Annotated in this window: 55 protein-coding genes and 3 pseudogenes (2 of these 58 cut by a window edge); 41 read left to right on the forward strand and 17 right to left on the reverse strand. The window is 41.5% G+C overall.

Translation table 11 applies throughout. From position 1 onward, the window contains the following. The 4 genes from KR50_RS05410 to KR50_RS05425 form a co-directional block, all read left to right on the forward strand. Positions 1 to 152, forward strand: the 3' end of a protein-coding gene (locus tag KR50_RS05410; protein WP_041055907.1) for an MOSC domain-containing protein. Its footprint begins 580 nt before the window's first position; the window shows 152 of its 732 coding nt (coding positions 581–732); its start codon lies beyond the left edge, outside the window; its stop codon occupies positions 150 to 152. Next, positions 143 to 799 carry a pyridoxamine 5'-phosphate oxidase family protein gene (locus tag KR50_RS05415; RefSeq protein ID WP_052476814.1) on the forward strand — a complete coding sequence of 219 codons (657 nt, stop codon included), beginning with the start codon at positions 143 to 145 and terminating at the stop codon, positions 797 to 799. The genes KR50_RS05410 and KR50_RS05415 overlap by 10 nt, the downstream gene beginning before the upstream one ends. Positions 800 to 827: 28 nt before the next feature. Next, positions 828 to 1,319, forward strand: coding sequence for a GNAT family N-acetyltransferase (locus tag KR50_RS05420; protein ID WP_041056060.1), 492 nt, complete (start codon positions 828 to 830; stop codon positions 1,317 to 1,319). 136 nt (positions 1,320 to 1,455) lie between these two features. Continuing rightward, positions 1,456 to 2,445: a Gfo/Idh/MocA family protein gene (locus KR50_RS05425; protein WP_041055909.1), complete on the forward strand. Its 990-nt coding sequence runs from the start codon at positions 1,456 to 1,458 to the stop codon at positions 2,443 to 2,445. A 234-nt stretch (positions 2,446 to 2,679) separates the two neighbouring features. On the opposite strand, the gene KR50_RS05430 is transcribed toward KR50_RS05425, so the two are convergent. Continuing rightward, positions 2,680 to 3,561: an EamA family transporter gene (locus tag KR50_RS05430; RefSeq protein WP_041055911.1), complete on the reverse strand. Its 882-nt coding sequence runs from the start codon at positions 3,559 to 3,561 to the stop codon at positions 2,680 to 2,682. 263 nt (positions 3,562 to 3,824) lie between these two features. Here KR50_RS05430 and KR50_RS05435 point away from each other — a divergent pair, with 263 nt between their 5' ends. Together KR50_RS05435 and KR50_RS05440 are read left to right on the forward strand one after the other, a co-directional pair. Then, positions 3,825 to 4,763 (forward strand): alpha/beta hydrolase, encoded by a 939-nt coding sequence (locus KR50_RS05435; protein WP_041055912.1) that lies wholly within the window; start codon positions 3,825 to 3,827, stop codon positions 4,761 to 4,763. A 61-nt stretch (positions 4,764 to 4,824) separates the two neighbouring features. Continuing rightward, entirely contained in the window at positions 4,825 to 5,310 is a 486-nt protein-coding gene (locus tag KR50_RS05440; RefSeq protein ID WP_041055914.1) for a GNAT family N-acetyltransferase, read from the forward strand. Positions 5,311 to 5,392: 82 nt separating this feature from the next. Here KR50_RS05440 and KR50_RS05445 read toward each other — a convergent pair whose 3' ends face one another. From KR50_RS05445 to KR50_RS05455, 3 genes are all read right to left on the reverse strand, one after another. Continuing rightward, positions 5,393 to 5,656: a hypothetical protein gene (locus KR50_RS05445; protein WP_041055917.1), complete on the reverse strand. Its 264-nt coding sequence runs from the start codon at positions 5,654 to 5,656 to the stop codon at positions 5,393 to 5,395. 117 nt (positions 5,657 to 5,773) lie between these two features. Further along, a complete protein-coding gene (locus tag KR50_RS05450) occupies positions 5,774 to 6,733 on the reverse strand; it encodes a D-2-hydroxyacid dehydrogenase (protein ID WP_041055920.1) in 960 nt (319 codons plus the stop codon). A 204-nt stretch (positions 6,734 to 6,937) separates the two neighbouring features. Continuing rightward, a complete protein-coding gene (locus KR50_RS05455; RefSeq protein WP_041055923.1) occupies positions 6,938 to 7,438 on the reverse strand; it encodes a metallophosphoesterase family protein in 501 nt (166 codons plus the stop codon). Between the two features lie 77 nt (positions 7,439 to 7,515). Here KR50_RS05455 and KR50_RS05460 point away from each other — a divergent pair, with 77 nt between their 5' ends. The 3 genes from KR50_RS05460 (at position 7,516) to KR50_RS18440 (ending at position 9,282) form a co-directional block, all read left to right on the forward strand. Beyond that, positions 7,516 to 8,235, forward strand: coding sequence for a hypothetical protein (locus KR50_RS05460; protein WP_041055927.1), 720 nt, complete (start codon positions 7,516 to 7,518; stop codon positions 8,233 to 8,235). A 71-nt stretch (positions 8,236 to 8,306) separates the two neighbouring features. Then, the gene (locus KR50_RS05465; RefSeq protein WP_198134232.1) at positions 8,307 to 8,930 is read left to right on the forward strand and encodes a YtxH domain-containing protein; all 624 of its coding nucleotides are present in this window, start codon (positions 8,307 to 8,309) and stop codon (positions 8,928 to 8,930) included. Between the two features lie 187 nt (positions 8,931 to 9,117). Further along, the gene (locus KR50_RS18440; RefSeq protein ID WP_156969469.1) at positions 9,118 to 9,282 is read left to right on the forward strand and encodes a hypothetical protein; all 165 of its coding nucleotides are present in this window, start codon (positions 9,118 to 9,120) and stop codon (positions 9,280 to 9,282) included. Here KR50_RS18440 and chrA read toward each other — a convergent pair. From chrA to KR50_RS05480, 3 genes are all read right to left on the reverse strand, one after another. After that, a complete protein-coding gene (gene chrA / locus KR50_RS05470) occupies positions 9,277 to 10,461 on the reverse strand; it encodes a chromate efflux transporter (RefSeq protein WP_041055930.1) in 1,185 nt (394 codons plus the stop codon). The genes KR50_RS18440 and chrA overlap by 6 nt on opposite strands. Before the next feature lie 11 nt (positions 10,462 to 10,472). Beyond that, positions 10,473 to 10,781, reverse strand: a complete 309-nt coding sequence (locus KR50_RS05475) for a PadR family transcriptional regulator (RefSeq protein ID WP_041055933.1) — start codon at positions 10,779 to 10,781, stop codon at positions 10,473 to 10,475. A gap of 187 nt (positions 10,782 to 10,968) precedes the next feature. Beyond that, a complete protein-coding gene (locus tag KR50_RS05480) occupies positions 10,969 to 11,277 on the reverse strand; it encodes a DUF3243 domain-containing protein (protein WP_041055937.1) in 309 nt (102 codons plus the stop codon). Positions 11,278 to 11,447: 170 nt separating this feature from the next. Between KR50_RS05480 and KR50_RS05485 the strand changes: the two genes are divergently transcribed. Together KR50_RS05485 and KR50_RS05490 are read left to right on the forward strand one after the other, a co-directional pair. Then, positions 11,448 to 11,942, forward strand: coding sequence for a GNAT family N-acetyltransferase (locus tag KR50_RS05485; protein WP_041055939.1), 495 nt, complete (start codon positions 11,448 to 11,450; stop codon positions 11,940 to 11,942). A gap of 108 nt (positions 11,943 to 12,050) precedes the next feature. Beyond that, the gene (locus KR50_RS05490) at positions 12,051 to 13,073 is read left to right on the forward strand and encodes a ThiF family adenylyltransferase (protein ID WP_041056064.1); all 1,023 of its coding nucleotides are present in this window, start codon (positions 12,051 to 12,053) and stop codon (positions 13,071 to 13,073) included. A gap of 179 nt (positions 13,074 to 13,252) precedes the next feature. Here the strand turns inward: KR50_RS05490 and moaC are convergent, their stop codons facing one another. Further along, on the reverse strand, positions 13,253 to 13,759 hold the full coding sequence (gene moaC / locus KR50_RS05495) for a cyclic pyranopterin monophosphate synthase MoaC (RefSeq protein ID WP_041055941.1): 507 nt from the start codon (positions 13,757 to 13,759) through the stop codon (positions 13,253 to 13,255). Between the two features lie 94 nt (positions 13,760 to 13,853). Between moaC and KR50_RS05500 the strand changes: the two genes are divergently transcribed. The 11 genes and pseudogenes from KR50_RS05500 to fdhD all read left to right on the forward strand — a co-directional run bounded on the left by KR50_RS05500 (position 13,854) and on the right by fdhD (position 24,911). Next, positions 13,854 to 15,122 carry a molybdopterin molybdotransferase MoeA gene (locus KR50_RS05500; RefSeq protein ID WP_041055944.1) on the forward strand — a complete coding sequence of 423 codons (1,269 nt, stop codon included), beginning with the start codon at positions 13,854 to 13,856 and terminating at the stop codon, positions 15,120 to 15,122. Beyond that, positions 15,113 to 15,625: a molybdopterin-guanine dinucleotide biosynthesis protein B gene (gene mobB, locus KR50_RS05505; RefSeq protein WP_041055946.1), complete on the forward strand. Its 513-nt coding sequence runs from the start codon at positions 15,113 to 15,115 to the stop codon at positions 15,623 to 15,625. Before KR50_RS05500 ends, mobB begins: the two co-directional genes overlap by 10 nt. Positions 15,626 to 15,629: 4 nt before the next feature. Continuing rightward, complete coding sequence (locus KR50_RS05510) at positions 15,630 to 16,088, forward strand: molybdenum cofactor biosynthesis protein MoaE (RefSeq protein WP_041055948.1); 459 nt, start codon at positions 15,630 to 15,632, stop codon at positions 16,086 to 16,088. After that, positions 16,085 to 16,315: a molybdopterin converting factor subunit 1 gene (moaD, locus tag KR50_RS05515; RefSeq protein WP_041055950.1), complete on the forward strand. Its 231-nt coding sequence runs from the start codon at positions 16,085 to 16,087 to the stop codon at positions 16,313 to 16,315. The genes KR50_RS05510 and moaD overlap by 4 nt, the downstream gene beginning before the upstream one ends. Before the next feature lie 14 nt (positions 16,316 to 16,329). Beyond that, positions 16,330 to 16,935 carry a molybdenum cofactor guanylyltransferase gene (gene mobA / locus KR50_RS05520; RefSeq protein ID WP_052476815.1) on the forward strand — a complete coding sequence of 202 codons (606 nt, stop codon included), beginning with the start codon at positions 16,330 to 16,332 and terminating at the stop codon, positions 16,933 to 16,935. Positions 16,936 to 17,003: 68 nt separating this feature from the next. Beyond that, the gene (gene moaA / locus KR50_RS05525; RefSeq protein ID WP_041055953.1) at positions 17,004 to 18,017 is read left to right on the forward strand and encodes a GTP 3',8-cyclase MoaA; all 1,014 of its coding nucleotides are present in this window, start codon (positions 17,004 to 17,006) and stop codon (positions 18,015 to 18,017) included. 128 nt (positions 18,018 to 18,145) lie between these two features. Then, the gene (locus tag KR50_RS05530) at positions 18,146 to 18,649 is read left to right on the forward strand and encodes a MogA/MoaB family molybdenum cofactor biosynthesis protein (RefSeq protein ID WP_041055954.1); all 504 of its coding nucleotides are present in this window, start codon (positions 18,146 to 18,148) and stop codon (positions 18,647 to 18,649) included. A gap of 154 nt (positions 18,650 to 18,803) precedes the next feature. Continuing rightward, positions 18,804 to 21,746: a formate dehydrogenase subunit alpha gene (gene fdhF, locus KR50_RS05535; RefSeq protein ID WP_408606144.1), complete on the forward strand. Its 2,943-nt coding sequence runs from the start codon at positions 18,804 to 18,806 to the stop codon at positions 21,744 to 21,746. After that, positions 21,739 to 22,281, forward strand: a pseudogene (locus KR50_RS05540) (DUF1641 domain-containing protein); the annotation flags it as partial. The gene fdhF and the pseudogene KR50_RS05540, both read left to right, overlap by 8 nt. Positions 22,282 to 22,586: 305 nt before the next feature. After that, positions 22,587 to 23,852, forward strand: coding sequence for an L-lactate MFS transporter (locus KR50_RS05545; RefSeq protein ID WP_041055960.1), 1,266 nt, complete (start codon positions 22,587 to 22,589; stop codon positions 23,850 to 23,852). 261 nt (positions 23,853 to 24,113) lie between these two features. Next, the gene (gene fdhD / locus KR50_RS05550; RefSeq protein ID WP_408606143.1) at positions 24,114 to 24,911 is read left to right on the forward strand and encodes a formate dehydrogenase accessory sulfurtransferase FdhD; all 798 of its coding nucleotides are present in this window, start codon (positions 24,114 to 24,116) and stop codon (positions 24,909 to 24,911) included. 99 nt (positions 24,912 to 25,010) lie between these two features. Here the strand turns inward: fdhD and KR50_RS05555 are convergent, their stop codons facing one another. Next, a complete protein-coding gene (locus KR50_RS05555) occupies positions 25,011 to 25,406 on the reverse strand; it encodes a sporulation protein (protein ID WP_041055962.1) in 396 nt (131 codons plus the stop codon). 94 nt (positions 25,407 to 25,500) lie between these two features. Beyond that, positions 25,501 to 26,721: an MFS transporter gene (locus KR50_RS05560; RefSeq protein ID WP_041055964.1), complete on the reverse strand. Its 1,221-nt coding sequence runs from the start codon at positions 26,719 to 26,721 to the stop codon at positions 25,501 to 25,503. A 213-nt stretch (positions 26,722 to 26,934) separates the two neighbouring features. Between KR50_RS05560 and KR50_RS05565 the strand changes: the two genes are divergently transcribed. The 9 genes from KR50_RS05565 (at position 26,935) to KR50_RS05610 (ending at position 38,612) form a co-directional block, all read left to right on the forward strand. Next, positions 26,935 to 27,777: an STAS domain-containing protein gene (locus KR50_RS05565; RefSeq protein ID WP_041055965.1), complete on the forward strand. Its 843-nt coding sequence runs from the start codon at positions 26,935 to 26,937 to the stop codon at positions 27,775 to 27,777. 89 nt (positions 27,778 to 27,866) lie between these two features. Further along, on the forward strand, positions 27,867 to 28,703 hold the full coding sequence (locus KR50_RS05570; protein WP_041055967.1) for an STAS domain-containing protein: 837 nt from the start codon (positions 27,867 to 27,869) through the stop codon (positions 28,701 to 28,703). A gap of 247 nt (positions 28,704 to 28,950) precedes the next feature. Beyond that, positions 28,951 to 29,964 (forward strand): GTPase, encoded by a 1,014-nt coding sequence (locus tag KR50_RS05575; RefSeq protein WP_041055970.1) that lies wholly within the window; start codon positions 28,951 to 28,953, stop codon positions 29,962 to 29,964. Positions 29,965 to 30,444: 480 nt separating this feature from the next. Continuing rightward, a complete protein-coding gene (locus KR50_RS05580; RefSeq protein WP_156969472.1) occupies positions 30,445 to 32,748 on the forward strand; it encodes a sensor domain-containing protein in 2,304 nt (767 codons plus the stop codon). Positions 32,749 to 32,809: 61 nt separating this feature from the next. After that, positions 32,810 to 33,436 carry a GGDEF domain-containing protein gene (locus tag KR50_RS05585; RefSeq protein WP_052476816.1) on the forward strand — a complete coding sequence of 209 codons (627 nt, stop codon included), beginning with the start codon at positions 32,810 to 32,812 and terminating at the stop codon, positions 33,434 to 33,436. A 378-nt stretch (positions 33,437 to 33,814) separates the two neighbouring features. Then, positions 33,815 to 35,371: a ribosomal protection-like ABC-F family protein gene (abc-f, locus tag KR50_RS05595; RefSeq protein WP_041056069.1), complete on the forward strand. Its 1,557-nt coding sequence runs from the start codon at positions 33,815 to 33,817 to the stop codon at positions 35,369 to 35,371. Positions 35,372 to 35,582: 211 nt separating this feature from the next. Further along, positions 35,583 to 35,969 (forward strand): DUF302 domain-containing protein, encoded by a 387-nt coding sequence (locus KR50_RS05600; protein WP_041055976.1) that lies wholly within the window; start codon positions 35,583 to 35,585, stop codon positions 35,967 to 35,969. Between the two features lie 208 nt (positions 35,970 to 36,177). Beyond that, entirely contained in the window at positions 36,178 to 38,022 is a 1,845-nt protein-coding gene (asnB, locus tag KR50_RS05605; protein ID WP_041055978.1) for an asparagine synthase (glutamine-hydrolyzing), read from the forward strand. 131 nt (positions 38,023 to 38,153) lie between these two features. Beyond that, complete coding sequence (locus tag KR50_RS05610) at positions 38,154 to 38,612, forward strand: GNAT family N-acetyltransferase (RefSeq protein WP_041055981.1); 459 nt, start codon at positions 38,154 to 38,156, stop codon at positions 38,610 to 38,612. Between the two features lie 88 nt (positions 38,613 to 38,700). Here KR50_RS05610 and KR50_RS05615 read toward each other — a convergent pair whose 3' ends face one another. After that, entirely contained in the window at positions 38,701 to 39,195 is a 495-nt protein-coding gene (locus KR50_RS05615; RefSeq protein WP_041055983.1) for a GNAT family N-acetyltransferase, read from the reverse strand. Between the two features lie 366 nt (positions 39,196 to 39,561). Between KR50_RS05615 and KR50_RS05620 the strand changes: the two genes are divergently transcribed. Then, positions 39,562 to 41,082, forward strand: a complete 1,521-nt coding sequence (locus tag KR50_RS05620) for a UDP-N-acetylmuramoyl-L-alanyl-D-glutamate--2,6-diaminopimelate ligase (RefSeq protein WP_041055985.1) — start codon at positions 39,562 to 39,564, stop codon at positions 41,080 to 41,082. 103 nt (positions 41,083 to 41,185) lie between these two features. Here KR50_RS05620 and KR50_RS05625 read toward each other — a convergent pair whose 3' ends face one another. Together KR50_RS05625 and KR50_RS05630 are read right to left on the reverse strand one after the other, a co-directional pair. Continuing rightward, positions 41,186 to 42,169 carry an LLM class flavin-dependent oxidoreductase gene (locus tag KR50_RS05625; RefSeq protein ID WP_041055987.1) on the reverse strand — a complete coding sequence of 328 codons (984 nt, stop codon included), beginning with the start codon at positions 42,167 to 42,169 and terminating at the stop codon, positions 41,186 to 41,188. Between the two features lie 258 nt (positions 42,170 to 42,427). Continuing rightward, a complete protein-coding gene (locus tag KR50_RS05630; RefSeq protein ID WP_041055990.1) occupies positions 42,428 to 43,600 on the reverse strand; it encodes an ROK family protein in 1,173 nt (390 codons plus the stop codon). Between the two features lie 169 nt (positions 43,601 to 43,769). Here KR50_RS05630 and KR50_RS05635 point away from each other — a divergent pair, with 169 nt between their 5' ends. The 5 genes and pseudogenes from KR50_RS05635 (at position 43,770) to KR50_RS05655 (ending at position 48,530) form a co-directional block, all read left to right on the forward strand. Further along, positions 43,770 to 45,923 carry a glycoside hydrolase family 52 protein gene (locus KR50_RS05635; protein WP_052476817.1) on the forward strand — a complete coding sequence of 718 codons (2,154 nt, stop codon included), beginning with the start codon at positions 43,770 to 43,772 and terminating at the stop codon, positions 45,921 to 45,923. Positions 45,924 to 45,978: 55 nt separating this feature from the next. Continuing rightward, positions 45,979 to 46,227: pseudogene (locus tag KR50_RS05640) on the forward strand (xylose isomerase); the annotation flags it as partial. Next, positions 46,194 to 46,931, forward strand: a pseudogene (locus KR50_RS05645) (FGGY-family carbohydrate kinase); the annotation flags it as partial. The pseudogenes KR50_RS05640 and KR50_RS05645, both read left to right, overlap by 34 nt. Before the next feature lie 283 nt (positions 46,932 to 47,214). Next, positions 47,215 to 47,847, forward strand: coding sequence for an HAD family hydrolase (locus KR50_RS05650; protein ID WP_041055993.1), 633 nt, complete (start codon positions 47,215 to 47,217; stop codon positions 47,845 to 47,847). A 20-nt stretch (positions 47,848 to 47,867) separates the two neighbouring features. Continuing rightward, the gene (locus KR50_RS05655) at positions 47,868 to 48,530 is read left to right on the forward strand and encodes a Dph6-related ATP pyrophosphatase (RefSeq protein ID WP_041055995.1); all 663 of its coding nucleotides are present in this window, start codon (positions 47,868 to 47,870) and stop codon (positions 48,528 to 48,530) included. Between the two features lie 102 nt (positions 48,531 to 48,632). Here the strand turns inward: KR50_RS05655 and KR50_RS05660 are convergent, their stop codons facing one another. Both KR50_RS05660 and KR50_RS05665 read right to left on the reverse strand, forming a co-directional pair. Then, positions 48,633 to 49,172, reverse strand: a complete 540-nt coding sequence (locus tag KR50_RS05660) for a M15 family metallopeptidase (RefSeq protein WP_041055997.1) — start codon at positions 49,170 to 49,172, stop codon at positions 48,633 to 48,635. Positions 49,173 to 49,990: 818 nt separating this feature from the next. Next, complete coding sequence (locus KR50_RS05665; RefSeq protein ID WP_041056072.1) at positions 49,991 to 50,470, reverse strand: hypothetical protein; 480 nt, start codon at positions 50,468 to 50,470, stop codon at positions 49,991 to 49,993. Between the two features lie 229 nt (positions 50,471 to 50,699). Between KR50_RS05665 and KR50_RS05670 the strand changes: the two genes are divergently transcribed. Then, complete coding sequence (locus KR50_RS05670) at positions 50,700 to 51,626, forward strand: AEC family transporter (protein ID WP_041056000.1); 927 nt, start codon at positions 50,700 to 50,702, stop codon at positions 51,624 to 51,626. A gap of 71 nt (positions 51,627 to 51,697) precedes the next feature. Beyond that, the gene (locus tag KR50_RS05675; protein ID WP_041056002.1) at positions 51,698 to 52,738 is read left to right on the forward strand and encodes a lactonase family protein; all 1,041 of its coding nucleotides are present in this window, start codon (positions 51,698 to 51,700) and stop codon (positions 52,736 to 52,738) included. Positions 52,739 to 53,020: 282 nt separating this feature from the next. Here KR50_RS05675 and KR50_RS05680 read toward each other — a convergent pair whose 3' ends face one another. Further along, positions 53,021 to 54,223, reverse strand: coding sequence for an MFS transporter (locus KR50_RS05680; RefSeq protein WP_041056003.1), 1,203 nt, complete (start codon positions 54,221 to 54,223; stop codon positions 53,021 to 53,023). 425 nt (positions 54,224 to 54,648) lie between these two features. Between KR50_RS05680 and KR50_RS05685 the strand changes: the two genes are divergently transcribed. Next, complete coding sequence (locus KR50_RS05685) at positions 54,649 to 55,029, forward strand: hypothetical protein (protein WP_041056005.1); 381 nt, start codon at positions 54,649 to 54,651, stop codon at positions 55,027 to 55,029. Positions 55,030 to 55,136: 107 nt separating this feature from the next. Here KR50_RS05685 and KR50_RS05690 read toward each other — a convergent pair whose 3' ends face one another. Further along, positions 55,137 to 56,525, reverse strand: coding sequence for an L-cystine transporter (locus KR50_RS05690; RefSeq protein WP_041056006.1), 1,389 nt, complete (start codon positions 56,523 to 56,525; stop codon positions 55,137 to 55,139). A gap of 261 nt (positions 56,526 to 56,786) precedes the next feature. Here KR50_RS05690 and KR50_RS05695 point away from each other — a divergent pair, with 261 nt between their 5' ends. Beyond that, positions 56,787 to 57,671, forward strand: partial view of a manganese-dependent inorganic pyrophosphatase gene (locus KR50_RS05695; protein WP_041056008.1) — the 5' portion only. The gene runs 48 nt beyond the window's last position; only the first 885 of its 933 coding nucleotides appear in the window; the start codon lies at positions 56,787 to 56,789; its stop codon lies off the right edge, out of view.

Raw genomic sequence — 57,671 nt, forward strand, 5'->3', positions numbered from 1 at the left:
TTACGGTTCATCCTGAAAGTGCTGAGAAAGATTCCTCGATATTATCAACCGTTATTAAAGAAAGAAATAATCAGTTTGGAGTCTATGCATCGGTGCTTCAAAGCGGAGAGATCCGTACCGGTGATGAAATTCACCTGACGGAATGGAAGTGAAATACATCTTGAAGCAAGATCAGCTATTTAATAAAAAAATAACCACCATTCAGCAGCTTGAGACTATAGTTGGAGAGCCTAGTGAGCTTGCTAAAAATAAAGTGATCCCGTCTATCGATTTGCACTGTCAAACCTTTATTTCTAAATCTCCCTTTTTAGTTCTGTCCACATCAGATGAAAGTGGAAGGTGTGACACTTCTCCACGAGGTGATTTGCCCGGATTTGTGAAAGTGTTGAATAAAACAACGCTGATTATTCCTGAACGGCCCGGAAATAAGCGGGTAGATTCTATGAGGAATATACTCGTCAACCCCGGTGTTGCACTGCTTTTTCTGATCCCAGGACTTGGAGAAACCCTCCGGATAAACGGTAAAGCACAGCTTATTCAAGACGCAGACATTCTTTCACAAATGGCTGTCAGAGGGAAAGAACCGCTGATGGCTATTGCTGTGGAAGTCGAGGAATGCTTTATCCATTGTGCCAAGGCATTTAAACGTTCTCATCTTTGGAATCCGGACAGCTGGCCTGCTGAGCAGGAATTGCCGTCTGCTGCAAAAATGCTGATTGAACATGCAAAGCTATCAAACGATTCACTTGAGGATATGAGAAAAAGACTAGAGGATGGCTATGTTAACCGCCTTTATTGACATGTTTTTATCCAAGAGAGGTGAAACAATGTTTACGATTCGGAATATGAAAAACGAAGAGTTGCCCTTTTTAAGAGAAATGCTCTATGAATCTATTCATATACCTCAGGATAAACCCCCGATCGACTCGCTTTTAGAGCGTAAAGAATTAAAGAAATATATCGAAGACTGGGGAAGACAGGGAGATGCTGTACTCTTTGCGGCAGATGAAAAAAATACGCCGGCTGGAGCCATCTGGTGCCGGCTTTTTTCAAAAAACGACCCTGGTTATGGGTTCGTCGATGACAACATTCCTGAAATTGGAATGGCTTTAAAAAAGGAGGCCAGAGGGAAAGGGGCAGGTGGACGCCTGTTAGATGAAATGATCATTCTAGCTAAAAGACAAGGCTATTCAGCCCTATCGTTAAGCGTCGATCCTGAAAACATACCGGCAGTCAGGCTTTATGAAAAAGCAGGGTTTATAAAAACGGAAACGTGCGGCACTTCGATTACAATGGTGTGCCGGCTGCAGAAGCAATAGTAAAGATGGATTCTTTTATATGTAAGCATGATTTAATTGATTAAGAGACTTTAGAGAAACGGAATATAGGTTACAAGACAATAGCAGACAGGATAAAACTGAATGCAAAATAAGAATTTTAGAGGGGGACTATAAAATGCTCAACGTAGCGCTATTAAGCAGGTGGCACGTACACGCAGACGATTATGCAAAAGAAGCAGCAGAAAACCCGATGGTAAGCATACAGGCAGTATGGGACGAAAATCAGGAACGAGGTGAAAAATGGGCGGAGGAGCTTAATGTTCGTTTTGAAAAAAATCTCGATGTACTCTTAGCAGATCAAAACATCCATGCTGTAATTGTAGACACACCAACTGGCGATCACGAAAAGATTATTACCAAAGCCGCCTCCTATGGCAAACATATTTTTAGTGAAAAAGTGCTCGGAATGACGGTAGCAGAGTGCGAGAAGATCTTTGATGCAGCAGATCAATCTGATGTATCGTTAATGCTTTCCCTTCCAAGGCTGACATCAGGGTACTACTTACATGCACAGCAAACACTTGACGAGGGGCTTTTAGGAAAGCTCACCATGATCCGGTGCAGAGTGGCACATAATGGTGCAGTGCCTTTTGATGGCAGTCCCAATGGCTGGCTTCCGGACCATTTTCTAAAGAAAGAGGGAACAGGTGGAGGCGCGCTGATTGATTTAGGTGCACATCCTATTTATCTGACAAACCGGCTCGCTGGAGAAGCAAAAAGTGTGAGTGCGAGATTTAGTCATTTTTTCAACGAAGAAGTGGATGATCAGGCAGTGGCGGTAGTAGAATACACATCTGGTGCCCTTGGACTAATTGAAACAGGCTTCGTATCAGGCGGTTTTTTTGCTCTTGAACTGCACGGAACAGAAGGCGTCTATCTTATACAAGACGGTCAGGTGCGTTATAAGAGCAGTCAGGTCAACGGTGGTGAATGGGTTATTTCTCCTCCTCTGCCTGCTGACCTGCCAAGCGCCATGCAGCAATGGGTAAACGAAATTCTGTATGGCAGCAAACCTTCAATCACAAGGGAAGACATGATTCAGTTGACCCGTATAAACGAACTTGCTGTCCAGTCCAATCCGAATTACTCCGAAAGTTCTATTTAAGTCAGAGACTGGGACATAACTGATAAAAGGTAAAAAATGAGGCATTATATTTATCATTAGTATGAGGTGATCGGAGCGGAAGGTGGCGACTCCAGCAGGATATGACGGTTGCTTGAGACCCCGCAAGGCATAGCCTGAGGAGGGCTCAAGCGCCGTCCCTGCGGAAAGCGTCCACCTGAAGCGAAGTGAACCGGTCAAAGAGCTTGAGACACTTTTGTCCCAAGCTCTTTTTTACTATGTATTAAGGAATGGTTTAAAAGAGTGCGGTTTTATGCTTAGAACCAAAATTGCGCCAAAAAGCAAACCGACTCCGGTCCATGAAAGAATAGAAAGAGATTCTCCTATAAGAAAAACGCCGAGCAGGGCAGCTGTCAGCGGCTCAGCAAGTGAGAGCGTAACGGCTGTAGAGGCCTGGACATTTTTCAAGCCTGTGGCAAAAAGCAAATAAGCAATGGCCGTAGCGAAAATGCCGATGTAAATACTTGTTGCCAGTCCATTCACCTGAGTGATCCATGATAAATCGTATACAAGTAAAAGCGGCAGTAAAAACAACGCACTGAGCGTGAAAACAACAGCTACTACGGTGTCCGGTGTATGAGTGATCAGCAGCTGTTTACTTACAAGGGTATAACCGGCAAAAGATGCACCTGCTAAAAGTGCCAGTCCTATTCCTAAAGGATCAATTTGAACTGAATCCTGGTTGGCAAAAAGCAAGATACATCCACCAATCGCTAAACCGGTTGCTGCCCACCAGTTTTTTTGCGGAGTGCGCCTGTAAAAGCTCCACTCAAGTATACCTGCAATGACAGGCGCACTTCCAATCGCGATAACAGTCCCAACTGCGATCCCGGTTAAGCTGACGGCTGAAAAAAAGAAAGGCTGATAAAAAGCCATGCATAATGCGGCCAGAAAGACCGTTTTTACCGGCCAATTGTGCACAGACCATTTTCCCTGAAAGCCTACATAAAGCAATAAAAACAGACCGCCAATCGCAAGACGGATTGTCCCAAACACGACAGGATGTGTGCCATCTGGTGCGTAAGACTGGGCAGTTCCTGTAGTACCCCATAAAACAGCTGCTAAAAGAACAAATACTGCAGAAAAATTTCCCTTCATCCTGTACCCCTTTCTCTTTGTGAGATTAGTATAGTGCGTTTCTCTTTAAACAAAACCAGTTTATTTTACAACGCTACTAGAAAAGATGGTTTATTTCATTAGTAAGGAGGGACGAAATTTGCGCAGTAACAGAGAGTTTCCCCTCATCCTCCCATGAGTTCTGATGCTTAACTATAACAAAAAAATGATATTAGATTCCATATTTTTTTACAAACTAATATCCATTAATAGTATTATTTAGGTAAAGAATAAGGAGTGAGAGAATGGTTCGAGAAAAATTTACGGAACGTCAAGAAGAGATTTTTCGATATTTTAAAGAAGGAAAGATACAAGAGCTTCATAGACTTTTGGTTAAAACAGAGCAGGATTACCCTGAACGGATGGAAAAAATCTGTTTGTGGAGAGCATGTGCATTTGCAAGTCAGCTTGAATATGATGCAGCCATCTCAGTGCTGCAGGAAGCAATCCATAATGGCATTTGGTGGCATCCGCAATTGTTAAAAAATGATAGCGATCTGAAGCCTCTTCACGAAAAAAAAGAATTTACCGAAATTCTTGCTCAATGTTTTAAGCAGTTTGAAGAACATAAAATAAAAGCTGAATCAAAACTTTTTATTTATGGTAATAAGGAAGCGAATACAAGTATTTATTCGCTCCACTGGAGAGGCGGAAATGCGGAGGATTTTTCTTCGTTCTGGCTCGATAATAAAACAGAGAGGAATTACATGTTTGGATTCCCTCAGTCCTCTCAGGTGTTCGGACTCCACGCTTATAGCTGGGATGATAAACAAAAAGCTATGCTTGAAATACAGCCTGCATACGAAGAATTTCAGAAAACGTTTGCTGCTGAAAACAGAATTGTCGGAGGAGCATCACAAGGTGGTGCGTTGGCATTAGAACTATGCCTGAAGGAACAGCTGCTAAAAGTGGATGGATTTATAGCTGTTATCCCTGTAATCAAAGATGATAATTTCATTAACTCCCTGATTTCTAATGAAATTATTCCACCACTAAGAGGTTGTTTAATTACGGGAGATCAGGATCCTTTTTTTAAGCAAACGGCCGAGTTGCAAAAAGAGCTCGAGGATATAAACATTCCTTGCAAGCTGATAATAAAAAAAGGGATGGGTCATTCTATAGGGGATGATTTTACAAAAGATTTAACAGACGCAGTAGATTTTATTTTGAATGTTGAAGAGTAATTGCCGCTGAAGTACAGTGCTCATTTTGTCAGATAGCAAGATTCGAGGGGAGAAGAGCAATTTGTTTGAAACAAAAAGATGCATCATAAAAAACGTCTGCACACGGGATGCTGGTGAGATAAAAGCTTTATATATGAATAAGGACGTAAGGAAATACTTAGGCGGGGTGCTTGAGGAAGATGCCATTCAGGCGGTCATAGAGAGGGTGTTTCATTCAAGTGAAACCCTATTTTATTGGGTGGTGAGAGAAAAAAATACGGATCGGTTTATGGGCACCGTCTGTTTAGACCCTCACCATGAAGGAAATGATCTTGAACTTTCCTATCAGTTTTTACCCAAATGGTGGGGAAAAGGATATGCAACAGAGGCGCTTCCATTCATTATAAATTATGCTTTTGATGAATTGAAGTTATCAAAACTTGTGTCTGAAACTCAAACCGCAAATAGTTCTTCATGCAGGCTGCTAGAAAAGTCAGGTATGACAGTTGAACGGGTCATTACAAGATTTGGAGCGGAACAAGCCATTTATTCGATTAAATCCGTTTAATCAAAGTGCAAAAACTGGATGATCGAACAGCTGCTTCTCCAAACAACCGCTCATACTATCAATCCGTCAGGGAAGGTCCAGCTTAAAAGCGCATGCAGCTATATACACAATTGGTCCAGGAAGGAGTGCCTGGTGTTAAACCTAAAAGACTGCACCGGCTTCTGCATGCCTGAAATTTAGGATCTCCCGGAGTGTAAAAAGGAAACGCCTGCGCATAAAGCGGAATGAAGGATTGATATTGCTGACTTACTGGATCAAATTGACCGTAGGGATTCGCTGGTGGACTCCATTGAGTGGAAGGATAGGGAAAAGGTGTGGACATATACCAATTATACGGGTTTTGCATAAGGTGAAAACCTCCTGAGAATCACTTTATAGTAGTATATGTTTGATTAAAGCGGGGAGATCTTATCAAAAAAAGAAAAGCACCTGAAGCAAAATATATTGTTTCAGGTGCTGCAAGCTAATAGCCTTTATTAAAATCCACTAAATTGATCGAAGGCTTCCCGTTTTGTAAATACTCTTTTAAGTTTGGTATGAGAATATCTTCAATGACACGCTGATTATAGTATTCCGTCGCCCCTGAAGTGTGGGGCGTGATGATGACTTGATCCATTTCCCAAAGAGGGTTGTTTTCTTCAAGCGGCTCCTGTTCAAATACATCCAGACCGGCACCTGCGATTTTATTTTCCTGCAATGCTTCAATGAGCGACTTTTCGTTTACCGTTTCCCCTCTGCCAATATTAATGAAAAAGGCTGACTCTTTCATTACGTTGAACTGATCTGGACCAAATAGATTGGTTGTTTCTTTCGTATGTGGCAATGTATTGACGACATAATCACAATCAGGAAGGATGTTTGTCAGTTCTTTCAGGGAAACCATTTTATCAAAATTTTCTTCTTCTTTGCCGCTTCTCCGTATGCCAATCACCTTCATTCCGAATGCTTTGGCGATCTTTGCCGTTTCTTTTCCGATTGCCCCCGCTCCAAGAAGGCCGAGTGTTTTGCCATGCATTTCAAGACCGAGCCCTGCGTGATGCCAGGTTTTTGTTTGCTGCTGTTTTACATAGGTGTGAATCAGCCGGGTTAAGCCGAGCATCATGGCGAAAATTGTTTCAGAAATTGGATTCGCATGAACACCGTTTGCACTTGTCACGAGCTGGCTCCGCTTTTCAAACGTCTCAAGTGAAAGGTTATCCACGCCAGCGCTACACGATTGAAGCCATTTAAGCTTGGACTCATCTGTTAAGAGCTCTTCCATTTCCTTTTTCCAGCCAGCGATGACCTCAGCTTCCTGAATGCAGGATTTCCAGTGGGATGAATCTTTTCCGGCAATGATGTTCCAGTCAGGCAAGAGACTATGTACTTGTTCTTCAAGATCTGATGTAAGGTTTTGTGTAATGATCAGTGTGCGTTTTGACATATCAGTGTCCTCCTCAAGGTTATTATTACTATTTTCAGAAAGATGCTTCTAGATGCAACGGGCGATTGCCCGCTTCCTTTTTATATTCCCTTTCACGATTAAAGTAAGCTGTTTAGAGGGTTAAATTCTTAGTATTCGCTGACGAATAAAGGAAAATCCCCCTTCTGCAGCGAAAGAAGCTATGAAAGGTTTTAATCTATTCTTTCATGTTTTTGAATCGAAAAAAACATGTTTAATAGACCACTCATCCTCATTAATTTGAAGATGACCAAAAGAAAACTGCTTTTGTTTTCTTTTATCGGTTGGAGAGCCGGGATTGAATAAGATGGTTCCGTTTATTTTTTTATAAACGGGAATATGAGAATGACCAAATAAGAGAAGATCAGGCTGTATATTCTTAAACTGGTCCATCGCCCGCTGTTCAGTCGTCTTGCCTTTGCCATCACCATGGGTCACTCCAACCGTCAGAGAACCGAAGGATAGGAGTAAAGACTTCTGAAATCTTTGGTGAAGAGCTGGTTCATCCACATTGCCTGTCACCCCATATAGAGGTGCGAATTTAGTTAGGTCATCTGCTATTGCTTCAGTTTGCCAGTCACCAACATGTATAATGGCATCAGCTTCGTGTAAGTAAGTCAGCAAAGCTGGTGGAAACTTTTTTGCCATTCTGGGCATATGAGTGTCCGATAACACGATTATATTCATTTTGTTCACTCCATTCAGATTCCATGTTAAACTATTGTATCAATAGAATTGAAACGACATAAAGGAGATACGAATGTATGCACCTATTCCAGGGAGAACTAACACATCAGCCAACAGAATCGGTTAGAAAATTTACCGTAAGACAGCTTGATCAGGAAGATGAGAAGCTATTTTTTGATTTCCAGGATGAAATAGCCGAAGGTTTGGAGAATGAGGAAACGCTGCAGCCGCTAACGAAGAAAGAGGTAACGTATATCCTTGCAGACGGAGGCATAATGATTGGTGCATTCGTAAATGCGAACTTAATCGGTTTGAGAGCACTGCTGTATCCTGGTGATGACAGTGAAAATATCGGCCATGACCTTGAACTCCCCTATCAAGAGAGAATGAAAGTGGTTCATCAGGAAATTTCTTTGGTACATCCAGATTACCGCGGAAACCATCTTCAGCAAATTTTGGCAAAAGTACTGATGCAGCAATTAAAATATTCCACTGATTATTTTACACATCTGTGCAGCACGGTCTCCCCTTTAAATGTTCCGTCCATAAAAGACAAATTTTCTCAGGGACTTATGATTGTGCAAATGAAGGAAAAACACAGCGGGGTGCCGCGCTATATTTTCTACAAACATCTGGTAAATGATTTTCCGGTAGATAGTTCTTCTTATATTTATATTAGACTGGATAAAACCAATCGCCACAAGCAGTTTCTTGAAAAAGGATATATTGGAATCTGGTTGGAACAGACAGATTTCGGTCACTGGATTGTATTTGCGAGACTAAAAGAGAAAAATTAAACGTTTATTTTATTGTAAAGCAGGGAACTACAAAATTAACACATTAAATTAATTTTATAGGAGGCTTTACCATGACACAAACTCAAAATTATAATCCAAGTACAGGACAAGAAAAAAATAGTAAATTTTTAAAAGGTGTTTTAATAGGAGCAGTGGTTGGTGGAGCAGTCACAATGTTTGATTCCACAACACGTAAATCAGTTACTTCGGGCAGCAGAGGTGTAAAGGATTCGACGATGGGTTACGTAACCAAAGTTAAAGATAACCCTTCTGAAATCAAACATGATTTGCAGGACCGCTTGAAATCTGCAGCAAACGTATTAAAGAATGCAATGAGTGATGCTCAGAGCTTATATGAAAGAGTCAATGAAGATGTTGTTCCTCAAGTTGAAGAAATCAGAGAAAGTGCATCTGATATCGTTAATACTGCAAAGGAAACAACAGAAGGCATTAAAGATATTGGCAGCCAGGTAGCAGAAGCAGGAAGTGAAGTAACAGGAGACAGCGACGACAGCTCTTCTTCTTCAAATACTTCTTCTTCCAACAACCGTACTTCCGGCAGTCAGTCTGGCTCAACGAATAACACTGGATCATCAGCTGGCACAAGCACAGCTACTTTAAATCCTAAAAGTGCTGATACTGTAGCTGCTTCTCCTAAAGGAGATATTCCAGGAAGCCGCACAAGAAGAAAATAAATCTATGAACCATCCGCTTTCTAGCGGGTGGTTTTTTTATTTTATAAAAGCTGGAAGATAGGATTATATCCATAAAAAGAGAATGAGGTCGGGACGAAACTCCAAAAAGTTTTAAAAACGAGGTAGTATTTATAAATAGTAAGAGGTGAACGGAGCGGAAGGTGGCGACTCCTGCAGGATGTGACGGTTGCTTGAGACCCCACAGGGCGCAGCCCGAGGAGGCTCAAGCTCCGTCCCTGCGGAAAGCGTCCGCCTGAAGCGCAGTGAACCGGTCAAAGAGGCTGAGACACTTTTGTCTCAGCCTCATTCCACTTTTGAAAAGCAGCATTGCCTGGTGGAGCAGGATCTATAAATAGGATAGAATGGTTCCGCCAATTGCACCAGTTAAAACGATTACCCAAGGAGGCAGTTTCCAAAAAACGAGCATGCTGAATAAGATCGCTGCAAAAGCAAAATCAATCGGCTCAACAATGGAGCTTGTCCAAATCGGGAAGTAAAAGGCAGAGATTAAAATGCCGGCAACTGCAGCATTTACCCCTGTCAGAGCTCCTTTTATAGAAGCATTCTGCCGCAGCTGATTCCAAAACGGAAGAGCCCCTAAAATCAATAGGAAAGCAGGAAGGAAAATAGCGAAAGTGGCAAGCAAGCCTCCTGACCAGCCATTCATCACAGCACCTAAATAAGCTGCAAACGTAAAAAGCGGACCGGGTACTGCTTGAGCTGCTCCGTATCCAGCAAGAAAATCTTCTTGGCTGATCCAGCCGGACGGAACGAATTCACGTTCGAGGAGCGGAAGAACAACATGCCCGCCCCCAAAGACTAATGAACCTGCCCGGTAAAAGCTGTCAAACATTGCCATCCAGCCCCATTGTGTGGCTTCTCTCAGAATTGGCAGGAGAAGCAGCAGCCCGAAAAACAAGATCAGGCAAACAGCGCCAAATTTCTTTGAAATCGGAAAAGAAAATGATTTTTTTTGTTCAGCAGGCATTTCTTTAAACAAAAGATAACCGATAATCCCGGCGATCAGAATCACCAGAATTTGTGAATAAGTAGTTTGCCAAAGCAAGGTCACTGTCAGCGCAAGGAGAGCGATGGCCTTGCGATTTAAATCCGGTGTAAGGTTTTTTGCCATACCCAGGATGGCATGAGCGACTACAGCTACGGCTACTATTTTTAAGCCCTGCAGCCAACCTGCATTGCCGGCATCAAAGCTTTGTACGGCGAGAGCAAATAGGATAAGAACCAGTACAGAAGGCAAAGTAAAGCCGATAAACGATACAATTCCTCCTATTGTACCTGCTCTCATCACACCAATGCCGATTCCTACCTGACTGCTTGCAGGGCCAGGAAGAAATTGGCAGAGCGCAACGAGATCTGCATAGGTTTTTTCATCAATCCATTTTCTGCGGCGTACGTATTCCTCGTGAAAATAACCTAAGTGAGCGACCGGCCCTCCAAAAGAAGTAAGGCCAAGCCTTGTTGAAATGAGTAAAAGTTGAAATAGTGTCTGAAACGTTACTCTTTCTTTCATAACCGTCTCCTTTAATCATTAATTTCGTTCATAAGTTCTCCTGCTTTTTTTCTAGCTTCTTTCAGGACATGAATCCCTTTGGAAGTAGCAGAATAATACTTGCGAATTTTTCCTTCTGCCAATTGTTCGTGTTTCGTGATTAGACCGTCCTTTTCCATTGAGTGCAGAATGGGGTAAAGAGTACCCGATGACATGGTATATCCATGCTCCATTAGTTCCTGAACCATCCACGCTCCGTAGATCGGCTCTTCCTTAGCGTGATGCAAAATATGAATTTGGATAAAACCGAGAAAAAGCTTGCGTAAAATTTTATCCTCCATGTTTAAATCCCCTCTTTTACTTCACATTGATAACCGATATCGAATCTCTACAAAAAAATTCTAACAGTCTTTGATCGGCTTTAGAACAGATAACCATACTTTTTACAATGTCTTAACAAAAAAAGAGTGACCTTCAACCTGCCGGCAAGCAGGTTTCGGGTCACTCTCTACTATTAATGGATACCATTTAATTCGTTGACTGTGCTAAGCGGACAAGCATATGCGCAAGATGGTGGCGCTGATCCTTATCTCCAACAACCCATAGCTCTTGAAGAAGTTTTTCTTCACGGTTGCGCGGTTCTTCTTTTTTAGCTAGATAATCTCCAACTTTTTCTGCACCTTTGGCTAACGATTCTTCACCTAATCCAAGCTTTTCACCCTTGGACACCTGGTCACCCAGATAGTTTTTGAAGCGGTCAAAGTTTTGAAGAATTTCCTCTTTTTGTTCATTATCAGTTTGTTGAATCTCTTTTTCTACTTTATTTTCGATACTCATGATAAAACCTCCTGATATTTCTATTTTTGGTTACAGTATATGGATACCCGGCAGGTTAAATTCAAAACCTGCCGATGTGCTGCAGAAAGATTATTTTCTTCTCTGCAAACAATCAGCTATAATGCTATAAACTGGTTAATAGATAGTTTCGTAATAGAAGGGGGAAAAGGATGATACAGCTTACCATCGATCATGCTAAAGCGTATAGGGACTTACGACTGCAAGCCCTCTTACAAAATCCAGAAGCGTTTGCTTCAAGCTATGAAGAAGAAAAGGAATTGACTGTGGCAGCATTTGAAAAACGTTTTGAATCAGGAGATTCTTATACATTTGGTGCCTTTATTGAAGAAGAGCTCATAGGGACGGTTACACTTATTCCGCACAAAAAGGAAAAACTTAAGCATAAATCAGATATTGTTGCAATGTACGTAGATCCTCGCTGCCGGAAAAAAGGAATTGGCAGAAAGCTAATGGAAACGGCCATTAAAAAAGCTGAAGAGATAAAGGAAGTAGAACAGATCCTGTTAGCCGTAGCGGAACCTAATAAAACGGCGAAAAGCTTGTATGTTTCCCTGGGATTCAAATCCTTTGGACTGGAAAGAAAAGCACTAAAACTGGATGGACTTTATATTGATGAAGAATATATGAAACTGGAAATCAGATGAAAACAATAGCTTGTTCCGCTAGCTGATTATTGCTATGTTTAGGGGACACTTTTATTCAATAAACTATTTTACGCATGAATTTTTGGGGGATTAGGGGGGAGATCAGTGATAGATGATCGATATTCAAGACAAGAGCTTTTTGGGGCAATTGGCAAGCATGGACAGCAATTAATGAAGAAAAAACATGTCCTGCTCGTCGGTGCTGGAGCTCTTGGCACAGGAAATGCTGAGGCGCTAGTACGTGCTGGAATCGGTAAGCTGACCATTGTGGACCGTGATTATGTAGAAGTAAGCAACTTGCAGCGACAGCAATTATACAGTGAAATTGACGCTCAAAAAAAATTGCCTAAAGCAATCGCAGCTAAATACAGACTTGAGCAAATCAATAGTGATGTGAAGATTGAATCTCATGTACTGGATGCCTCATGGACAGATTTGCTTGAATTGGCGCAACCGACGGATTTAATTATTGATGCAACTGATAATTATGATACCAGGCTTGTTTTAAATGATGTGTCACAAAAATTGGGCATACCATGGATTTATGGAGCCTGTGTCGGAAGCTGCGGAATGACCTTTACGATTCTTCCGGGCAAGACACCCTGCTTTCAGTGTTTATGGGATAAAATGCCGTCTGCTGGCGGACAGACCTGTGACACAGTCGGGATTATAAGCGCTGCTGTTGGAATGGTTGTCGCCCATCAAACTGCAGATGCATTGAAGATACTAGTAGAAGACCAGGATTCACTCAGCGGCAAATTGATCACATTTGATTTGTGGCAAAATACATATGCAGCTGTTCAGGTAAAAAAATTAAAGAACAGCAGCTGTCCATCCTGTGGCACGGCTCCGTCTTACCCGTATTTATCCTCGCAAAATAGTTTAAAAACGGCTGTTTTGTGCGGCAGAAATACCATTCAAATTCGTCCTGCTGAGAGAAGAAAGATTAATCTGCCTGACCTCAATGCGGTTTTCACCACACAAGGACTGCCTGTTCAATACAATCAATTTTTACTGAGCGTTGAAATCAGGGATAAACGGCTGGTTGTATTTGAAGATGGACGGGTGTTAATTCACGGAACTGATAATATAACAGAAGCAAAAAAAATCTACCATAAAGTTTTCAGCTGAGTTGCATACAATTTATTTAGCAAAAAAATCCCCCTTTATTCCATTATAGAACCAGGGGGATATGCATTCTTCAGAACGTTTTGTCTTTCACTAAGCAGGGAACAACCTTGTAGAAGGAAGAAAAGCTCAATGCCATCTACTTTTGCTTTTAACTTCTAAACTAGAATAGAATACATGAATCACTCAATAAATGTGGATGGAATCGTTTGACGGTGATAGTCTCCATTTTTTCCTCCCGTTTTCTCCTTTAAAAAAGTAGGACCAATCACGATTCCTTTATCGATCGCTTTACACATATCGTAGACTGTCAAGGCGCAAACAGATGCAGCAGTCAGGGCTTCCATTTCAACTCCGGTGCCTCCGGTTGTTTTCACCGTTGCAAGAATAATAAGCTCATAGTTTTCATTCTTTTCCTGCCAGCGGAAGGAAAGATCAACTCCGCTGATGGAGATGGGGTGGCACATGGGAATAAGAGCTGAAGTCTGCTTAGCTGCCATAATGCCAGCTACTTGGGAAACACTTAACACGTCCCCTTTTTTCATCGTTTGATTCGTTATACTTTGATAGATTTCTTGATTAACCAGTACACTAGATTGAGCGGCTGCGGAGCGCGTTGTGTGTGATTTTTCAGAGATGTCCACCATTTTTGCTCTGCCCTGCTCGTTAAAATGTGTAAATTCCGACAATAAAAGCACCTCGCTTATAAGTAATACTCGTCATTGTATCATGTCAGTCTTAGTTAATCGCAGATTTTGCAGCGAAGAAGGGAGAATGCATTCTATGGTTGAAAAAAGGAAGCCAATACCTGTAGGAGAAGCGGTTAGCCGTGTAATCGCCCTTGCCGGGTCAGGTAAAAAAGAAAGAGTACATATCGAACAATCATACGGAAGAACGCTTGCTGAGGATCTAAGGGCTTTGCACCCTGTTCCCCCATTTGACCGGTCTCCCTATGACGGGTTTGCAATCCGTTCAAAAGATTCGAAACATGCCTCAAAGGACCATCCAGTCACATTTACCATTACAGAAACCATTGGGGCGGGTTTTGTTGCCTCTAAAAAAGTGAACGAGTTTGAAGCGGCAAGAATTATGACTGGCGCAAAAATGCCTGAAGAATGCGATGCAGTCGTGATGCTCGAGCTGACAACTCAAACTTCCAAGAACGGACAAGAAAGCATGTCAATCAAGCGTGCATTTAAAAAGGGAGATAATATTTCCTTTACAGGAGAGGACACAAAAGAAGGCGACGTACTTGTTCAAAAAGGGACGAAAATCACACCTGGTGTTGTCGCCGTTTTAGCGACCTTCGGGTATGAGTACGTGGAAGTAGCCCGGAAGCCTCTAATCGGTATATATGCAACCGGTTCTGAGCTGCTTGATGTAAGTGAAGAATTAGAGCCGGGTAAAATCCGCAACAGCAATGCTTATATGGCAGCTGCACAGATTACTGCTGCCGGGGGCGAGGTTAGAATGCTCGGAAAGCTCGATGATGAGTTGGAAAGCTGCTATGCATCCATTCGGGAAGCGATAAACCAAGTAGACATTCTCATTACGACAGGAGGCGTTTCTGTCGGAGATTTTGATTTTCTTCCTGCGATTTATGACAAGCTCGGAGCAGAGGTTTTATTTAACAAAATTGCAATGAGACCCGGCAGTGTCACAACAGTGGCTCATCTCAATGGCAAACTTCTATTTGGCTTATCGGGCAATCCGTCTGCTTGTTTTGTTGGCTTCGAACTATATGTCCGGCCGGTAATCAATCTACGCTTATTTAAGACGAAGCCGCATCTCTTAAAAGTTAAAGCCAGATTATCAAAGGACTTTCCTAAACCAAATCCGTTTACCCGCTTCGTTCGCAGCAAACTTTCTTACGAAGAAAACGGGTTGTTTGCTGCTCCAAATGGGTTTGACAAATCAAGCGCCGTCACATCGCTTGCAGGTGCCGATTGTTTCATTGTCCTGCCTGGAGGAACAAGGGGCTACGCCGAAGGAGACCGCATTGATGTACTGCTTCTTGAATCAGCTGAAGGCAGTGAGTGGCCATGGACGTAAATCTTCCCATTCTTCAACTAGCCGGCTATCAAAACAGCGGCAAAACGACTGCCGCACAAATTTTGATTAAGCGTGCTGTAAAAGAAGGCTTTCAATTAGGCTCCATTAAGCATCATGGACATGGTGGAGAGCCGGATGGAACGCGTCTTACTAAAGACAGCCATAAACATTTGCAGGCAGGTGCAGCCGTCAGTGCAGTTGAAGGTAACGGCATGCTGCAGCTCAGCAATCAAAAAGGACATTGGACACTTGATCAGCTTATTGTTATTTACCAAGGACTAGAGGTGGATGGCATTTTAGTTGAAGGCTATAAAATGGCCCATTATTCGAAAATCGTGATGATTGGCAAACAAGAAGATACGTTGCTTTTATCTGAACTGACAAATATCGTTGCCGTTATTCGGGATAAAACGGTGAAAATAGATGAAACATCCTTTCCGGTTTTTACAAGGGAGGAAGAAGAAAAATACAGTCGATGGTTCATCGATTTCTTAAGGGGGTAAAGTCATGTACAAGATTACTTCTCAACCGATCGCAATTGAAGAAGTAACAGCTAAAGTCGTCCGCCCTGAGGCAGGTGCCATCGTTAACTTTATCGGAACCGTCCGGGAATTTACCAAAGGAAAACGAACACTGTCCCTTCAATATGAAGCGTATCCAGAGATGGCAGAAAAGCAATTGAGGAAAATTGGGGATGAAATAAAAGAAAGATGGCCGGATGCGGTGACAGCAATTACTCATCGTACAGGAAAACTGGCTATTTCAGATATTGCGGTGGTAATCGCCGTATCGACCCCGCATCGAAAAGACGCTTACCAGGCAAACGAATATGCAATCGAGCGGATCAAGCAGATCGTGCCAATATGGAAAAAGGAACAATGGGAAGATGGAGAAGAATGGATAGGGGACCAGCTCCAAAAAACAGCTTATTCAGATGGGAAACCCGGGGAGGTGAAACCCTCATGATACATGTTCAATGCTTTGCTCATTTAAAAGAACAAACAGGACAAGATACAATTACCATTGAGCAATCCTCGCTGTCGGTAGCCGATTTGCTTGCAGAGCTTTCTGCTCGTTTTTCAATTGAGACAGATTCATTAATGGTAGCCATTAACGAAGAATATGCTTCACCTGAAGACATTGTATCAGAAGGAGACCGTGTGGCATTAATTCCTCCGGTGAGCGGCGGTTAAAGGGGGAGATAAAAGTGGGAGAGAAACTCGCAGGAGTCATCTTATCGGGCGGCGGATCTACCCGCTTCGGGGAGCCGAAAGCGTTCGCTAAGATGAATGGAAAAGCTTTTTATCAGCACGCAGCCGACGCGCTCTCCCCCTTTACAGAGGAGATCCTGATTGTCAGCCATCCTGATTTAAAGCAGCGGTTTGAAGGGGAAACGTCTTATCCCGTCATTCAGGATCAGGAGCCATATGCAGAAAAAGGTCCCTTATCAGGTATCTATGCTGCCATGGAGCAATGTGACGCACAATGGTACTTTATTGTCGCCTGTGATATGCCCTATTTTAATTCGGATGCTGCCGGTAAATTGCTTCATCACAGATCCAAAGAAGTTCAGGGAGTCATTCCTTCTTCAGAAGGCAGGATGCAGCCGTTAGCAGCGATCTACCATAAAGATACTCTTCCACATTTGAAAAACCAATTATCCTCGGGGAGTTTTCGGATGATGGAGTGGATTGAACGCTTTCATGTTAAGGTAGTGACAGAAGACGTTTCCGGAATCGATAAATCGGCTTTTCAAAATATCAACGATCAGAAAACATTTGTACTGCTAAAAACAATTAACGATAAGGCTTAATTGATTTCGACTTAACATCATCCAGCGTTTGCAGAAAAGTTAAAAACGCTAATGAAAGGAGATAGAATATGGCCGATCCAATAAGAGATGTTTTCTCAAGACCGCTGAAAGATATCAGAATATCGGTTACAGATCAATGTAATTTCCGTTGCAGCTACTGTATGCCAGCTGAAATTTTTGGACCGGACTTTGCCTTTCTTCCTAAAGAAGCGTATTTGTCTTTTGACGAGATTCACCAGCTTGTCGGGTCAATGGCAGAGCTTGGAGTTGAAAAGGTCCGTTTAACAGGCGGAGAGCCGCTGCTTAGAAAAGACCTGCATTTGCTGATAGAAAAACTGTATGAAATTGATGGTATAAAAGATATCGCGCTGACGACTAATGCAATGATGCTTCCAAAGTATGCAGAAAAATTAAAAGCAGCCGGACTTCAGCGCGTCAATGTCAGCATGGACGCAATTGATGAGGATGTATTTAAAAAGATGAACGGAAGAAGTGTCAGCACAAAACCGGTTCTCAAAGGAATTGATGCCGCTGTTAATGCCGGACTTGAAGTGAAAATCAATATGGTTGTACAAAAGGGCGTTAATGATGATCAAATCATTCCAATGGCTTCTTATTTTAAAGAGCGGAATATTACATTGCGATTTATCGAATTTATGGACGTCGGCAGTACAAATGGCTGGAAGCTATCCTCTGTCGTTACAAAGAAAGAGATTGTCTCACTTTTAAATGAAAAATTTGAGGTATACCCTCTTGAGGAAGCCTATTATGGCGAAGTAGCAAGCCGATATCGTTATGCAGGCACTTCCTCTGAAGTGGGGGTCATTTCATCTGTTTCCGATTCTTTTTGTTCAACCTGCACCCGTGCAAGAATCTCTGCAGATGGAAGGTTCTATACCTGTTTATTTGCAACAGAAGGTTTTGATCTGAAAACGTTTATGAGAAATGCCTCTTCTCTTGAAGAAGTCACGAAAGAAATTTCTATTCTATGGAATAAACGGAAAGACCGATATTCAGACGAACGAACCGAAGAAACCGCTAAAAACAGAAAGAAGATCGAGATGTCCTATATCGGGGGATAGCAAAAAGGCAGGCTGGAGTAATTCCGCCTGTTTTTTTGTCATTAAAGAACCGGCGCTCTGTAAATTTCACTAAAAATTAAGCCATCGTTTTTCAAAATAATCGGAACAAAAAGAAGGAGTGGAGAAATATGTTATCCGACCACAGAAAAATGTCAGCGAAACCGGCAGCCTGCAAAGTAATAACCATAAGTGATTCCCGAACAGAAGAAACGGACAAAAGCGGAAGAACAATAATGGAGTTATTAGAACAAAATGCACACAAGATTAAAGGGTATGAAATCGTGCCAGATGAAAAAATGCTAATTCAAAGGGCAGTTCAAAGCGGGATTCAGGATCCAAAAGTGGATGCAATTTTGTTGAGTGGAGGAACTGGTTTCTCTAAAAGAGATGTAACCATTGAGGCTGTTCAACCGTTATTGGAAAAAGAGGTAATAGGATTTGGAGAACTTTTTCGGTATTTAAGCTACACCGAAGATATAGGTTCGGCTGCGATTTTGTCACGGGCAATAGCCGGAACCATAAAGGAAACGGTCATCTTTGCCATGCCGGGCTCAACTGGTGCAGTGAAGCTCGCCATGAATAAAATAATTCTAAATGAATTAGGACATATTGTGACGGAGATCCAGAAATAAAAGCAGATTAAACCATCTTTTTTGTAGGATTGTGACATAATTTTGACAAGAAAACGTTTCAATTTATTCCTTTAGGGTAGCAAAGTAAAAAGACTGTTTATTATTACAATTAAACGATGAGGGAGAGATGATCGTGCCAGATCAAAAAAAGGTCATGATTAATGGAAAGAATGTTCGGGTCGGAGAATCTCAAACCGTACTCCAGGCGTTAACAGATCACTCCATTGAGGTGCCGCAGGTTTGCTATCATCCAAGTCTGGGTCCTATTGAAACATGCGATACCTGTATTGTGCAGGTGAACGGGGAGTTTGTCCGATCCTGTTCTACATCATTAAACGAAGGAGATGTAGTGGATACTGAACATAAGGATGTAAAAGAAGCTCAAGTGATCGGAATGGACCGCATCTTGAAAAATCATGAACTATACTGCACGGTTTGTGACTATAACAATGGAAGCTGCGAAATACATAATACAGTGAAAGATATGAAGATTAATCACCAAAGCATGCCATTTGAAGAAAAACCATTTGAAGTAGATGATTCCAATCCGTTTTACCGCTATGATCCAGATCAATGCATTCTGTGCGGACGCTGCGTGGAAGCCTGCCAGGATGTTCAGGTGACAGAAACGCTGACGATTGACTGGAATTTAAAAAAGCCCCGCGTAATTTGGGACAAGGACTCCAAAATAAATGAATCCTCCTGTGTTTCCTGCGGACACTGCTCTACCGTTTGTCCATGTAATGCCATGATGGAAAAGGGAATGGAAGGGGAAGCCGGATTTCTGACAGGCATCGCCAAAAAAACTCTCCGCCCAATGATCGAAATCACAAAAAATGTAGAAACAGGATACGGCTCCATTCTTGCCATTTCAGATATGGAATCTGCGATGCGGGATGAACGAATTAAAAAAACGAAAACCGTTTGTACGTATTGCGGCGTAGGCTGCAGCTTTGATGTATGGACAAAGGACCGGAAAATTTTAAAGGTAGAACCACAGGCAGAAGCACCGGCAAATGGAATTTCTACTTGTATCAAAGGGAAATTCGGCTGGGATTTTGTTAACAGTGAAGAGCGCATAACCAAGCCTTTAATTCGGGAAGGAGATGCATTCCGTGAAGCTGAATGGGAAGAAGCACTTCAGCTGATCACCTCTAAATTCTCTCAGGCAAAAGAAGAGCATGGCCCCGACTCTATGGCCTTTATCTCTTCCTCTAAATGTACAAATGAAGAATCATATGTGATGCAGAAGCTTGCCCGTTCGGTTATTGGAACAAATAACATCGATAACTGCTCGCGGTACTGCCAAACACCTGCCACTATGGGACTGTTCAGAACTGTCGGCCACGGTGGAGACTCAGGATCCATCACAGATATTGAACAAGCTGAACTTGTGCTGATCGTAGGCTCTAATACTGCTGAATCTCACCCGGTCCTGGCAACTCGTGTAAAGCGATCACATAAATTAAAAGGCCAAAAATTATTTGTCGCAGATCTCAGAAAGCATGAGATGGCGGAGCGTGCAGATCTCTTTATCCAGCCGAAGTCCGGTACAGATATCGTTTGGCTTTCTGCAGTGACAAAATATATTGTCGATCAGGGCTGGGCAGATAAAACCTTCCTTGAAAACCGGGTTAACGGGCTTCAGGAGTATGTTGATAGCTTAGAGAAATACACTATGGATTATGCAGCAGATGTAACAGGCATAGAGAAAGAAACTCTAATCTTTATGGCTGAACAAATCGTAGAAGTAAAAACGGTTTCTGTTTTATGGGCCATGGGCGTCACGCAGCATCTTGGCGGAAGTGATACTAGTACGGCAATATCCAATCTTCTGCTCATTACAGGAAACTATGGAAAACCTGGTGCCGGAAGCTATCCTCTTCGCGGACATAACAATGTGCAGGGAGCAAGCGATTTTGGCAGCATGCCTGACCGTTTCCCTGGCTATGAGAAAGTCACAGATGATGCTGTTCGTGCTAAATATGAAGAAAAATGGGGAGGACCTTTACCGTCCGAACCAGGATTAAATAACCACGAGATGATTGCCGCAGTCCACTCGGGTGATTTAAAAATGATGTATTTAAAAGGGGAAGACATGGGCATGGTGGATTCAAACTTAAACTATGTTCATGAGGCCTTTGAAAAGCTTGATTTCTTTGTTGTCCAGGATATTTTCTTATCCAAAACAGCCGAATTTGCAGATGTTGTGCTGCCGGCCAGTCCAAGCTTTGAAAAAGAAGGAACCTTTACCAATACTGAAAGAAGGATTCAGCGGCTGTATCAGGTGATGAATCCATTAGGAGACTCAAAACCGGACTGGAAAATCATTCAGGAAATTGCAAACCGTCTGGGAGGAGATTGGACCTTTAATCACCCAAGCGAAATTATGGCAGAGGCAGCTTCTCTATCTCCGCTTTACGCAGGAGTAACCTATGATCGTCTTGAAGGCTACAAGAGTCTTCAATGGCCTGTAGCTGCTGATGGCACAGACTCGCCGCTCTTGTTCACAGAGGATTTCCCATTTCCGGATGGCAAAGCACGATTATTCCCTGTTGAATGGACCAAGCCGCTTGATTTCGATAAGGAATACGATATTCATGTAAACAATGGGCGTTTACTTGAGCATTTCCATGAAGGAAATATGACATACAAATCAAAAGGTATTACATCTAAAACGCCGAAAACATTTCTGGAGGTTTCACCTGAGCTGGCAAAAGAAAGAGGGCTTGAGGACGGCACGCTCGTTCGACTCACTTCCCCGTATGGCCATGTGAAAGTAGAGTGTCTGGTTACAGATCGCGTAAAAGGAAAAGAAGTCTACCTGCCTATGAATGATTCAGGAGAAGCAGCGATCAACTTCTTAACCAGCAGTCATGCCGATAAAGACACAGATACTCCGGCATATAAGGAAATCAGTGCAAAGCTTGAGATTCTCAGACCAAAAGGGGAAAGTCCTCTGCCGAGAATCAACCACCGTAACGGAAACCCTCAGCCGCAAATTGGCGTTCAGGTGGAAGAAAAATGGAAGCGTAAGGATTATATCTTCCCTGGTGATCTGGTGAAGATTAAGAAGGAGTCGAGTTACCGTGGCTAAAGCAACGAAAGTCATTCATCGTCTTCAGTTAAGTGAAGAAGAACTCCGGAAAAGTGAACTGGAATCAATTGAAAGCATGCTTCTCGCGAATAAAGAGGCCATTCAGGAAACATTTAAAATCCTGAATCACCTCCAGGACCGGGGAATTTTGGAAATGGGAACCGCGCTCCTATCCCAGGGAGACAAAGTAATGGATATTTTGGTTAAAACAGCCGATTCTCCTGAAACAACCAATACGCTGAAAAATCTTCTGCTGATGCTTGGGACATTAGGAACATTGAATGTTCAGCAGCTTGAGCCATTGATTTTAAAAGTAAATACCGGTATCGCACGCATTTCAGAGCTATCTGAGGAAGATGAGAAGGGCGGTTACTTCACCCTTCTCCGGTCATTAACTGATCCGGACGTAAAAAGAGCGATGGCTGTGGGCATCACCTTTTTAAAAGGGATTGGTGAAAAGCAGGATGACCTGGAGCGCACAACCAAAACGCCTGAAGATCAGCAGCATGAGCAAAATGATCAGGATGAATCGGACGGAGTTCAAAGAACAGTTGGCAGCGAACCGACGAGTATCCCATCAGAAGGGACCCATGACAGCAAGGAGAAGCATGCAGCTAAAAGGCCCGGTGGAAAAAGCTGGCTGCTCGCAGCTGCAGGAGTATCCCTGCTTTCGATCCCTCTCACACTAGCTATCAAGAAAAAAGAACGGGCAACTAAATAGAACCGCAGAACCGCTTAAGTCTCGAAAAACCGTACTTGAGTGGTCTGCATGTTTTTAACTATTTTCATCTAAAAAGAAACTAAAAGAAGAAGGATCCTCGATCTGAAAGGAGCACAATTATGGCGAAAACAAAAAATCGTTGGCTTATTGCAGCAGCGGCAGTAGGCATACACATCTCAATTGGTTCCGTTTATTCTTGGAGCGTATTTTCAAATCCTCTTACAGAAAAGCATGGATGGTCATCAAGTGAAGTGGCACTCACATTTAGTATAGCAATCTTATTTTTAGGATTATCTGCTGCATTCATGGGTCATTTTGTGGAGAAGCATGGTCCTAAAAAATCAGGGATTGTTGCTTCCGTCTTGTTCGGAATTGGGATGATTGGAGCAGGTTTTGCAGACAGTATAGGGAACCTATACCTTCTCTATTTCTTTTACGGAGCACTTGGCGGCATGGGGCTTGGAATAGGGTACATTACACCTGTTTCATCATTAGTTAAATGGTTCCCTGACCGAAGAGGCCTTGCAACGGGTCTTGCCATTATGGGCTTCGGTTTTGCTTCACTGATTGCAAGTCCAATTATTGAGGCACTCATCAATGCAATCGGCATTTCAAATACGTTCTTTCTTTTAGGTGCGATTTATTTTGTGCTAATGATCCTTTCTTCGCTGTACTTGGCGGCGCCACCAAAGGACTTCCTTCCTAAAGGAATGACAAAAGAAGAACTGAATGAAAAAACAACAGACAAAAAGACTGGAGATCTGTCTCAGCTGACAGCCAATGAAGCCATAAAAACAGTTCGCTTCTGGGCGTTATGGATCATGCTGTTTATTAATATTACTTGCGGCATCGCCATTATCTCAGTAGCATCGCCTATGGCACAGGATATAGCAGGAATGACAGCTGGAGCAGCGGCTCTTATGGTTGGTATTATGGGTCTGTTTAATGGATTTGGCCGTATAGGCTGGGCATCTGTCTCAGATTATATTGGTCGGCCGAATGTTTATACAGCATTTTTCGCCATTCAAACTGTAGCCTTTTTTATCCTGCCGAACATAACCAATGCTATTATCTTTCAAATTTTAATTTTCGTCATCTTATCTTGTTATGGCGGCGGATTTGCCTCTATTCCTGCATATATTGGAGATTTGTTTGGGACAAAGCAGCTTGGTGCTATTCATGGCTATATTCTCACTGCCTGGGCGGCTGCAGGACTTGTTGGTCCAAGTGTGGTGACACGGATTGAGGAAGCTACAAACAGCTATCAGCTTACCATGTATATCTTCGCCGGCGCATTTGTTGTGGCGCTTGCAGTCTCGCTATTAATTCGTTTGAATATCAAGAAAATACGTGAAACTAATAATAAAACAGCCACGGCAAGTTAAACTGATAAGTGGCTGGGACATAACTGGAAAAAGGCTAAAAAATAGGCAACATATATCAGTAGTATGAGGTGAACGGAGCGGAAGGTGGCGACTCCAGCAGGATACGGCGTTTGCTTGAGACCCCGCAAGGCATAGCCTGAGGAGGGCTCAAGCGGCGTCCCTGCGGAAAGCGTCCACCTGAAGCGAAGTGAACCGGTCAAAGAGCTTGAGACACTTTTGTCCCAAGCTCTTTTAAGTCTAGTAACGTAAAGGAGAATGGATATGATTGAACCTGTTACGCTCAACAGGACGGTTCTTAAAATAAAAAATGGGACAGGAGAATGGGTCACAGATGAGGTGGCGGCTGAACAGGCTGTAACGATTAAAATGAACGGGGAAGAATTCGTCACTATGGTTTGCACACCTGAATACATCGAGGATATGGTAATTGGATATCTTGCATCAGAAGGAATTATCCGTTCTTACCAAGATATCAAGAGCATTCGACTGGATGAAACAAATGGATTTGTGCACGTGGAAAGTGAGAGAATTAATCCTTTGTATGAGGGTCTTCAGAATAAAAGGTATCTTACCTCTTGCTGCGGCGGAAGCAGACAGGGATTTGTATTTGCGAGTGATGCTATGGCTGCTAAGAAAATGACTGAACGGCATGTGAAAATGACGCCCGCTGATTGCTCAAGACTAATGGATGAAATGCAGGGCAGTGCCGCCACATTCAAACAGACGGGCGGCGTTCACAATGCAGCTCTTTGTGATGCGAACGGTATTGTACTGAGCAGGATGGACATCGGAAGACACAATGCACTCGATAAAATTTACGGCTATTGTCTTAAAAACAATATTTCCGTAAAAGAAAAAGTCATCGTGTTTAGCGGCAGACTTTCTTCAGAAATTTTATTAAAGGTAGCAAAAATAGGATGTGAAATGGTTTTATCAAAATCAGCACCCACGCAAAGAGCACTCGAACTAGCAGAAGAGCTTCATATTACAGCAGTTGGATTTATTCGGGGCCAATCAATGAATGTATATACTCACCATGAACGCATTTCTCTTGATTAGATGTATTCGATTCGAGAGGACGTTCTTTGTTATGTACTAAATTAAAAAAAGAGCAACATGAAAATGCTGCTCTTTTTCTCGTTTATTTTTCCGCCGCTTTTAATGTGTCTCTGTAAGTTTAATTTCATCATGGTCAATAGACTGCACATTATCAGCAAAAATTAATCTAGTCCTGAACCGATAGGAGGCATCATCCGAGCATTTTGCCATGGACGCAGGGAGGGTATAAGAGAAAGGGATCTTTGTCCAATCCTTATCGTCAATCACTTTAGACATATAAATGGTGGTTGCGACTTCTACCATTTTTTCTGTATTCGTTTCTTTATCAAGCAACATCAAATCGCACTCCAGCCGCGATACTTTCTTTTTGCTTTTAGGTCCTTTTAAAAGGAATTCCCCCGATATTTTATCCCCGGGAAGCAGAGAGTGATGATTCAGCATTAAATCTACTTTCCCTTTATCTCTGTAAATCCATTTTTTTAGTGTGTTAATCATGGAAGCAGCTCCTTCCTTTCTTTAATGAAACTTACTTCATTTAGCAGCTCTAATGATAGATACGGGTCAGAAAGTAAAAAGTTTCATGCGGTGATTAAGCAAGATCTCCCCCTGGGGTTTCTTTCAATGAACTTCCGGTCTTTAACTTGCGGAACTTTACATAAAATACATACGTCATACTAAAAGACAAGATTCCGAACACAATGACCATAAGCTGAAGACCAATCATATCAAGCAGAAATCCTGTCAGCAGCAAGACTACCTGAAAGATCAGGCGGTCAAGCATATTTCTGAAAGAAAAGAATCGCCCGTGAAATTCCTTAGGCACGCGCGTTTGAAAGATCGTGGCTGCAGTAGGGAAAAAACAACCTACAGAAAAACCGAATACGATAAATGCGAGAATCGTCATAAATGGAATATCCGCAAAATAGAGAAGGAATTGGGAGATTCCTATAATAAACGAAAAAGTAAATAAAATTGAGTATGGAGAAAATCTATCGCCAAGCTTCTTAATATAAAAGGCCCCAACCATAAAGGATAGCCCTTCTGCTGTATAAATCCATCCTTTAATTGAAGCACTGTCCTGAATCTCGCTGATGTTAATAACCATTAAATTAAATCCGCCAATGAAAAGCAGCGGGATCAGGGTAAGCACCAAGGTCATTAGCACAATGGGAAGCCCTTTAATAATAGGAAAGACATCTTTAAATCCAGTGTTTAGTTTTTTGGCTTCATCTGGCAAAGACTTGGTTTGTTTTTCGTCAATTTCCAAAAGCCAGGTGACCCCGAAGAGTAAGGCATAAGCAGTCAGAGATAAGACATAGATCATGGAAAGAGACATCATGGTAAGGAAAATCCCTGCAATGGCTGTTCCTAAAACGCGCGATAGTGTAGAGACATTCATATGGATGCCATTCAGCTGAAGAAGCTGCCGCTCTTTTACAACAAGAGGGATCGCTGCCTGAAGAGCTGGGAAATAAAAAGCGGCTGACATTTGAATAAAGACCAGAAAGACGATCATCCACCAAACCGAACCCGTTTCAATGGCAATCAGCATAAAAACAACACTGATCGATCTTACGAACCCCGAGGCTAGCATAACGGTTTTCTTCTTCATCTGATCGGTTATTCTCCCGGCAAGAGGACCAATGGCAATACCTGCAAGAAGTCCTATTGCAAGGATAACCGCTTTTAAAAAGTCGGAAGGAATTTTCTCCTGCATAAACTCCAAGTTGCCGATAATTCCAAGCCATAGCCCCACACCGGCAATGAATTCACCGGTTAACAGGATCCAAACATTTCGATTACGTATCATTTCGTTAACCCTCTCATTCTTTTACTATCAATTAGTATGATTCAAACAACGATTATTGTCCATGAATTCTGACATTTACTATAAAACTTCAAGAAAAGAAATTATAAAATTAAAAAGTTTAAATTCTCCATATCTTGAATTTCATGATAAAATCTAATTAACAAGTAAACTTCTATAAATAGTAGCATACCCAGCTTTTAAAGGAGAGACCACATGGACAAGGATAAGTCATTATACGCTTATTTAGAAGAGCATTCAAAAATAATTTCAAATGAATGGTATGAAACGATACAAGAGGAAGATCCGCAAGCGGTGTATGCTTCCAGGAATCCAAATGTAATAGAAGGCCTGAAAAAACAAAATCTTGAATTCAACTATCTGGTGAACCGGATCTTTAATGATGAACAAGAATATTACTATACAGAAATTAAAAAGTGGGCAAAATCTATTGCTGAAGACATAGAGCATCAAAAGACCCCGATTCATAAAATTATCAGGGAATTTATGAGAGTCCGGAATTTATATCTCTCTTATATTAGAACATATGCCAGAAATAGCAATGATCAGGTTTCGCCGGAACGGATGGAAGAATGGCGGGATCGGATGACAAAAGCAGTGGATCATGCTCTTACTTTATTTGTTGAGGAAGCATTTATATTATCAGAGCGGCAAATTAAGTCTCAAAAAAACATGATTAATGAATTAAGCTCTCCTGTAATTGTTCTGCATAAAGGGGCAGCTCTTCTTCCTTTAATTGGTGATATTGACTCCGAAAGAGCTAGAATTATCATGGACAGCACGCTTTTTCAATGTATGGAAAAACAAGTGTCACACCTATTCCTGGATTTATCAGGTGTGTTAATCATCGATACGATGGTGGCCCAGCAGCTTTCTCATTTAATGACGGGACTGAAATTGATTGGCGTTGAAACAACGATTTCAGGTATACGACCTGAGATTGCACAAACCTCTGTTCAACTGGGAATTAAATTTGAAGAAGGCACGATTAAATCTACGCTTGCCCATGCAATATCAGACACGATATCAACTTTATAAAGTCACGCTCTTTAATGGAAGAATGGTCCATTAAAGAGCTGGATGTTAATGTGATATACTTTTGAAATCAAGCAGCAGGAGGAATTTCCATGGATGCCAATAAAAGAATCGGATTATATATAGTAGAGGAAAGCTATCAATTAGCTGAGAAAATGAATGAAGATCTAGATAAAGATTTTATCCATATGAGTGTAAGTGAAGAAGAAGTAATTGAATTGAATCAATGGCGGGCAGAATTTATCAAGTATCTTGGGGAAGCAGTTCAGGCTGACTCCTCTGAAGCGGTATGGTCTAAGGCTGAGGAATGGGCAAGGCTTTCGGGAGAAGCGGCTGTTTCCCGTGGCGTTCAACTCGATGATGCGATGACGACGTTAACGTCATGGCGAACGGTGATTTGGGTCGCAATCAAAGAAAAACTGGGAGATATCGAATTATCACCTGTGCAGATTATTGATATAAGTCTTATTATGAATCCAATTATTGATTATGCAGGTCAGGTCTTTAGTTTGGCCTATGTAAAAAACTATCAGGAAAGCATTAAAAAGTCTCAAAGTTCGGTGCTTGAGTACTCAGTTCCTGTGGTAGGTTTGTCTAATGATGTAGCAATTTTGCCGCTTATTGGCGAACTGGATGATGAACGAGCAAAAATTTTAAAAGAAGTTGCGCTTCATAAATGTCTTGAACTTCGTAATTCTACTTTGATCCTTGATTTATCAGGCGTGCCGATGGTTGATACCATGGTTGCCAATGAACTATCACAGGTCATTGATTCATTAAAATTAATTGGCGTGAAAACGGTTCTAACCGGACTGCGGCCGGAAATTGCACAGGCTGTAGTGGAGATTGGCATTAAATTTGAAGGAATGACCATTATGAAAAACCTTAAAAATGCAATTGAGGAACTTCAAAATAAACACACCTTCTAATCTGGCTCTTGCCGTCCTTACAACAGGGGCGACAAGAGTTTTTTAAAAGATTTGAAGGGCTCTATTTTCTATTTTAGGTAAAAAATAACAACGGGTTCTTTAGTCTATTCAGAATAATCGTTATACTTACTATATCTTCTTACCAAATAGGCGGAGAAAGGGTAAAAGACTAGAAGTTAAAACGTTTAACTACAAACGATAAATAACCAAGATATAAATGAAAAAGAAGCGCAGGGAGGACAATCAGATGTCAGAAAATCCGTATAACAAAGACGAATTTGCATCGTTTGATCAATATTTTGAGGAAGAAATGAAAAAGGTAAATGAACAGCTGGATCAGGAAGTGCTGATCGCCATGATAGGAGATGTTAATGCAGGGAAGTCATCTGCAATTAATCAATTAATAGGCGATAACGTAGCAGAGACAGGTGCGAAGCCGGGTGAAACAAAAGGTGTCAAACGGTATCAATATCGTGACCGGATTTTCTTTGTCGATACCCCGGGTCTCGATGACATTGTACGTGAGCATTCTGATGTCACGGTGAAATTCTATAAGGAAGCAGATATTGTTCTGTTTTTTCTAAATGCTGCGGGTACCGTTCTGTCAGAAGGAGAAAGAAAGTCATTGGCAGAAATAGAAAAGATTAATGCAAACATTCTGATCGTGCTGAATAAGATTGATGCTGCTGAACAAATCCCTGAGATCGTAGGCTACATTAAAAAGCATACGAACAGAAAACACCCTGTCATTCCGGTCTCTTCAAAAACAGGAGAAAACATAGATGACCTGCGTAACAAAATGCTGGACTTGCTGAAAAAGAAAAAAAAAGACATCCTGTTCGCAAAAAGTATAAAAGTAAAATCTTCAACCGCCAATAAATGGATTTTAGGAGCGAGTGGATCAGCTGCTGCGATTGGTGCTACACCAATACCAGGTGCTGATATTGTTCCGATTACCGCTATTCAGGTAGGAATGATGGTCAAGCTTGCAACGCTGTATGAAAAACCGCTTTCGAAGGAACGTGCAAGGGAACTGGCGATCGCGACAGTAGCCGGCAATATAGGGAAAAGTGTATTCAGACAAATTGTTAAAGCCTTCCCTGGGGTTGGCTCAGCAGCTGCGGCAAGCGTCGCCGGCACAATGACCTTTTCACTGGGTCATGCAATGAAATATGCATATGAAAATAATATCGACCTGGATGCTGCAGCCTTGAAATCAATTTATGAAATGTTTATCAAGAAAAATGAAAGCAAAGTATAAACACTCGTCATCTGCCAGTCCTGCTTAAGAAGTGAGGCTAAAAGAAACTGCTTAGACTATATTGTGAAGATTATTATAGAGAATGTTCTCGTGAATGAAAATTCACGGGGACATTCTTTATTTTGTGACAATTTCTATGTAATAAATTGTAGCATTAAAAAGCTGAAAGCATGATGAAGTGGTGGTGTGACATTAAACTAGATGGAACGTTATGAAGACGGCTTACAAACTGCCGAATGGAAAGCATTAGGCTAAAAATAGAAAAAACGGTTCTATTGTTAGGTCTTAACTTAGTAATCTAAGTAACAAAAATTGTAGGTTTAAAATACTATTTAATTAAAATATACTATTTTCCTATTTTATTGTTATAATTAACCTTATAAAAGATACGATTATTTATTGGAGGGAACAGTCATTTTTTCATCATTGGAATATTATCATTTCAATTTACTGTACATATTTTTAACGATACTGTTCTCTGTGGGGAGCTGTATCGCAGGAGTTGAGATTAGCAGAAGGGTTAAAGAAGGAAATGGAAACAAGCAGAAAACGCTAATTCTGGGTTCGCTTTTCCTGGGACTTACTTTTGGGCTAACGTATTTTTTTGTCGCAGCATCAGTAGATCTTCCCTTTACCGTGGCAAATTTCCCGCTGTATATGGTGTCCTATTATGTCCTTGTATCTGCAGCTTCCTATATGGCTTTATCGATGGCGCAATTTAACGTTAGCAAAAAAATTCATTATATTGCCGTAAGTATCGTTATTACCCTGTCGATCGTGATTGCTGATTCAGTAGGATTTTATATTCTGTTTAATGAACTAATTAAGGTGACTCCTATCTTTCTTGTGGTCACGATTCTTTTAACGTTAGGGACATCCCTTTCCCTTTTCAGATTCTTAATTCAAATTACCAATGAACAATTTTCTGAAGTAGCATACAAATGGAAGTTTTTTGGCTGCTGTGCAGCAGGCATGGGGCTTGCAGGAATTCCTTATATCGTTTTAGTAAGTTTGGTTGATTTTCAAAGTTTTAATGAAGCTGCAGCCGAACCTTATCTGTTCTTATCTCCATTTATTTTTGTGATTGGAGCAAACCTTCTGCTAATGCTGGTTCCAGATATATATGGAGATCAGATTTTGCTTCGCAGCACAACTTCCGTTCAATCGTTATTTAATCATAATCCTCTTGCAGTGTTTTCAATTGATTTATCAGGGAAGATTATTGATGTTAACGAACAGGCGGAAGCGTTAACAGGTTATTCTAAAAATGAACTGCTGACAATGACGATACGGGACTTTTTTACCGGTTCTAAAAAAGAAAGGATTAGGCCAAATGTTAGTTCGATTGTTAACGGCGTTACAACAAATATTGAAACACAGATTCATAAAAAAAGCGGAGAAAAAGTGTTTGTAAGAATTACGGCGACCCGCACAATTATGACTGGAAAATTAATTGGGGTATACGGGATTGTTGAAGATATAACGGAAAGTAAAAACTCTAAAAAAACAATTGAATATTTGGCTTATCATGATGAACTCACCGGACTTCCAAATCGAAGAATGGTTAAGCAAATAATGAAAAAACAATGCCGTCAAAATTCAGCATACGATATCCTGATTATTGATTTTGATCGATTTAAAAGAATTAATGACAGTTTTGGCCATTCGTTCGGTGACCAATTACTGGTTGAAGTGGGAGAAAAACTAGAGCATATAAGTAAGGGGAAGATCACTTTACTAGCGAGGCTGAGTGGAGATGAGTTTTTAATATTGACTGAAAAAAGAAACGGTAAAGAGCTTTCTAAAATTATTGTGGAGTATTTTAAAAATCCAATGTCGATCAACGGAATTGATCTTGTTTTAAGCGCAAGTATAGGGATTGCCTCTTATCCTGAACATTCGACAAATATGGATGAATTGCATCTTTACGCGGATTTGGCCATGTGTGAGTCAAAAACAAAAGGCGGAAATTGCTGGACAAAGTATCAGACTGAATTTTCCACTGTCTCGGAAAGTAAACTCAGCCTGGAACATGATTTGAGAAAAGCGATTGAAAACCAGGATTTAGTTGTTTATTATCAGCCCAAATACAATCTCAATAATTCAGTCATCACAGGAGCTGAAGCGTTGCTGCGCTGGAATCATCCTGATCACGGTTTTATTTCACCTGGAGTGTTTATTCCCATTGCAGAAGAAACAAAGCTAATTGTTCCTCTTGAACGGGACGTCATTCTTAAGGTATGTAAACAGCTTGCTCAATGGAAGAAACAAAAAATAGAGCTGGATCGTGTATCGATTAATCTTTCAATCGAAAGCATTTTTCAAGAGGATTTTATTGATTATATTCTTAAAATCTTAAAGAAATATGATATAAAAGGTTCTGCCCTTGAATTTGAAATCACTGAAAGAATCGTTATGAGAAATGAAGAGTACGTGAACAGTACGCTGCAGAAAATGAGAAACCTGGGGATAGAAATCAGCATTGATGACTTTGGCACAGGCTACAGTTCCCTTAGCTATCTGCACAAACTTCATGTGGATGTATTAAAAATTGATCAATCGTTTATCAGCAATATTGCGATGAATAAAGCAATCATTTCTGCTGTGCTTTCAATGGCGAAAAGTCTTGATCTGAAGGTGATTGCTGAAGGAGTCGAAACAAAAGAACAGCTCGAGATGCTGCAGCTTCTCGGATGTGAAGTGGCACAGGGATTTTATTTTTCCAGACCTGTCCCAACCGATCAATTTGAAGAATTAATGCAGCCGGGTCTTGCTGTATCATAACCTCCTGCTAGAAGCAGTTTTGTCGCGGATGCAATAAAGTCCACTTTAGATAGGTGATCTGATGAAGATAAAAGGAAGAATTGCTACGATTCTATTAACTGTAGTGATCCAAACTGTTTATGTACTCTATTACTATATTACAACTGGTGCTGTAGATCCGATTGGGTGGGCGGGGTATCCGATCCTTGGTGCTATAGCATATCTTACTGGCCTGCAGCATGATAAGGCGGTATATTATGCCGAAAAAGATCCGTTAACGAATTTGTATAATCGTCGAGCGATGCTAAAAAAGATCGAGAAAAAAAGAAAAAATAGTTCCGCCTATTATTTTGTTATGATGATTGACTGCGACGATTTCAAACATATAAATGACAGCCTCGGTCATTCGGCTGGTGATCGCGCCCTGGTGTTAGCAGCGAATAAAATTATTCAGTCACTAAAGACAAGGGATTTGGCAGGAAGATGGGGTGGCGATGAATTCATGATTTTTGGAGAAGCTGACGGAATGGAAGAGTGCCGAATAAAAGCGGACGAGTATGACCGAAAACTCTCCATACGGTCGAGCAGCGAAGGGCTTCCTGTATTTTCTATTGGAGCAGCCATAGGCAATCCTGGGGATTCATTTGAAAAAACGGTTATTTGTGCAGATCGTATTATGTATGAAAAGAAAAAGAAACGAAGAAAATAATTTGAACAGGAGCCTGTGGTTTTGGAAGGACTAAACGGAAGCGGTAAATACTTCTGAATATTCACTTGACTTCCCATCAGCTTCTGGAATATCATAAATGTAACGACTAAACGAAAGGGTGAAGCGGGTCGATGTGGAACTAATCCTATTTTTAGATAAACATTCGGATAAAAAGTGCGTTAGGTTAACGGGAGCAGTCTGTTCTTCCAAACTGACAACTTTTTTATCGTTCGTTTTCTGAATAGGACTGGTCCATGCACAGAACCCGTGGAAAAAGGGAGAGGTTTCTTTCTTTTGCCTTTGTTCGCCCATGCCTCCTGTTCGGAATTCGAGCAGGGGGCTTTTTTGTCCCCGAAATACAAAAATGGGGATGATTACATGTTACTGCTAGAAGCAAATAAACTTAAAAAATCTGTAAAGGACGTCCTGTTATTTGAAGCAGAACAACTGCGTATTTACCGAGGTGACAGGATTGGGCTCGTTGGCCGTAACGGGAGCGGGAAAACAAGTCTTCTCTCAATCCTGACAGGACACGAAAATGCGGAGAGCGGCAGCCTGGTAAGTGATGCTTCCTGCCATCTCCTGCCTCAATTAAAGCGAACAGATACAACCAAAAGCGGTGGAGAGATTACGCAGGAATACATTAATTACGCTTTATCCGTAAAAACAGATATTCTTCTGGCGGATGAACCAACCACAAATCTTGATCTAACAAGACTGGCACAGCTTGAACAGCAGCTGAAACGGTTTCAGGGTGCTTTGGTGCTTGTTTCTCATGACCGGATGTTCCTTGATGCACTCTGTACGAAAATTTGGGAAATTGATGATCAGAAAATCAAAGAATATAAAGGGAACTACACAGCATACGCCGCCTTGAAAGAGCAGGAAAAAAGGCAGCATGAAGAAGCGTATGATCAATATGTCAAAAAGAAAAAGCAACTTGAAGAAGCGATTCGAAAAAAAGAGTTGAAGGCTGAAAGGGCTACAGTAAAACCAAAGGATGGAGGGGTGCAGGCTACAAACTCCAAGCCTTACTTTGCCAAGAAACAAAAAAAGCTGCAAAAAACAGCAAGTACGCTGGAGACGAAGATCGAACAAATGGAAGAGGTTGAAAAGCCCCGGCACCATGCTCCTATAAAAATGAATCTGCCCAATGAAGAAGCCATTACTAACAGAAATGTTGTGACTGTCGACTCCTATGAACAGTCGGCAGGGCAGAAGTTTTTATATCGCACTTCCCCTTTCCGAATCAAGGGAGGAGAAAAGGTCGCAATCATTGGAGAAAATGGCAGTGGAAAAACAACCTTCCTGCGAAGTTTAATGGGTAATGAGCAGGCAGCTGTATTTTCACCGGCTGTAAGGGCAGGATACTTTAGTCAAAATCTTGATATTTTACAAACAGATAAAACAATTCTTGAAAATGTAATGGAATCGTCTGTTCATCCGCAGGATTTAATCCGCACTGTACTTGCTCGTCTTCATTTTTATAGAGAAGATGTGTTCAAACCCATTCATGTATTGAGCGGGGGAGAACGGGTGAAGGCTGCATTTGCTAAGGTTTTTCTAAGTGAACTGAATTTGCTGATATTAGATGAACCGACAAATTATCTTGATATTGAAGCGGTTGAGGCATTAGAGCAACTGTTGATCGACTTTAGCGGGACAGTAGTATTTGTTTCTCATGACCGGCGTCTGATTGAAAAGGTGGCAGAGAAAATGATCGTTATCAAGGACAATCATTTATCATTGTTTGAGGGAGGCTATCGTGAATATCATCAACCAAAACCAGAGACAACGCGTGATTCAAGAGAAGACGACCTCATGAAACTGGAAATGAAACTATCTGAAGTGCTCAGCAGACTCAGTTTGAATCCGAGTGAAGAGCTAGATCGGGAATTTAAAAAACTAATTGAACTGAAAAAACAATTAACCTAGGTCTATTCGGTTTTTAGTGAGGGTTGTTCAATTAAGGTATATTCAGATCGAAAATATGAAAAGAGGTTTGAACGCCCCCCACGTACTCGCTTACGCTCACTTGAAGTGAGGGATTTCTCGCCGTTTTTAGATAGAATAATGGTAAAAAAAGAGTAAATAATACCACAGAGGGTATTGCACTAGTAACGTTAAAAAGGAAAGGAGAGGTTATATGTTTCATTATACAGTTGAAACGAACCAAAATATCTCTGAGGCGATTCAATCGCTGGAGCAGCAATTAAGTGAAGAGCAGTTTGGGGTTCTGTGGCAATTTGATCTTCAGGGCAAGCTTCAGGAAAAAGGATTGGATTTCAATCAGCCTTATCATGTACTTGAGGTGTGCAATCCAAAAGAAGCAAAAAGTGTATTAGAAGAAAATCTGCTTGCAGGCTACTTTCTTCCTTGTAAGATTGTCGTTTATGAAGAAGAGGGCAAAACAAAAATCGGAATGCCAAAGCCAAGCGCATTAGTGAGCATGCTTGAAGATGAAGAGGTAAAGAAAATGGCGGCGAGTATAGAGAACCGCCTGATTATGTGTATGAATAAAGCTGTTGCTTAAAGAAGATCTTGTTAGAATTGCTGAAATGATTATCATAAAAATCCGGCGCATAGCGTGCCGGATTTTTATGTGATAATGCACAACCAGAGGCTTAAGCAAGGTTTTTTTGAGGTGTCCGTCATCATCATCCTTTTGACCGTTTTTTTGCATAGTAAAGAAATTTTTACATACACATGGAGGATGATGATATAGAAAGGGGGATCCAGCAATGTGCGGTATTACAGGGTGGGTGGATTGGAACAGGGATCTCATGAATGAAGAAGATGTGATGAAAAAGATGGTAAAGACCCTGGGGAAACGAGGACCTGATGCCTCTGCAATTAGTAAAACGCCGCGTTCACTTTTGGGGCATACCCGTCTTGTCGTAGTGGATCCGGCAGGCGGTGCTCAGCCAATGAAAAGGAAAAAAGAAAAAGAGGAATACACCCTCGTCTACAATGGCGAGCTTTATAATACAGACGAAGTGCGTGCGGAGCTTATAAAAAAAGGATATGCTTTTCAATCTCATTCAGATACAGAAGTTTTGCTTACTGCTTATATAGAATGGAAAGAAGATTGCTTAAACCATTTTAACGGCATTTTCGCCTTTGCTGTTTGGAATCAGACAAAGGAAGAATTATTTCTGGCTCGCGATCGTTTAGGAGTTAAGCCATTATTTTACCGGCATGACGGTTCTTCCCTTCTTTTTGGGTCGGAGTTAAAAGCTATATTGGCACATCCGGATGTAGAAGCGGAAATAGATGAAGAAGGTCTTCAGGAACTGTTTGGTTTAGGTCCTGCACGAACACCTGGATATGGAGTGTTTAAAGGCATTCACGAACTTCGGCCTGCCCATGCTATGGTGTTTAACCGAAATGGACTAAAGAAATGGCGGTATTGGAATGTTAAAAGTGAAGAGCATCCACACTCTGTTGAAGAAACTTCCAGGCATGTACATGATCTTCTGAAAGACGCTGTGGAACGGCAATTAGTCGCAGATGTCCCGGTGTGCACTTTTCTGTCAGGGGGTGTAGATTCGAGTGCAATAAGTGCATTTGCCTCGGATTTTATGCAAAGAGAAGGCAGAGGGGCACTCAACACCTATTCAATTGACTATGAGCAAAACAGTCATTACTTTAAAGCAAGTGCCTTTCAGCCAAATGAAGATGGACCTGCGATTCAGTTAATGCAGCATTTTTTAGGTTCCGCTCACCATTCATCTGTCATGAGTAACGAACTGCTTGCAAAGCGGCTTGACGACGCCATGAAGATGCGCGATTTGCCTGGCATGGCGGATGTAGATTCGTCCCTTTTGTGGTTCTGTGAAGAAATTAAATCCAATTTCACAGTTGGATTATCAGGGGAATGTGCGGATGAGATATTTGGCGGCTATCCCTGGTTTTATAAAGAAGAACTTCTTAATGCCGGAGGGTTCCCATGGATGAGGTCTCAAAAAGAAAGGGAGGGACTTCTTGTACCTGAATGGCAGAACAAATTGCATCTTACGGAATATGCAGAACAACGATACAGGGAAATGATTGCAGAAACTCCCTATCTTGATGGAGAATCAGAGAAAGAAACGCGCCGGAGGGAAATGTCTTATATAAATATGATTTCGTTTATGACCACTTTGCTTGATCGAAAAGACCGAATGAGCATGGGGGCAAGTCTTGAGGTGCGTGTCCCGTTTGCAGATCATCGGTTAGTAGAGTATGCATGGAATATCCCCTGGAGTATGAAGATGCTCAATGGACAGGAAAAGGGGATTTTGCGCAAAGCGTTGGAAGGCACACTCCCGCTGCAAATTTTGTACCGTAAAAAAAGTCCGTATCCTAAAACCCATCACCCTGTGTATGCCAGGGCAGTAACAGCTAGGCTAAAAGAAATCATAAACCGCCCGTCTGCTCCATTGTTAACCTTTTTCTCACATAAAAAACTGCAGGAGCTTGTCGACACACAAGGGTCCTCTTTTCAAGGACCATGGTTTGGACAGCTTATGTCCGGTCCGCAATTAATTGCTCACTTAGTTCAAATGAACAGCTGGTTTGAAAAATATAATGTAAAGATTGTTTAAAAAGATGAAATGTGAGAACTGCTGATGCGGTTCTTTTTTTTATACAAAAAGTGCAAAAAGCAGTTTATAAATTAGGGGTGGAAAAAAAGGGAGAAACAAGTAAAGTTTATTTTAGAGAGGAGTGACAGAAAATGTATCAATATTATAATGGACTGATTATTAGAGAAGGCACGACAGATGTTCCCGCAGTACAGGTGAAAAAGCTATTTGAAGAAGCTGGCTGGATAAGAGAAGTTCCGAAATGGCAAATGGAGAAATTCTCATTGATTTTTGAACACGCTTCCTGGGCATTTACTGTATGGAATGATGAAGAAATGGTAGGAATGGTAAGGGTTGTTTCTGACAAAATAATGATGGGTACTATTATGGATCTGGTGGTGCAAAAAAATTGGCAGGGAAAAGGCATAGGTCAAAAACTCGTCTCACTATGTGTTGCAAAGCTCCCTCATGGAGATTGGTTTGCTCATACATCATCGGCAAATTTTGACTTTTACAAACGCTGCGGTTTTGAAGTGAAAGATCTGAGCAAAAATGGGACATGTGTATATTATGGTTACATTCAAGCAAAAAAAGATGGACATCGGCTGTAATTGTTACTCATCGGTTGAGAAACTCACTTGATCTTTTTCATTCATTCAAACAGATCCTGCAGCAGAATGTCCCGCTGCAGGAAATCGGTTAAGAATTTAAAATCAATTGATAAAAGTGCACATCCTGCCATTGATCAAACTTATAGCCCACCTCTTTAAAACATCCTGCAAATTCAAAGCCGAATTTTTCATGAAGCTTTACACTTGCCTCATTGCCGCCGGTTATGCCGCCAATTACTACATGATGGTCAAGTTTAGCTGCACGAAGCAAAATTTCTTCCATCAGTAACTTCCCAATGCCTTTACCCTGATAGTCAGAAGAGATGTAAATAGAAAGCTCTACTGTATCTGAATAGGCTTCTTTGTCCCTAAAAGGGCTTAAACTGCTGTAACCTGCAACTTTACCATCTAGTTCTGCGACAAGTAACGGATGGCGTCCCCCGTACTTATTAAACCATGCCTGTCTTTCTTCAATGGTTTGTCTGCGCAAATCAAATGTCGCGACAGTTTTTTCTATCGCCTCATTATAAATCGCCGCCATTTCAGTAAGATCCTTCTGTTGTGCTTCTCGTATGCTGACCATGCGAATCCCCCATTAAACTGATTTTCATTCCTATTCTACTCTAAAAGCTGCGCGTTGAACAAAAATATAAAAAATGAGCCATTTTTAAAAATGAAACGTTCCTATTTACAGCCATAACACGGCACTTGAAGTTTAACTATCAGGATTTTATATTCTCAGATAAAGGAACTCATAAATTCCCGAATAATGCCTATCCTAAACAGGTGCTTTCCCTTAACTAAATGATGCCAGTTAACCTGTTTTTTTAAAATGTGCTGAAGATGTGCATAAAATGTCGAAAATGGGGTAAAGGAAAAGGAACTTCTAACAGAATCAAACTTATCCTTTCCTAATCACGGAAAATCGACGGATGAACGGAGAGAACCGATGAATACACAAGATTTTTTACTAAATAAAATAGGGCTTCTCAGGCAATACGGTACATTGGTGGAATCCATTACCTCCATTGCATTCGATTCCCGTAATATTATAAATGGTTCTGCATTCTTCTGCATAAAAGGCGAAAATGCTGACGGGCATGACTTTATTGTTGAAGCGATTGAAAACGGTGCGATTCTCATTGCAGGAACTGACGCGGATCAGTTTGAAAGGCTTAATAAAGAGTATCCTGCCTGTACTTTCCTGCTCGTTCAGGATGTTCGATATGCGATGGCACATTTTTCTATCTACTTCTACAACCAGGTACACCAAAGCCTTCAAACCATAGGAGTAACGGGAACAAACGGTAAAACAACCGTAGCAACCTTTGTTCGTTCCTTATTAACTCAGCTTGCCGTGCCTACAGGATCAATTGGTACAAATGGCATTTGCTCATCCAAGGGGCAAATTACCTTTAAAAAGAGCACCCCAACTACACCTGAAGCACCGGATTTACACCATATCTTTCAGCTTTTAAGTGAAGAGCAGGATCAAGCTGCTGTTATGGAGGTTTCCTCGATTGCAATAGACCAAAAAAGAGTGGAAGGCATTCATTTTGATATCGCCATTCATACTAATTTGTCACCGGAGCATCTTGAGTATCATAAAACATTTCAGCATTATAAAGAAGCGAAAATGAAACTGTTTAAGCAGGCGAGCCGCTCTATTATCAATTATGATGATGCTGGCATGGGAAAAGATTTGATTGACGCTTCAAATGGAGAATTAATGACGTACAGCTTGGACCGTTCATCAGGAGCTGATTTAATTGCGGACAAGATCCATGTGACAGAAGAGGGGACAAGGTTTGAGCTGATTTATCAAAACCGTTCATATATCGTTCACTCAACCGTATTTGGAGATTATAATGTAGCCAATTTATTAACGGCAATTGGTGTCGGACTATTTAATGGCTTTACTATTGAAAAGATGCTGCCGGTATTAGAAAAAATCGAAAACCCTGCAGGTCGCTTTCAGGTTATTGATCAATATGGTGAAAGAAAAATTATACTCGACTACGCTCATACGCCTGTTGCATTGGAAAAGTTAGTCGAAGAGGCAAAAAAACTCGATTACCGAAAACTGATTGTTATGATCGCCGGGATTGGCATACGGGATTTTAATAAAATGCCGCTAATGGCTCAAACGATTGAAGGCAAGGCAGATAAAATTGTTGTAACAGTTGATCATCCAGGTTTTTTTGATCCGAAAAAAATTGTAAACCAGGTTATGTCAGGATTTTCCGATCAGGAATCACCCAATATTTATACCTCACTAACGAGGGAAGAAGGCGTCAAAACATCTTTAGAGCTGTCAGGCGATGAAGATATAATCATTTTAACAAGCGGGTGCATCAATGGGGCTCAGCTTGTTAAAGGAGAAGAAATTCCTCATTCAGACGAGGATATTATTCATGATTATTTTAGTGAATTCACCCTCATTGGTGAAGATATAGTCGGCACCCTGTAAAAGTTTTAAACAATTGCATCAGTATATAAAGAAGAATGCCTTAATGAATATAAATTTTTCATTAAGGCATTCTTTCGTTTGAGAAGTTTTTTGAAAATCTAATTTAAAGCCCCATCACCTCTGCAATCAGACGATAGGATTGAAGCCTGTCCCCATGATTATGCGTATTCGTAATAAGTAAAAATTCATCTACTCCATATTTTTCACTAAGTGCTTCTAATTCTGCTTTTACATCAGCTGGTGTGCCGACAATAGCTCTTCTCCGGTTATAATTGATTTTTCGTTGTTCCTCAGAGGATACACTTTTGCCCTCGATGTCCTCAAGCGCAGGTATTTGTGTATCTCCTTTTTCTAACCCCAAAAGCCACATATCCTGGCTGAGCGCAATTCTTTCCGCTTCTTCTTTCGTAGGTGCACATACCACAAACACACATGCATTCACTGCTGATTCGCTGCCCATTTTAAGATGTTGTCGATAAGCCTTAAAAGCAGCTTCCCAGTTATCGGGATTAATAAAATGACCAAATGTCAGACCCATACCTTTTTCTGCGGCTAGCTTGGCACTTGAAGGAGATAACCCAAGTATCCAAACAGGAGGGACAGCACCCGGGCGAGGGGTTACCTTAACCATTCGATAAGGATGCTGCTTTGGAAGTTGATTATACAAAAAGCCGATCAAATCATCCACCTGCCTGGGGAATTGGTCAAGGTTATTTTCCGATCCATCTGTCAGCGCGCTTCTCGTTCGTTCTGTTCCACCAGGAGAGCGTCCAATTCCAAGATCAATTCGTCCGGGGAAAAATGCTTCTAAAGATTTAAACGTTTCTGCCACTTTCAGAGGGCTGTATTGAGGAAGGAGAATCCCGCCGGATCCCACCTTTATTCTTTGAGTCTGGGATGCAATCCGCGTCATCCAAATCTCGGGCGACGCGCTCAAAAGCCCGTTCGTATTATGATGTTCTGCAAACCAATAGCGGGAATAGCCCATTTTTTCAGCTTCTATCGCAAGCTCAATGGTCTGCTCAATCGTTTGTTGGACCGTTTGCCCTTTAGGCAGCGGCACCTGATCAAGTATTCCAAGTTTCATCGCCAAAACTCCTTACTTTTAGGCACAGTGGATAAGTGTGTCAATTTGCTTTGAGACGTTTGTGTTAAGTTCAACATGCTCAATTTATAATTGTAGTATGCCACGATATAGTAAAAAACGCATGCATTCCGTTCGGCTTCTCTGATTGGACTCGACGGGATTTAAAGAAAGAACTGCCTGATGGTTCGACTGTATTGGCTAATGGAAAGGCAAAAACTGAACAGATTGATTTGACTAACTTAATGGAAGGTCAAACGGTTAAGACGAGGCAACCAAATTAATCTGAAGGAAATTTTCCACAACAGATGCCGTTACACCAAGAGCGGCCGCATAAGTAGAATTTTTAGAAAAACTGATTTCAAGGTCTTTTTGATGAAACCAGTTTGAATGATCCTTGATGTAATGTAAGATAGGAGCTTCCAGAAATTCTTTTGCTGATCCCAGACGGTTTCCAATGATGACATGATCCGGGTTGAAGGTATGAATAATCGAGTTAATTCCAACGCCAAGATACATACCAATCTCTTTAAAAAGATCGGCCGCTTCCGGGTGCCTGCCTGCAAGTGAAATCAATTCTTCAAGATCCAATTCTCTGCCGTTTTCAAGATTGCCCGCTTTAGTCAGTAAAGCTTTTTCTGAAGCGTACAGTTCCCAGCAGCCATGATTCCCGCATGTACAGTCCGGCCCATTAATATCAATGGTCATATGACCCATCTCTCCTGAAAATCCATTGTTCCCCTTATACAGAATTCCGTTTAAAATAATCCCAACTCCAATGCCGGTGCCTGCACTGACATACACAAGATTTTCTGATTCTTTCCCTGATCCAAATCTCTTTTCGCCATAGGCTCCTGCGTTTGCTTCGTTTTCTATGGTTACCGGAAGAGAGAATTGATTTTCTACAATTTCTTTCAACTTAATATTTTCCCATTTTAAATTAGGCGCATGAAGAATTTCTCCGTCTTTATTAACGGCACCCGGAGCGCCAATCCCTATTCCAATAACCCCATATGTACAGGAAGGGGTGCTTTGTATAAGGCTGTTAATCAGTTCAAACAGCCTTGTTTCAATTTCTTTATATGAGAGCTGAGAAAAATAGCTCTTTTCTTCATATATAATCTTTCCGTTTAAGTCAGTTAAGATGCCCAGAAGATAGTTAACTCCTAGATCGACGCCAATGGAAAAGCCGGCCTGCCCATTAAAGTAGAGCATGACAGGACGTCTGCCGCCGCTTGATTCTCCAGGACCAGATTCGTAAAGTAAATTTTCTTCAAGCAACTCACTTACGAGAGAAGAAACGGTGCTTTTATTTAAGCCTGTGGTTTTCGCGATATCTGCACGGGAGATCGGTGTATTCTTCTTAATGTGTTGAAGAACCAATGATTTATTTCCCTTTTTTACTACGTGCTGATTCCATGTATGATTCGTCATATATATATCCGGTCTCCTTTGTGAAACGTATCGTAAAAATATAGTATCATATACTTAGTTTGTCCGATAGACAAACTTTAAATTGTCTGATAATCTTAAAAGGTAAAGATCCATTCTATTCATAATGTAAATCGACATAGGCGGACTAAAGGGTTGAAAGGAGAAAACAATGAAAAATATGTTTTTTAATGCTCATCATTCACCAATTGGCGCTTTTTCAAGCTTTACTCTCGGATTTCCGGGTAATGGCGGGGGACTGGATCTAGAACTTGGCCGTTCTCCAAGGAAAAATGTGTACATAGGACTGGAATCTTCTGAGCAGGAAGGCATCTATCAGGCTCTTCCTTTTTTCGGCACGAATGAAGATGAAAGTAAGCGCTACGATATTGAAAATCCTGATCCGGATCCTGATAAGCCGGACATCATTCATCCCTTTTCGAAAGATGAAGTAGAAAGAGATTTTCAACTGGGAACGGATACATGGAGTGCTGGCGACTTGTCATTCACCATTTATTCTCAGGTTCATCCTGTAGAAGATCCGGAACAAGCAGCGGTAGAGGAATTAAAACGCACCTTGGTACCGGCTGTGCTGGCTGAATTAACGGTGGATAATACAAAAGGAAAGAAGACAAGAAGAGCGTTTTTCGGCTATGAAGGAAGTGATCCTTACAGCTCTATGAGACGGCTTGATGATCTTCATCAGCCCATTACTGGAATAGCAGAAGGACGGCTTACGGCTATTGCATCTAAGCAGGGAAAAGCGAAATCTGCGATGCATTTCAGTATGGAAAATATTCTGACTACACCGTATGAAGAGAATTGGACATTTGGTCTTGGTCCAATGGGGACACTCATTATGGATGTTCCTGCCGGGGAAATAGCTACCTATCAATTTGCAATTTGCTTTTACAGAGGAGGAATTGCTACTGCAGGCTTGGATACCTCCTATTATTATACAAAGTATTTTTCCTCTGTAGAAGAGGTGGCTGCTTATGCTTTAGACAATTTTGATCTTATTAAACAAAGAGCTGTCAGCAGCAATGACCAGATAAGCAGCTCTTCCTTATCGAATGACCAAAAATTTATGCTGTTGCATGCGATACGAAGCTATTATGGCAATACGCAGCTCCTGTTTACTGATGGAAAGCCTTTCTGGGTAGTGAATGAAGGTGAATACCGCATGATGAACACCTTTGATCTCACAGTGGATCAGTTGTTTTTCGAAATGAAAAAGAACCCGTGGACCGTTAAAAATGAACTCGATATGTTCGTAAAGCGTTTCAGCTATGAGGATGACGTTCGTTTTCCAAATGACGAAAAGCTGTACAAAGGCGGGATTAGCTTTACGCATGATATGGGGGTAGCCAATACCATCAGCAGACCACATCATTCGTCCTATGAGGTATATGGCATCGATGGCTGCTTCTCTCACATGACGCATGAGCAGCTGGTAAACTGGGTGCTGACAGCAGCTGTGTATGCAGAAAATACAGCAGATGAAAAATGGCTGGAAGAAAATCTGTCCATTTTCAAACGATGCTTTGAGAGCATGACCAACCGCGATCATCCGGATCCGGAAAAACGAAATGGACTGATGGGTCTGGATTCAAGCCGTGTAATGGGAGGGGCTGAAATCACGACGTATGACAGTCTTGATGTATCGCTCGGCCAGGCTCGTAACAACCTTTATCTTGGAGGGAAGATCTGGGCAGCTTATGTAGCGCTTGAGCATCTATTTAAAAGAAAAGGCGAGGAGAAACATGCGCAGGAAGCTGGCAGCCAGGCGGTAAAAACAGCTGCTACCATCGCGTCCCATATGACAGAAGAAGGTTATATTCCAGCTGTGATGGGTGAAAATAATGACTCTCAAATTATCCCGGCTATTGAAGGGTTAATTTTTCCTTACTACATGAATTTGCAGGAAGCGGTCGATCCTAATGGACGATTCAAAGAATATATTGCGGCTTTGAAAAAGCATTTGCAGACCGTTTTAAAAGAAGGCGTTTGTAAATTTGACGATGGAGGGTGGAAAATTTCATCCACCAGCAATAATTCCTGGCTCAGCAAGGTGTATCTGTGCCAATTCATCGCAAGAGAGATATTGCAGCATCACGATGAAGGCGGCGAAAAGGCAGATGTAGCTCATGTCAGCTGGCTTACCCACCCTGAGTTATCCGTATGGAGCTGGAGCGATCAAATTATCTCCGGTGAAATTATCGGAAGCAAATATTATCCTCGGGGAGTGACAAGCATTTTGTGGCTGGATGAAACATCCAATCAGAACCGCGGCGAAAAACAAACAGAAAAGTCTCAAACAACATAAAAATGTAAGCAGTTACATGACGGTTAGTAATTTAAAATAATAGGAGGAATAGAAAATGGCTTATTTTTCAAACGTAAAACAAATCGACTTTGAAGGTGCCCAATCAACGAATCCATTTGCTTTTAAATTTTATAATCCGGAAGAAACGTTTCAAGGGAAAACAATGGAGGAATACCTTCGATTTGGTGTAGCTTATTGGCATACATTCACAATGGATGGAAGTGATCCATTTGGAGCTGGAACGATGAGCCGCCAATGGGACCGCTATTCGGGAATGGACTTAGCAGTATTGGAACTTCCGGCGTAGTTCTTTCCTATGAAGCTTCTTCACAGAAATCGTTTGATGGGAAAGTCCATTATTTTAATCATGGCAAAGAAAACAGCTTCTATACAATGGGCGTAACACTTTCTGCCGGTCACAGCCTGTCATGGTTTCGTGAAATTTTTGCAGTGGACCAGAGTTTTGATGAATTGCTAGAGGAAGCAAGCGCCGTTCCTCCAGGGGCAAATGGACTGTTATTCACCCCTTATCTTGCAGGAGAACGAACGCCGCATGCAGATGCTGACATTAGAGCAAGTTTTATTGGCATGAGCACCTCTCATCTTCTGAAAGATTTTACCCGCTCTGTATTGGAAGGCATTACATTTTCACTGAATGAATCAATTGAAATTTTCCGTGGTGAAGGCAAGCAAATCGATCGAGTTGTATCGATAGGAGGCGCTGCTAAAAGTCCGGTATGGCTTCAGATGCAGGCTGATATATTTGATGCAGAAGTGATCAGACTGTCCTCTGAACAAGGGCCCGGAATGGGAGCTGCGATGCTTGCAGCTTTTGGATGCGGCTGGTTTGATTCACTTGAAGATTGTGCAGAAGAATTTTTGAAAGAATCAACCGTTTACCAACCGGTGAAAGAGCGTGTAGAAATTTATAAAGAAGTTTTTGCTATTTATCAAAGGGTTTATGAACAGACGAAGGACATAAACAGGGCATTAATTAATTTACGTTAAGTCACAGCCAATATATATAGGTCTTTTGAGACTGGAATCGCAACCAATAACACAAAGAACGTCATCATGTGCAGACGTATTCATGATGACGTTCTTTGCGTTGTAAAGAATTATCCAGGTCTTATCCAGCAAAGCAGGCTGCAGGCAGGAGAAACCGGAATAGTGGCACCAAGCTCCTGCATCAGAAATGAGCCGTACTTTTAAATAGTTGGAAACTCATTAACTTATGTCATAATGAGAGAGTGAAAGTTACAGAATCTTCAATGAAGAAGGAGGAATATGAATGGCTTTATTACTTTTTGATTTGGATGGCACACTCGTAGATTCAACGGATTACTTAACAAGAGCAATCCATTTATCACTTGAAGACATGCGTCATATAGAGGAACCCTCAAGAGAACTTATTCAGTCTGCATTCGGCTTAACCGGAGGAGAATTTTGGTCGAAAGTGATCCCTCAGGCTAATGCGCAGGAGATCATCATGATCCGGGAAAGAAGACGTATATTTTTAGAACAGCTTGTTAAAGGAAATGACATTTTATTTTCAGGTGTGCGTGAGACGCTTGCAGCCCTAAAAAAAGCGGGCCATACACTGTCAACCGCTTCAAATTGCGGAACGCGTTATCTTGATATGGTGCTCGACACACAGGAAATCCGGCAATACTTTACCAGTCCGATTTGCTTAGGTTCCATTGCAGGGGAGAAAAAAGCGGATATTTTAACCGAGCATTTTAAAACGTTTCCCAAAAAAGATGTGTATTTAATTGGGGATCGTTCTTCAGATATAGAGGCCGCCCGCGCTCATCAGATTCCTATCTATATTTGTACATACGGGTTTGGCCATGAAGAAGAATGGCGTGCCGCAGACGAGCGAATTGACGCGATTCATAAGCTTGTGCCAATGTTTGAGAACTAAATAGAAAGGAAGGCAGCAAAATGAATTCAAAACCATTTTTCAGTTCCTGGAGCGGGGGAAAAGATTCCGCTTTGGCCTTTTTTAAAGCATGCAAGGAAGGCTATAGACCGGAAAAGCTGTTCACCATGTTTGAAGAGAATGCAGAACGTTCAAGGTCGCATGGACTTCCACTTGATGTGCTGAAGGCTCAAGCAGATTCTATTGGTGTACCTCTGTTAATAAAAGGGGCATCCTGGGAAACGTATGAAAATCAATTTCTTGAAGCCGCAGCAGAAATGAAAGAAGAGGGGATTACATATGGCGTTTTTGGTGATATCGACCTCGAGGATCATTTAAAATGGGTTGAAAATACCTGCAGCAAAGCAGGGATCCATTCCTGTCATCCTTTATGGAAAATGGACCGGAGAGCGGTATTAAAAGAGCTTTTGGAGGCAGGATTTGAATGTGTCATCATAGTGGTGAAAAATGATAAGCTTCCTGATTCATTTCTTGGAAAAAAGATAACGAAAGAAGTGATTCTTGAGCTTGAGAGCTATGGGGTTGACGCCTGTGGAGAAGAAGGGGAGTTTCATACAGTAGCAGTGAATGGACCGATTTTTTCAAGCCCTATACATTTGCGTTTTAACGGTATTCATGTAGAAGCAGGATACTCTTTTTCAGATGTATCTTTGTTAAACCGTTGAATGACGCTCACATTTTAGGCTGCATTCAGTCGGGGTTTTCAGTTTTTTTTCAGTAAAGGAGAAACCCGGCAGAGCATGGAGTTTAAAGAAAACGACCTGATTTTAGTCAGGTCGTTCTCCGCGCTGCAGTTCCCTGATAGAGAGTCCAAACCTCATTTCAAAATGCGGATAGTCTTTGAAGCCGTGCCAGTCGCCTCCCCAGGAAAACCCCAGTTCTTTAGCAATTTCGACTACTTCCATCCAATCAGAGCGTTCATTATTATTTCCGTCATACTCCATATCCCATACGACTGTATCTTCATTTGTCCTGATGGCAAAATCTATGGCCAGACCGAAATTATGGTAGGATTCGCCGCCTCTTGCATTGGTAACGATATTTCCCTCTTCGGATCTGCCTTGTTCATATATTTTATCCTGTTCTTCAGCGGAACGGAAGCCATCGGTGATCACGATTTCGATTCCCTGTTCTGCGGATTGTTCAATTAATTCGTTTTTCTTTTCTTCAACGACAGGGTGCAATTCTGTGGGCATTGGTACATTGGCTAACTCTTCGCGGCGTTGATGTTCTTCTGCCACCCACCAGATAATTGCGCCAAGCACAGTCGCCAAGATTAATAGATTCAGCCCTTTTTTCATTCGCATCTCCTTAATCCATGGATCTACTATTATTGTAGCATGATGCATTCTTCTTCAATAGTGGGACCGGTTCATTTCCGTTCCAGGCGTACGCTTTCCGCGGGGCGGGAGGTGAGCCCCTTCAATGCTGCCGCATTTTCACGGTCTCACCCTTCCCGCTGCATCCCGCTGGAGTCGACGCCTTCCACTGCAATGAACCTATCCTAGTGTAAAGACTTATAAAGAGGAAAAAGACATATCGCAAGGATAGCGACTATTTCAGCTTTTAAAGGGGACCGGTTCATTTCCGTTCCAGGCGTACGCTTTCCGCGGGGCGGGAGGTGAGCCCCTTCAATGCTGCCGCATTTTCACGGTCTCACCCTTCCCGCTGCATCCCGCTGGAGTCGACGCCTTCCACTGCAATGAACCTATCCTAGTGTAAAGACTTATAAAGAGGAAAAAGACATATCGCAAGGATAGCGACTATTTCAGCTTTTAAAGGGGACCGGTTCATTTCCGTTTCAGGCGTACGCTTTCCACGGGGCGGGAGGTGAGCCCCTTCAATGCTGCCGCATTATCATGGTCTCACCCTTCCCGCTGCATCCCGCTGGAGTCGACGCCTTTCACTCCAATGAACCTATCCTAGTGTACAGTCTTATAAAAAGGAAAAAGACATATTGCAAGGATAGCCGCTATTCCAGCTTTTAAATGGGCCCGGTTCCTTTCGGTCCAGAGGCTTGCGTTTTCCTCTGTTAATGAATGAATCTATAAAAAGACTGTCTTCGCGAGAATATATTCGTGAAGACAGTCTTATATAATTACTGAGATTTATTCCAGCTGCTGTTTTAATTTAATAATTGAACCCGTTCTCCATATTTTAAGATCCGGACAACTGCAAGCCCGTCGCTGTATTTTTTTTCACCGAAGCTTACAGGGAGCAGTGAAAAGGCAGCAAAATAAACGGAAAAGTAAGCATATTGATAAAAGAAAACATCTGCCCCGATTACATTTGATATGATTAGAAAATTGATCAGCAGGATGGAACCAATATTAAAAATGACTCCGCCTAAATGGACCATTGTATGAGTAAATCGATTATTCCACTTTAAAGGTGTATATTCGCAAAAGGAATCCAAAAAGTAGATGGAATGGACATCTACAGGGCCTATGCTAAAAAGCTTTCGTCCTCTTCCTAATGAAAAGCTTGCGCTGCCTCCGAAAATAATTGCAAAAAAAGAATGACCCAGTTGGTGGACCAGTGATACTGCTGGGAAAACGATTAAAAACGACCATAGAAACGTCCACATATCAGCTAATTGAAACATGCCATCACCATCTTTACTTAGATTTATTTTTTTCTTAACATTTATCGATTCAAGTGTATATACAAATTTTGAATGTCCCCACACAAGTGTATTCCCACTCGCAGGAAGTAAAAACATATATTGAAAAATTTATCAATGGATTATTTGAGAGATTCATCCTGCAGCTGGACAACCCTATTTTTTTAAAGTACGATTGAAAAAATTATTGCATGAGAGGAATCCTGTTGTTATGGATATACAAGTTGTTATCACTACTATTTGTGTAATGGGGATCATGATTGCGATTGGTTCTCTATTTGCACTGAAAGTAAACGTGACAAAGGAAGTAAAATACGTATTAATTTTGCTTATATTAAATGTAGCTGTTCCGGCAGTCATTTTAAATGGCATCTTCAGCGTGGAAATGACGGGGGAAACGCTGTCTCTGGCAGCAATGGTTTTTGGTATTTCACTCGTTTATCATATGGGGGCGCTGGGGCTTGTTTTTATATTTGCCAAGTTGTTCAGATTTAAGTCGATCTTTGCTTTAAAGATGACCATTCTCGGGGCTTTAGGAAATACCGGCTTCATAGGTATTCCGCTCGCTGCTACTATATTTGGGGCCCCTGGCGGATTCTTGGCTGCTATTTTTGATGCCGGCCTCAGTGTGACGGTATATACCGTAGTCATTTATTTGCTGCAGGCAGAAGGCCGGTTTCATATCCGTCAATTAAAAGCGGTTATTAATATTCCGGTTTTAGCTATAATTTTTGGGATTTTAGCTGCAGTTACAGGGTTTGAACCGCCTCAAATGATAATTCAATTAACGAATATGCTTGCCGGTCTGGCTGCTCCTATGGCCATGCTGTATGTAGGAATGCTGCTGCCTCCTTTACTTAAAAAGAAAGAAAAAGTGTTTTTTCCTGAGCTTTGGTTTCCTTTAAGCTTCCGGCTGTTGATCCTTCCGCTTGTTGTGATGGTGATCTTTTCCCTGATTTCATTTGATGGTTGGATTGCAAACTTAATTGTTCTGCAAGCAGCAATGCCTACTGCAATGGTAGTAGCAGTACTGTTTTCGAGATATACCTCAGAAGAAGATACAGCCGTTGTAGCTATTTTTGGTTCTACTCTGCTGAGTCTGGCTACCATTCCTCTTATATCCTTTTTAATGTTGTAGCCTTATAGGGTTTTAATTTACCCACAAGTGGTAAAGTGAAATAGACAAATAACGGGAAGGTGTGGAATAAAATGAATAATACATTTTTTAGAGGTTATTTTGGTACATATACAAAAGGAGAGAGTAAGGGGATTTATTCTTTTGGGCTTGATACGGAAAAAGGAGAGCTTACTTCTCTTGAAGTGGCAGCTGAACTTGATAGTCCAACCTATGTTTCAATCAGTGAAGACCAAAAATACCTGTATGCTGTAGCTCCCGGAGGTCTGGCTTCTTACGAGATTGATGCGGCAAGCGGCGGCCTGACGCTCATTAATAAAGTAGATCCAAGAGAAGGGACCCCGTGCTACGTGGAAACCGATCCTTCCAATCAGTTTGCAGCTGCTGCAAACTATCATGATGGAACAGCTGTCCTTTATAAGGTGAACCCGCAAACCGGCGAGCTTTCAGAACAACTATCTGTGGCAGAACAGCAGGGCGGAGGACCGCATGAAAGACAGGACGCGCCACATATGCATTACAGCGGTTTCACAAAAGACGGAAAGTATTTAATTGGTGTTGATCTGGGAACTGATGAAGTCGTAACTTATGAGTACTCAAGCGGAGATTTAAAAGATGTTCAGCGCTTTGCTGCGTCTCCAGGTGCCGGTCCAAGGCATCTTGCTTTTCATCCTGCCGGCAAAATAGCTTATGTAATGACTGAGTTAAGCAATGAAGTGTTAGTGCTTGATTACGATCAGGACAACGGATCTTTTGAGTTGATTCAGACGATTAAAGCTATTCCTGCCGACTTTACAGAAAATAGCCAGGGCAGCGCCATTCATGTTTCTTCAGATGGCAAGTTCGTCTATGCAGGAAACAGAGGACATGATTCCATTGCCGTATTTGCCATTGATCCTGAAACCTATCAAATTAAATTGGTGGAATACGCTGAAACCGGTGGAAATTGGCCGAGAGATTTTGTGATGGACCCTACGGAGAAATTCATCGTGACCACAAATGAAGAGAGCAGTAATGCAGTCTTGTATAAAAGAGATGCAGAAAGCGGAAAACTGTCTCCTGCAGGCTCCACACTGAATGTATCTACACCTGTTTGTGTGAAGTTTTTAAAGTAGGATAGCAACCGAACCTATTTTCTAAAAGAATAGAGAAAAGAGGTCGGGACAAAACTCCAAAAAGTTTTAAAAAAACGAGGTAGCATTTATAAATAATAAGAGGTGAACGGAGCGGAAGGTGGCGACTCCTGCAGGATATGACGGTTGCTTGAGACATTGCAGGGCAAGGCTCTGGAAAGGCTCAGCGCCGTGCCTGCGGAAAGCGTCCGCCTGAAGCGCAGTGAACCGATCAAAGAGGCTGAGACACTTTTGTCCCAGCCTCTTTTCTTTTATTTATTCAATCTAAATTTGATCGCCTTCAATTTGAAGTAATTTTCTTGATTCTTTGCGCTGCCATCCGACTGATACAAAGATTGTTACAAATAGCACCACTAATCCAAGGATAAATGGATAAACGATATTTACATCATAAAGGATTCCTGCAAGCGTAGGTCCAAGGACATTCCCGATGCTCATATAAGCATTGTTCATTCCCATTGCAAAACCCTGTTCATTCCCGGCAAGCTTGGAAACGAGTGTGGTCAGAACAGGACGCAGGATGGATGTGGCAAGAAAAATAAGCAGGGTGACACCAAAGAACAGCACATAGCTTGATGCAAACAGAGACAGGAAAAATCCTGCTGCGGCAACACCAAGGAACAAGGTAAGTACACTGCCTTCTCCCATTTTTCTAACGATTCTTTCTACTACAAATAACTGAACCACTACACTGATGATGCCTGTCGCTGTAATCATAAGTGCAATCTCAGATGGTGTTGCACCAAATTGATTGTCTACATAAAGGCCAATGATCGATTCATAAGCCATAAGCCCAAAACTCATAATTAACGTGATGACGAGGGGGATAAAATACGGCTTATGAACAGAAACGCCGAGTTTCTTCAACAAAGGATCCGGCTTTGTTTCCACCTCTGTAACAGGGGCAGTTTCCTGGCTTTCCTTCAGCATAAAGACAGAAAAAATGACGGCTACTAAGGAAACGAGTGCTGAAATCAACAACGGTACTTTTAAGCCGAACTCAGCTAAAAATCCTCCAATTCCAGGTCCGATAACAATTCCAAGTGACATAGCAGCTGAAATGTAGCTGTTTCCTTTCGCTCGTTGTTCGAGGGTGGTAATATCTGCCACATAAGCAAAAATTGCAGGGATCAAAAGTGCAGCCCCTACTCCGCCAATGACGCGTGATGCGTACAGAACCCAGATGGAGTCTGACCAATAAAAAACAAACATAGAAAGGGTCAGTCCGCTTAGACCAGAAATGATCATTATTCTTCTTCCGTACTGATCCGCCCACTTCCCTGTAATGGGAGACATAATAAGCTGGGCGCCGGCAAAGATCGCAATCATTAATCCAGCTGCAGTTCCTGCCTCTCCGATCGAATTTAAATATGCAGGGAGAATTGGAATTATAATCCCAAAACTTCCGATTGCAATGAACATATTAATCATTAAGATGATCATTTTTTTACGCTGTTGAGTTGACACGTTCATACCTTCTTTCATGGTTTAGCTTTAACTAAATAATCATACAACAATTTTAATCTGGCAGACAGAAAAATGACCTGAGAAAAAATAGAAAGTTTTCTGTTGGATAATATTTTAGTAAGACGAAATATGGTATCCTATAGTTAAACAGATTAGCGATGTTTTATCTACAAGATTCATATATAGATTGAGTGAAAATAATGTTCAAAAAAAGTCCATATTTATAAAAGTAGATATACCAGGCTTTCATATAGTATTACACTTATTCGTTAAGAATTTTGATTGACAAAAGGACAGTTAGATACTTTATACTGATTAAGTCCTTTGTATTTTTCATTTTACTGGTAATAAAATGAATAGTTAAAACGCTTTATTTAAACACAGTACATACTGTAGGTACCAGTGCAAGAAAGGGGAAAGATGAAGTGAGAATAACGATAGATTTAGCTGTAGTTCATGTAAAACCACGGGTCAAATCGCATCTGTCAAATGTAATTCATTTTACAGATTCAAAAGAAAACCGGTTTATTTGGACCACTGCTGTAGAAAAGAATCTTGAAGCCGGCCAAAAAATAGAGGCGCAAATCAGTGTAAATGAAGAATTATTTGATGAAGATGGTAAATACGTGCGAATCAGCCACGTTTCGATCTTAAATCGCATAGATACACTTCGGGAGTCAACGTATACTGAAAAACCGTTCAGCATTATGGATCGTCCTGGGGAAAAGAAAGTAAAACGTATGGTTCCGGACGACGAATTGCTAAGTGATATTGAAAAAACATTATCTTTGCTAAAGAAAAAATAATTCGTTTTCACTTTACAATTAGAACAGAGCTGGAGCTCAATCAACAGAAGAATGCCTTCACAAAATTAATTTCGTGAAGGCATTCTTCTTTGTGTTTTTCCTTATGCTCACGAATTTGTCTCAACAACCCGAGTTTTATCGCAATATACTGAGCGATCGAGTTCTCCTGTTATTTTGCTGGTCAGCACACCGGCAGTAATACTTCCGCTTACATTAACAGCCGTTCTGCCCATATCAATTAACGGTTCGATTGAAATCAGAATTCCCGCTAAACCTATTGGGAGGTTCAGAGCGGATAACACGAGTATCGCAGCAAAAGTAGCTCCTCCGCCAACGCCTGCGACACCAAATGAACTGATAGCTGTAATCGCAACGACAGTTAGGATGAAAGAGGGAGTCAATGGATTAATTCCCACAGTAGGAGCGATCATAATAGCGAGCATAGCAGGATATACACCAGCACACCCATTTTGTCCGATCGACAATCCGAAAGACCCTGCAAAATTCGCGGTCCCATCCTGAACACCAAGCTGCTGCTGCGTTCGTATGTTCATAGGCAGTGCGCCAGCGCTCGTTCTTGTAGTAAATGCAAACACGAGTACCGGAATTGCTTTTTTTACATAAATCATTGGATTTAATCCGAAAAATGCAAACAAGAGGAGATGAACAAGAAATACAGCTCCTAATGCTGCGTAGGAGGCAACAACAAAATTGCCGAGTGTCACAATGGCATCCAGATTGGTCAATGCCACAGTTTTCGCCATCACAGCAAACACACCATAAGGAGTCAATTGTAAGATAAGACTAACAACTTTCATGATAATTGCATAGAGCGCTTCAATAAGTGAGGCGAATAATGAAGCTTGCCCGGGATGCTTTTCTCTTATACCAAGATAAGCGATCCCCAGAAAAACTGTAAAAATCACAACAGCAATGACCGATGTAGGTCTTGCCCCTGTCATGTCTAAAAACGGATTAGCGGGTACAAGTGATAACAGGTGCTGGGGAAAGGAGACATTCTCCACGGTCCCATAGGTATCTTCCAACGAGGCAGCGCGTTCAGTTTCTGCTTCCCCCTGATCAATTTGAATTGCTTCTAAGCCAAAACCTGCAGCAGAAGCGATGCCGATAATTGCTGCTATGGCAGTTGTTCCAACCAATAAGCCAATTACTAAAACACTAATTTTTCCTATGTTTTTAGTTAATGTCAGCTTAGTAAACGCAGATAAAATGGAGATAAAAATGAGCGGCACCGCAATCATTTGCAGCAGCCTGATGTAAGAGCCGCCTATTAATTGAAACCAATCAGTCGATGTCTTTAAAATGGCTGAATCTGCAGAGTAAATAAACTGAAGGATAAAGCCTAGAATAACGCCGAGTGTAAGAGCGAGAAGCACCCGTATGGAAAAAGAAACTCCTTTTCTTTTAAGAACGTACAAAAAAGCAAGAAGAGCAAAAAAGACCAGCATATTCAACAGGATCAACGTGAGCGTCATTTTTTCACAGCCCCCATTCACTATTGTTGTCACCAGTTAAAAGAGTGAGCAAGTTTAAAAAGTTGACCAATCGCAGTGGAAGAGAAGTAAACCCCTTGTAAAAGATGAAATACGTACTTTATCTATATTTTTTTATTTTCTGATTAGACCCCAGTCTGAAAGTTTTGGGTTCAAGAATGATGGGTTTATTGGTAAGATAGAGACAATAGATCGTCACTTATTAGGCGATTATTAAATTCATTTACCTAAGGAGCAGAGTCCATGGAAAAAACCTTAATTTTTGGTCATAAAAACCCTGACACAGATACGATTACTTCTGCCATCGTGTATGCTTATTTGAAAAATGAGATCGGCAGTCATGCAGAACCCGTTAGACTGGGCGAGATAAATGAAGAAACTAAATTTGTGCTGAATTATTTTCAAGCGGAAGTACCCCGCTTAGTGAATAAAGTGGCAACTGAAGCAGACAGCGTCATTCTTGTGGACCACAATGAACGCCAGCAAAGTGCAGATGACATTGAAGATGTTCGCATTGCAGAGGTAATTGATCATCACCGCATATCAAATTTTGAAACAAGCGAACCATTATTTTTTAGAGCAGAACCTGTCGGCTGTACTGCGACTATTTTACTTAAATTATTTAAGGAACATCATGTAGAGATCCCGAAGAACATTGCTGGATTAATGCTTTCAGCTATTATTTCAGATTCCTTGCTGTTTAAGTCACCTACCTGTACAGAAGAAGACATTGCAGCAGCGGAAGAATTAGCTCAAATTGCCAACGTTGATGCTCAACAATACGGCCTTGATATGCTGAAAGCAGGAGCAGATATTAGCGGAAAAACAGTTAGTCAGCTGATTTCTTTGGATTCAAAAGTATTTGACATGGGTGATCATAGGGTTGAAATCGCGCAGGTAAATGCGATCGATCCAACGGAAGTGCTCAGCCTGAAGAGTGATATAGAAGAGATGCTGGATCTAGCTATTGTAGAAAAGAATTTATCTCTCTTCGTTTTAGCCGTAACCGATATTTTAAATAATGACTCAACGATCATTGTTCGTGGAGCTCATGCAAGCATCGTTGAAAAAGCTTATAATTTGTCGCTGGATAACAACATAGCTTTATTAAAAGGTGTTGTTTCCCGC

The organism is Jeotgalibacillus campisalis, from assembly GCF_000829515.1.
GTDB classification, from domain to species: domain Bacteria; phylum Bacillota; class Bacilli; order Bacillales; family Jeotgalibacillaceae; genus Jeotgalibacillus; species Jeotgalibacillus campisalis.

Excerpts from the sequence above, each read along its gene's own strand:
- KR50_RS05465 (WP_198134232.1), top strand. The coding sequence starts at position 8,307 with ATGACACAAACTCAAAATTATAATCCAAGTACAGGACAAGAAAAAAAT.
- KR50_RS05630 (WP_041055990.1), bottom strand. The coding sequence starts at position 43,600 with ATGACGAATCATACATGGAATCAGCACGTAGTAAAAAAGGGAAATAAA.
- KR50_RS05670 (WP_041056000.1), top strand. The coding sequence starts at position 50,700 with ATGGATATACAAGTTGTTATCACTACTATTTGTGTAATGGGGATCATG.
- asnB (WP_041055978.1), top strand. The coding sequence starts at position 36,178 with ATGTGCGGTATTACAGGGTGGGTGGATTGGAACAGGGATCTCATGAAT.
- abc-f (WP_041056069.1), top strand. The coding sequence starts at position 33,815 with ATGTTACTGCTAGAAGCAAATAAACTTAAAAAATCTGTAAAGGACGTC.
- KR50_RS05430 (WP_041055911.1), bottom strand. The coding sequence starts at position 3,561 with ATGAAGGGAAATTTTTCTGCAGTATTTGTTCTTTTAGCAGCTGTTTTA.
- KR50_RS05650 (WP_041055993.1), top strand. The coding sequence starts at position 47,215 with ATGGCTTTATTACTTTTTGATTTGGATGGCACACTCGTAGATTCAACG.
- chrA (WP_041055930.1), bottom strand. The coding sequence starts at position 10,461 with ATGAAAGAAAGAGTAACGTTTCAGACACTATTTCAACTTTTACTCATT.
- KR50_RS05500 (WP_041055944.1), top strand. The coding sequence starts at position 13,854 with ATGGTTGAAAAAAGGAAGCCAATACCTGTAGGAGAAGCGGTTAGCCGT.
- KR50_RS05445 (WP_041055917.1), bottom strand. The coding sequence starts at position 5,656 with ATGCAAAACCCGTATAATTGGTATATGTCCACACCTTTTCCCTATCCT.
- KR50_RS05460 (WP_041055927.1), top strand. The coding sequence starts at position 7,516 with ATGCACCTATTCCAGGGAGAACTAACACATCAGCCAACAGAATCGGTT.
- KR50_RS05560 (WP_041055964.1), bottom strand. The coding sequence starts at position 26,721 with ATGATACGTAATCGAAATGTTTGGATCCTGTTAACCGGTGAATTCATT.
- KR50_RS05425 (WP_041055909.1), top strand. The coding sequence starts at position 1,456 with ATGCTCAACGTAGCGCTATTAAGCAGGTGGCACGTACACGCAGACGAT.
- KR50_RS05545 (WP_041055960.1), top strand. The coding sequence starts at position 22,587 with ATGGCGAAAACAAAAAATCGTTGGCTTATTGCAGCAGCGGCAGTAGGC.
- KR50_RS05690 (WP_041056006.1), bottom strand. The coding sequence starts at position 56,525 with ATGACGCTCACGTTGATCCTGTTGAATATGCTGGTCTTTTTTGCTCTT.
- KR50_RS05480 (WP_041055937.1), bottom strand. The coding sequence starts at position 11,277 with ATGAGTATCGAAAATAAAGTAGAAAAAGAGATTCAACAAACTGATAAT.
- KR50_RS05475 (WP_041055933.1), bottom strand. The coding sequence starts at position 10,781 with ATGGAGGATAAAATTTTACGCAAGCTTTTTCTCGGTTTTATCCAAATT.
- KR50_RS05565 (WP_041055965.1), top strand. The coding sequence starts at position 26,935 with ATGGACAAGGATAAGTCATTATACGCTTATTTAGAAGAGCATTCAAAA.
- KR50_RS05555 (WP_041055962.1), bottom strand. The coding sequence starts at position 25,406 with ATGATTAACACACTAAAAAAATGGATTTACAGAGATAAAGGGAAAGTA.
- KR50_RS05575 (WP_041055970.1), top strand. The coding sequence starts at position 28,951 with ATGTCAGAAAATCCGTATAACAAAGACGAATTTGCATCGTTTGATCAA.
- fdhF (WP_408606144.1), top strand. The coding sequence starts at position 18,804 with ATGATTAATGGAAAGAATGTTCGGGTCGGAGAATCTCAAACCGTACTC.
- mobB (WP_041055946.1), top strand. The coding sequence starts at position 15,113 with ATGGACGTAAATCTTCCCATTCTTCAACTAGCCGGCTATCAAAACAGC.
- moaD (WP_041055950.1), top strand. The coding sequence starts at position 16,085 with ATGATACATGTTCAATGCTTTGCTCATTTAAAAGAACAAACAGGACAA.
- KR50_RS05665 (WP_041056072.1), bottom strand. The coding sequence starts at position 50,470 with ATGTTTCAATTAGCTGATATGTGGACGTTTCTATGGTCGTTTTTAATC.
- KR50_RS05635 (WP_052476817.1), top strand. The coding sequence starts at position 43,770 with ATGAAAAATATGTTTTTTAATGCTCATCATTCACCAATTGGCGCTTTT.
- KR50_RS05585 (WP_052476816.1), top strand. The coding sequence starts at position 32,810 with ATGAAGATAAAAGGAAGAATTGCTACGATTCTATTAACTGTAGTGATC.
- KR50_RS05530 (WP_041055954.1), top strand. The coding sequence starts at position 18,146 with ATGTTATCCGACCACAGAAAAATGTCAGCGAAACCGGCAGCCTGCAAA.
- KR50_RS05600 (WP_041055976.1), top strand. The coding sequence starts at position 35,583 with ATGTTTCATTATACAGTTGAAACGAACCAAAATATCTCTGAGGCGATT.
- KR50_RS05625 (WP_041055987.1), bottom strand. The coding sequence starts at position 42,169 with ATGAAACTTGGAATACTTGATCAGGTGCCGCTGCCTAAAGGGCAAACG.
- KR50_RS05655 (WP_041055995.1), top strand. The coding sequence starts at position 47,868 with ATGAATTCAAAACCATTTTTCAGTTCCTGGAGCGGGGGAAAAGATTCC.
- KR50_RS05610 (WP_041055981.1), top strand. The coding sequence starts at position 38,154 with ATGTATCAATATTATAATGGACTGATTATTAGAGAAGGCACGACAGAT.
- KR50_RS05615 (WP_041055983.1), bottom strand. The coding sequence starts at position 39,195 with ATGGTCAGCATACGAGAAGCACAACAGAAGGATCTTACTGAAATGGCG.
- KR50_RS05675 (WP_041056002.1), top strand. The coding sequence starts at position 51,698 with ATGAATAATACATTTTTTAGAGGTTATTTTGGTACATATACAAAAGGA.
- KR50_RS05420 (WP_041056060.1), top strand. The coding sequence starts at position 828 with ATGTTTACGATTCGGAATATGAAAAACGAAGAGTTGCCCTTTTTAAGA.
- KR50_RS05415 (WP_052476814.1), top strand. The coding sequence starts at position 143 with ATGGAAGTGAAATACATCTTGAAGCAAGATCAGCTATTTAATAAAAAA.
- KR50_RS05570 (WP_041055967.1), top strand. The coding sequence starts at position 27,867 with ATGGATGCCAATAAAAGAATCGGATTATATATAGTAGAGGAAAGCTAT.
- KR50_RS05510 (WP_041055948.1), top strand. The coding sequence starts at position 15,630 with ATGTACAAGATTACTTCTCAACCGATCGCAATTGAAGAAGTAACAGCT.
- moaA (WP_041055953.1), top strand. The coding sequence starts at position 17,004 with ATGGCCGATCCAATAAGAGATGTTTTCTCAAGACCGCTGAAAGATATC.
- KR50_RS05620 (WP_041055985.1), top strand. The coding sequence starts at position 39,562 with ATGAATACACAAGATTTTTTACTAAATAAAATAGGGCTTCTCAGGCAA.
- KR50_RS05455 (WP_041055923.1), bottom strand. The coding sequence starts at position 7,438 with ATGAATATAATCGTGTTATCGGACACTCATATGCCCAGAATGGCAAAA.
- KR50_RS05660 (WP_041055997.1), bottom strand. The coding sequence starts at position 49,172 with ATGCGAATGAAAAAAGGGCTGAATCTATTAATCTTGGCGACTGTGCTT.
- KR50_RS05435 (WP_041055912.1), top strand. The coding sequence starts at position 3,825 with ATGGTTCGAGAAAAATTTACGGAACGTCAAGAAGAGATTTTTCGATAT.
- fdhD (WP_408606143.1), top strand. The coding sequence starts at position 24,114 with ATGATTGAACCTGTTACGCTCAACAGGACGGTTCTTAAAATAAAAAAT.
- KR50_RS05485 (WP_041055939.1), top strand. The coding sequence starts at position 11,448 with ATGATACAGCTTACCATCGATCATGCTAAAGCGTATAGGGACTTACGA.
- KR50_RS05450 (WP_041055920.1), bottom strand. The coding sequence starts at position 6,733 with ATGTCAAAACGCACACTGATCATTACACAAAACCTTACATCAGATCTT.